Source organism: Ruegeria sp. BB6, assembly GCF_056539385.1.
Genome location: NZ_JBQFUW010000004.1, coordinates 345,103 through 401,914, shown reverse-complemented (window position 1 = coordinate 401,914; position 56,812 = coordinate 345,103). Strand labels below are relative to the sequence as shown.

General features: G+C 56.8%; 53 protein-coding genes and 1 tRNA gene (2 of these 54 running past the window's edge). 26 read left to right on the top strand and 28 right to left on the bottom strand.

The features are described from left to right. A protein-coding gene (locus ACR0B7_RS12570) for an altronate dehydratase family protein (protein WP_170576998.1) crosses the window boundary here: on the bottom strand, positions 1-854 show its 5' portion. The gene continues 700 nt to the left of window position 1, outside the view; 854 of the gene's 1,554 nt are visible here — the first part of the coding sequence; it begins with the start codon at positions 852-854; the stop codon falls past the left edge of the window. Between the two features lie 83 nt (positions 855-937). Between ACR0B7_RS12570 and ACR0B7_RS12565 the strand changes: the two genes are divergently transcribed. From ACR0B7_RS12565 to ACR0B7_RS12530, 8 genes are read left to right on the top strand one after another with little or no spacing between them, the layout of a single operon-like run. Beyond that, a complete protein-coding gene (locus ACR0B7_RS12565; protein ID WP_480681596.1) occupies positions 938-1,675 on the top strand; it encodes a GntR family transcriptional regulator in 738 nt (245 codons plus the stop codon). Then, the gene (locus ACR0B7_RS12560; RefSeq protein ID WP_170576999.1) at positions 1,672-2,724 is read left to right on the top strand and encodes an aldo/keto reductase; all 1,053 of its coding nucleotides are present in this window, start codon (positions 1,672-1,674) and stop codon (positions 2,722-2,724) included. Before ACR0B7_RS12565 ends, ACR0B7_RS12560 begins: the two co-directional genes overlap by 4 nt. Further along, a complete protein-coding gene (locus tag ACR0B7_RS12555; RefSeq protein WP_170486192.1) occupies positions 2,714-3,142 on the top strand; it encodes an RbsD/FucU domain-containing protein in 429 nt (142 codons plus the stop codon). The genes ACR0B7_RS12560 and ACR0B7_RS12555 overlap by 11 nt, the downstream gene beginning before the upstream one ends. Next, the gene (locus ACR0B7_RS12550; RefSeq protein ID WP_480681593.1) at positions 3,139-3,969 is read left to right on the top strand and encodes an amidohydrolase family protein; all 831 of its coding nucleotides are present in this window, start codon (positions 3,139-3,141) and stop codon (positions 3,967-3,969) included. The genes ACR0B7_RS12555 and ACR0B7_RS12550 overlap by 4 nt, the downstream gene beginning before the upstream one ends. 1 nt (position 3,970) lies before the next feature. Beyond that, positions 3,971-5,083 carry a fumarylacetoacetate hydrolase family protein gene (locus ACR0B7_RS12545; RefSeq protein ID WP_170417066.1) on the top strand — a complete coding sequence of 371 codons (1,113 nt, stop codon included), beginning with the start codon at positions 3,971-3,973 and terminating at the stop codon, positions 5,081-5,083. A 13-nt stretch (positions 5,084-5,096) separates the two neighbouring features. After that, the gene (locus ACR0B7_RS12540; RefSeq protein WP_170417068.1) at positions 5,097-6,599 is read left to right on the top strand and encodes an aldehyde dehydrogenase (NADP(+)); all 1,503 of its coding nucleotides are present in this window, start codon (positions 5,097-5,099) and stop codon (positions 6,597-6,599) included. Positions 6,600-6,607: 8 nt separating this feature from the next. Continuing rightward, on the top strand, positions 6,608-7,363 hold the full coding sequence (locus ACR0B7_RS12535) for an SDR family oxidoreductase (RefSeq protein WP_170417069.1): 756 nt from the start codon (positions 6,608-6,610) through the stop codon (positions 7,361-7,363). Between the two features lie 18 nt (positions 7,364-7,381). Continuing rightward, positions 7,382-8,224: a fumarylacetoacetate hydrolase family protein gene (locus tag ACR0B7_RS12530; RefSeq protein WP_170417071.1), complete on the top strand. Its 843-nt coding sequence runs from the start codon at positions 7,382-7,384 to the stop codon at positions 8,222-8,224. 114 nt (positions 8,225-8,338) lie between these two features. Here ACR0B7_RS12530 and ACR0B7_RS12525 read toward each other — a convergent pair whose 3' ends face one another. Continuing rightward, positions 8,339-9,346, bottom strand: coding sequence for a GlxA family transcriptional regulator (locus ACR0B7_RS12525; protein ID WP_170486195.1), 1,008 nt, complete (start codon positions 9,344-9,346; stop codon positions 8,339-8,341). 151 nt (positions 9,347-9,497) lie between these two features. Between ACR0B7_RS12525 and ACR0B7_RS12520 the strand changes: the two genes are divergently transcribed. Next, positions 9,498-10,175: a GntR family transcriptional regulator gene (locus tag ACR0B7_RS12520; protein ID WP_170417075.1), complete on the top strand. Its 678-nt coding sequence runs from the start codon at positions 9,498-9,500 to the stop codon at positions 10,173-10,175. A gap of 9 nt (positions 10,176-10,184) precedes the next feature. On the opposite strand, the gene ACR0B7_RS12515 is transcribed toward ACR0B7_RS12520, so the two are convergent. The 6 genes from ACR0B7_RS12515 to ACR0B7_RS12490 form a co-directional block, all read right to left on the bottom strand. After that, on the bottom strand, positions 10,185-11,141 hold the full coding sequence (locus ACR0B7_RS12515; protein WP_170486196.1) for a dipeptide ABC transporter ATP-binding protein: 957 nt from the start codon (positions 11,139-11,141) through the stop codon (positions 10,185-10,187). Further along, positions 11,138-12,115: an ABC transporter ATP-binding protein gene (locus ACR0B7_RS12510; RefSeq protein WP_170417079.1), complete on the bottom strand. Its 978-nt coding sequence runs from the start codon at positions 12,113-12,115 to the stop codon at positions 11,138-11,140. The genes ACR0B7_RS12515 and ACR0B7_RS12510 overlap by 4 nt, the downstream gene beginning before the upstream one ends. A 4-nt stretch (positions 12,116-12,119) precedes the next feature. Then, positions 12,120-13,022 carry an ABC transporter permease subunit gene (locus ACR0B7_RS12505; protein ID WP_170417081.1) on the bottom strand — a complete coding sequence of 301 codons (903 nt, stop codon included), beginning with the start codon at positions 13,020-13,022 and terminating at the stop codon, positions 12,120-12,122. Beyond that, positions 13,022-14,029: an ABC transporter permease subunit gene (locus tag ACR0B7_RS12500; protein ID WP_170389381.1), complete on the bottom strand. Its 1,008-nt coding sequence runs from the start codon at positions 14,027-14,029 to the stop codon at positions 13,022-13,024. Before ACR0B7_RS12500 ends, ACR0B7_RS12505 begins: the two co-directional genes overlap by 1 nt. Then, positions 14,029-15,123, bottom strand: a complete 1,095-nt coding sequence (locus tag ACR0B7_RS12495) for a M24 family metallopeptidase (RefSeq protein ID WP_170417083.1) — start codon at positions 15,121-15,123, stop codon at positions 14,029-14,031. The genes ACR0B7_RS12500 and ACR0B7_RS12495 overlap by 1 nt, the downstream gene beginning before the upstream one ends. A 69-nt stretch (positions 15,124-15,192) precedes the next feature. Further along, a complete protein-coding gene (locus tag ACR0B7_RS12490; protein WP_170417085.1) occupies positions 15,193-16,776 on the bottom strand; it encodes an ABC transporter substrate-binding protein in 1,584 nt (527 codons plus the stop codon). A 490-nt stretch (positions 16,777-17,266) separates the two neighbouring features. Between ACR0B7_RS12490 and ACR0B7_RS12485 the strand changes: the two genes are divergently transcribed. After that, on the top strand, positions 17,267-18,028 hold the full coding sequence (locus ACR0B7_RS12485; RefSeq protein WP_170417087.1) for an HAD-IIB family hydrolase: 762 nt from the start codon (positions 17,267-17,269) through the stop codon (positions 18,026-18,028). A gap of 18 nt (positions 18,029-18,046) precedes the next feature. Beyond that, positions 18,047-19,276: a glycosyltransferase family protein gene (locus tag ACR0B7_RS12480; protein ID WP_170417089.1), complete on the top strand. Its 1,230-nt coding sequence runs from the start codon at positions 18,047-18,049 to the stop codon at positions 19,274-19,276. Here ACR0B7_RS12480 and ACR0B7_RS12475 read toward each other — a convergent pair. Together ACR0B7_RS12475 and ACR0B7_RS12470 are read right to left on the bottom strand one after the other, a co-directional pair. Beyond that, positions 19,260-21,005 (bottom strand): sugar phosphorylase, encoded by a 1,746-nt coding sequence (locus tag ACR0B7_RS12475; RefSeq protein WP_170417091.1) that lies wholly within the window; start codon positions 21,003-21,005, stop codon positions 19,260-19,262. The two genes, ACR0B7_RS12480 and ACR0B7_RS12475, sit on opposite strands and share 17 nt — an antisense overlap. A 132-nt stretch (positions 21,006-21,137) precedes the next feature. Then, positions 21,138-21,755, bottom strand: coding sequence for a TetR/AcrR family transcriptional regulator (locus tag ACR0B7_RS12470; protein WP_170417093.1), 618 nt, complete (start codon positions 21,753-21,755; stop codon positions 21,138-21,140). A gap of 201 nt (positions 21,756-21,956) precedes the next feature. On the opposite strand from ACR0B7_RS12470, the gene ACR0B7_RS12465 reads away from it, so the two are divergent. From ACR0B7_RS12465 to ACR0B7_RS12445, 5 genes are all read left to right on the top strand, one after another. Beyond that, positions 21,957-22,886, top strand: a complete 930-nt coding sequence (locus tag ACR0B7_RS12465) for an AEC family transporter (protein WP_170486198.1) — start codon at positions 21,957-21,959, stop codon at positions 22,884-22,886. A gap of 105 nt (positions 22,887-22,991) precedes the next feature. Continuing rightward, positions 22,992-23,825: an S-formylglutathione hydrolase gene (fghA, locus tag ACR0B7_RS12460; RefSeq protein WP_170486199.1), complete on the top strand. Its 834-nt coding sequence runs from the start codon at positions 22,992-22,994 to the stop codon at positions 23,823-23,825. A gap of 3 nt (positions 23,826-23,828) precedes the next feature. Then, on the top strand, positions 23,829-25,277 hold the full coding sequence (sthA, locus tag ACR0B7_RS12455) for a Si-specific NAD(P)(+) transhydrogenase (RefSeq protein WP_170417099.1): 1,449 nt from the start codon (positions 23,829-23,831) through the stop codon (positions 25,275-25,277). Further along, the gene (locus ACR0B7_RS12450; RefSeq protein ID WP_170417101.1) at positions 25,274-25,729 is read left to right on the top strand and encodes a YaiI/YqxD family protein; all 456 of its coding nucleotides are present in this window, start codon (positions 25,274-25,276) and stop codon (positions 25,727-25,729) included. Before sthA ends, ACR0B7_RS12450 begins: the two co-directional genes overlap by 4 nt. Before the next feature lie 142 nt (positions 25,730-25,871). After that, the gene (locus tag ACR0B7_RS12445) at positions 25,872-26,492 is read left to right on the top strand and encodes an HAD family hydrolase (RefSeq protein WP_170417103.1); all 621 of its coding nucleotides are present in this window, start codon (positions 25,872-25,874) and stop codon (positions 26,490-26,492) included. Between the two features lies 1 nt (position 26,493). Here ACR0B7_RS12445 and ACR0B7_RS12440 read toward each other — a convergent pair whose 3' ends face one another. Continuing rightward, positions 26,494-27,729 (bottom strand): MFS transporter, encoded by a 1,236-nt coding sequence (locus ACR0B7_RS12440; protein WP_170417105.1) that lies wholly within the window; start codon positions 27,727-27,729, stop codon positions 26,494-26,496. A gap of 146 nt (positions 27,730-27,875) precedes the next feature. On the opposite strand from ACR0B7_RS12440, the gene zapE reads away from it, so the two are divergent. After that, a complete protein-coding gene (zapE, locus tag ACR0B7_RS12435; protein WP_170417107.1) occupies positions 27,876-28,934 on the top strand; it encodes a cell division protein ZapE in 1,059 nt (352 codons plus the stop codon). Positions 28,935-28,997: 63 nt separating this feature from the next. On the opposite strand, the gene ACR0B7_RS12430 is transcribed toward zapE, so the two are convergent. The 4 genes from ACR0B7_RS12430 to ACR0B7_RS12415 are packed head-to-tail and all read right to left on the bottom strand — an operon-like array spanning position 28,998 to position 35,248. Next, positions 28,998-30,272 carry a bifunctional folylpolyglutamate synthase/dihydrofolate synthase gene (locus ACR0B7_RS12430; protein WP_480681583.1) on the bottom strand — a complete coding sequence of 425 codons (1,275 nt, stop codon included), beginning with the start codon at positions 30,270-30,272 and terminating at the stop codon, positions 28,998-29,000. Next, positions 30,269-31,201, bottom strand: a complete 933-nt coding sequence (gene accD / locus ACR0B7_RS12425) for an acetyl-CoA carboxylase, carboxyltransferase subunit beta (RefSeq protein WP_170417111.1) — start codon at positions 31,199-31,201, stop codon at positions 30,269-30,271. The genes ACR0B7_RS12430 and accD overlap by 4 nt, the downstream gene beginning before the upstream one ends. Before the next feature lie 59 nt (positions 31,202-31,260). Continuing rightward, positions 31,261-32,169 carry a CPBP family intramembrane glutamic endopeptidase gene (locus tag ACR0B7_RS12420; RefSeq protein ID WP_480681581.1) on the bottom strand — a complete coding sequence of 303 codons (909 nt, stop codon included), beginning with the start codon at positions 32,167-32,169 and terminating at the stop codon, positions 31,261-31,263. Then, positions 32,150-35,248, bottom strand: coding sequence for an ABC transporter transmembrane domain-containing protein (locus tag ACR0B7_RS12415; RefSeq protein ID WP_170417272.1), 3,099 nt, complete (start codon positions 35,246-35,248; stop codon positions 32,150-32,152). The genes ACR0B7_RS12420 and ACR0B7_RS12415 overlap by 20 nt, the downstream gene beginning before the upstream one ends. 246 nt (positions 35,249-35,494) lie before the next feature. Between ACR0B7_RS12415 and ACR0B7_RS12410 the strand changes: the two genes are divergently transcribed. The 3 genes from ACR0B7_RS12410 (at position 35,495) to ACR0B7_RS12400 (ending at position 38,242) form a co-directional block, all read left to right on the top strand. Beyond that, on the top strand, positions 35,495-36,256 hold the full coding sequence (locus ACR0B7_RS12410) for a DUF6478 family protein (protein WP_170577001.1): 762 nt from the start codon (positions 35,495-35,497) through the stop codon (positions 36,254-36,256). Positions 36,257-36,267: 11 nt separating this feature from the next. After that, positions 36,268-36,627, top strand: a complete 360-nt coding sequence (locus ACR0B7_RS12405; protein WP_170417115.1) for a hypothetical protein — start codon at positions 36,268-36,270, stop codon at positions 36,625-36,627. An 88-nt stretch (positions 36,628-36,715) separates the two neighbouring features. Then, positions 36,716-38,242, top strand: coding sequence for an MFS transporter (locus tag ACR0B7_RS12400; protein ID WP_170417116.1), 1,527 nt, complete (start codon positions 36,716-36,718; stop codon positions 38,240-38,242). A 38-nt stretch (positions 38,243-38,280) separates the two neighbouring features. Here ACR0B7_RS12400 and ACR0B7_RS12395 read toward each other — a convergent pair whose 3' ends face one another. From ACR0B7_RS12395 to ACR0B7_RS12365, 7 genes are all read right to left on the bottom strand, one after another. After that, positions 38,281-39,621 carry a S41 family peptidase gene (locus tag ACR0B7_RS12395; protein WP_170417118.1) on the bottom strand — a complete coding sequence of 447 codons (1,341 nt, stop codon included), beginning with the start codon at positions 39,619-39,621 and terminating at the stop codon, positions 38,281-38,283. 6 nt (positions 39,622-39,627) lie between these two features. Next, entirely contained in the window at positions 39,628-40,758 is a 1,131-nt protein-coding gene (locus tag ACR0B7_RS12390; protein ID WP_170417120.1) for a peptidoglycan DD-metalloendopeptidase family protein, read from the bottom strand. After that, positions 40,755-42,272, bottom strand: a complete 1,518-nt coding sequence (gene gpmI, locus ACR0B7_RS12385; RefSeq protein ID WP_170417122.1) for a 2,3-bisphosphoglycerate-independent phosphoglycerate mutase — start codon at positions 42,270-42,272, stop codon at positions 40,755-40,757. The genes ACR0B7_RS12390 and gpmI overlap by 4 nt, the downstream gene beginning before the upstream one ends. A 102-nt stretch (positions 42,273-42,374) precedes the next feature. After that, the gene (locus ACR0B7_RS12380; RefSeq protein WP_170417124.1) at positions 42,375-44,048 is read right to left on the bottom strand and encodes a sulfatase-like hydrolase/transferase; all 1,674 of its coding nucleotides are present in this window, start codon (positions 44,046-44,048) and stop codon (positions 42,375-42,377) included. 65 nt (positions 44,049-44,113) lie between these two features. Next, complete coding sequence (nqrM, locus tag ACR0B7_RS12375) at positions 44,114-44,356, bottom strand: (Na+)-NQR maturation NqrM (protein ID WP_170486203.1); 243 nt, start codon at positions 44,354-44,356, stop codon at positions 44,114-44,116. A 15-nt stretch (positions 44,357-44,371) separates the two neighbouring features. Further along, positions 44,372-45,397: an FAD:protein FMN transferase gene (locus ACR0B7_RS12370; protein ID WP_170417126.1), complete on the bottom strand. Its 1,026-nt coding sequence runs from the start codon at positions 45,395-45,397 to the stop codon at positions 44,372-44,374. 67 nt (positions 45,398-45,464) lie between these two features. Further along, on the bottom strand, positions 45,465-45,650 hold the full coding sequence (locus tag ACR0B7_RS12365; RefSeq protein ID WP_170389425.1) for a hypothetical protein: 186 nt from the start codon (positions 45,648-45,650) through the stop codon (positions 45,465-45,467). A 110-nt stretch (positions 45,651-45,760) separates the two neighbouring features. Here ACR0B7_RS12365 and ACR0B7_RS12360 point away from each other — a divergent pair, with 110 nt between their 5' ends. The 3 genes from ACR0B7_RS12360 to tviB all read left to right on the top strand — a co-directional run bounded on the left by ACR0B7_RS12360 (position 45,761) and on the right by tviB (position 48,659). After that, entirely contained in the window at positions 45,761-46,285 is a 525-nt protein-coding gene (locus ACR0B7_RS12360; protein WP_170417127.1) for a CBS domain-containing protein, read from the top strand. A gap of 71 nt (positions 46,286-46,356) precedes the next feature. Continuing rightward, positions 46,357-47,370, top strand: coding sequence for an NAD-dependent epimerase/dehydratase family protein (locus ACR0B7_RS12355; protein WP_170417129.1), 1,014 nt, complete (start codon positions 46,357-46,359; stop codon positions 47,368-47,370). A gap of 5 nt (positions 47,371-47,375) precedes the next feature. After that, a complete protein-coding gene (gene tviB / locus ACR0B7_RS12350; protein WP_170417275.1) occupies positions 47,376-48,659 on the top strand; it encodes a Vi polysaccharide biosynthesis UDP-N-acetylglucosamine C-6 dehydrogenase TviB in 1,284 nt (427 codons plus the stop codon). A gap of 36 nt (positions 48,660-48,695) precedes the next feature. On the opposite strand, the gene nqrF is transcribed toward tviB, so the two are convergent. The 6 genes from nqrF to ACR0B7_RS12320 are packed head-to-tail and all read right to left on the bottom strand — an operon-like array spanning position 48,696 to position 54,556. Further along, positions 48,696-49,919: an NADH:ubiquinone reductase (Na(+)-transporting) subunit F gene (gene nqrF / locus ACR0B7_RS12345; protein WP_170417131.1), complete on the bottom strand. Its 1,224-nt coding sequence runs from the start codon at positions 49,917-49,919 to the stop codon at positions 48,696-48,698. A 10-nt stretch (positions 49,920-49,929) separates the two neighbouring features. Further along, a complete protein-coding gene (gene nqrE / locus ACR0B7_RS12340) occupies positions 49,930-50,538 on the bottom strand; it encodes an NADH:ubiquinone reductase (Na(+)-transporting) subunit E (RefSeq protein WP_170389343.1) in 609 nt (202 codons plus the stop codon). Continuing rightward, on the bottom strand, positions 50,538-51,191 hold the full coding sequence (locus tag ACR0B7_RS12335) for an NADH:ubiquinone reductase (Na(+)-transporting) subunit D (RefSeq protein ID WP_170486207.1): 654 nt from the start codon (positions 51,189-51,191) through the stop codon (positions 50,538-50,540). Before ACR0B7_RS12335 ends, nqrE begins: the two co-directional genes overlap by 1 nt. Continuing rightward, complete coding sequence (locus tag ACR0B7_RS12330) at positions 51,191-52,006, bottom strand: Na(+)-translocating NADH-quinone reductase subunit C (RefSeq protein ID WP_170417135.1); 816 nt, start codon at positions 52,004-52,006, stop codon at positions 51,191-51,193. The genes ACR0B7_RS12335 and ACR0B7_RS12330 overlap by 1 nt, the downstream gene beginning before the upstream one ends. Beyond that, positions 51,999-53,207: an NADH:ubiquinone reductase (Na(+)-transporting) subunit B gene (locus ACR0B7_RS12325; RefSeq protein WP_170389340.1), complete on the bottom strand. Its 1,209-nt coding sequence runs from the start codon at positions 53,205-53,207 to the stop codon at positions 51,999-52,001. Before ACR0B7_RS12325 ends, ACR0B7_RS12330 begins: the two co-directional genes overlap by 8 nt. Positions 53,208-53,212: 5 nt before the next feature. Next, positions 53,213-54,556, bottom strand: coding sequence for a Na(+)-translocating NADH-quinone reductase subunit A (locus tag ACR0B7_RS12320; RefSeq protein ID WP_170577008.1), 1,344 nt, complete (start codon positions 54,554-54,556; stop codon positions 53,213-53,215). Positions 54,557-54,846: 290 nt separating this feature from the next. Here ACR0B7_RS12320 and ACR0B7_RS12315 point away from each other — a divergent pair, with 290 nt between their 5' ends. The 3 genes from ACR0B7_RS12315 to ACR0B7_RS12305 form a co-directional block, all read left to right on the top strand. Further along, positions 54,847-55,962: a THUMP domain-containing class I SAM-dependent RNA methyltransferase gene (locus tag ACR0B7_RS12315; RefSeq protein ID WP_480681574.1), complete on the top strand. Its 1,116-nt coding sequence runs from the start codon at positions 54,847-54,849 to the stop codon at positions 55,960-55,962. A 112-nt stretch (positions 55,963-56,074) separates the two neighbouring features. Beyond that, positions 56,075-56,151, top strand: a tRNA-Pro gene (locus tag ACR0B7_RS12310). Positions 56,152-56,355: 204 nt separating this feature from the next. After that, positions 56,356-56,812: the 5' portion of a hypothetical protein gene (locus ACR0B7_RS12305; protein ID WP_170577003.1), read on the top strand. Its footprint extends 221 nt past the window's final position; the window shows 457 of its 678 coding nt (coding positions 1-457); the start codon lies at positions 56,356-56,358; its stop codon lies off the right edge, out of view.

Sequence of the window (56,812 nt, the reverse complement as noted above, 5' to 3'; positions counted from 1 at the left end):
GACCCGCCGCACTGCATCCCGACGGTGATTTCACTGATCGGAGCAGGCTTGCGCGTCACCTGATTGGCCAAGGCCGCGATGCCCCGCAACTCTTCAAGTCCGCGTTCGATCGTGCGACGCGTGCCGCCTTCATTCTGGATCGTCATATATCGCAGCGCACCATCCTTGCGGATCGGGCGTCCGCCGACCAAATCGGCAACCTGCATGACCTCGCAGCCAAGCCCGATCAGCAGGATGCCCGCAAAATTAGGATGCTGCGCGTATCCGGCCAATGTGCGGAACAAGGTTGCGTAACCGTCATCCTTGCCGGACATGCCGCATCCTGTTCCGTGCACGATCGGCACGATTCCGTCCACATTCGGATAATCCCTGAGCAATTCTGACTGGGCGGCGGCCTCTGCAATAAACCGCGCCACGGATCCCGAGCAGTTTACCGTTGTCAGGATGCCGATATAGTTCCGTGTCCCAACTTTGCCGTCGGCTCGGTGAAATCCCTGAAAGGTTCGGCTTTCGGCGATTGCTGGCAATGGGGCATTTGCGCTTGCGTAAGCATAGTCCTGTTGATGTGCCCCCATGCCCAGATTGTGAACGTGCACATGCTCGCCCGGAGATATGTTCGACTTGGCCTGACCAATGATCTGCCCATAGCGAATAACATTGTCGCCCACCTTTATCGGCTCAACCGCGATTTTGTGTCCGCGCTGAACCTGGTTCGCCAACGGCGCTGACAGGCCGGATGGGTGCTCGCCGGCCTGCAATTTCCGCAACGCAATGACGACATTATCATCGGGATTTAACCTCACCGTGTCGCGAGTCGTGGCCTGAGGAGCCTTTATTTCATGGTCTATTTGCATCGTTTTCCCGTTTGCCTGAATCGAGTGCTAAACGTGAATCCAGTACTTGTCAACTAACATGTTAGTATGCTAGATGATTGAATATGAGTAGACCGCAAGACATAGACGCGCAGCTTCTGCGCGAGATTTCTTCGGCCGAAGGCTCGCTTGCGCAGCGGGTCTATGCGGCCATCAAGCAGGCAATTCTGTCTCTGGATTTTCCGCCCGGGGCCAACTTGCGAAAGGCACCCATATGCGAGCGTCTTGGGGTTTCGCGCGCCCCCGTTACCGAGGCAATCGCCCGGCTCGCTTCAGAGGGTCTGGTCGACGTGGTTCCGCAATCCGGCACGCGCGTGTCGTATTTTTCGATGTCTGAAATCCGCGAGGGAATGTTCCTCCGCGAGGCGCTTGAATTGGCAACGGTCGCCAAGGTCGCGCGCGATCTGACGGAAGAACAGCGCAAGAAGCTGAGCCGCAACATGCGCCTACAAGAGCTGTTGATCGAAGACGAGGACATCCCCGGTTTCTATCAGGCGGATGAAGAGTTCCACGCTTTGCTAATGGAATTTACGGGCTTCAACCGGCTGGCCGATGTTGCTCAGACCGTGTCGCTGCAGGTCAGCCGTGCGCGGATGCTGCTATTGCCGACGCCGGGGCGGATCGCAGAGACGCTGGAAGAACATCGCGCGATCTATACCGCTATTAAAAATCGGGATGAAGCCGCTGCACAGAACGCAATGCGTGGCCATCTTGGGCAGCTTATGCCTCGGATCGAAGTATTGCTGCAGGAACAGCCCGGTCTTTTCAACCTCACTCCCCAACCCGCACGAGAGGCAGGATGACAGCTTCAGGCACTGAACTTCTAAACAGCCGCACGGCGCGGCCCGTACCCTTGACCCGCATGGGTTTCGGCGGTGCGCCATTGGGCAACCTATACCGCAAGGTGTCGGACGAAGATGCGCAAGCCGCTCTGCAGGCAGCGTATGACGCGGGCATACGGTTCTTTGATACCGCGCCGCAATACGGTCTGGGCCGGTCCGAGCTTCGTTTTGGCGAGGCTATCGCTCGGTTCGGGCGTGAGAACATTCAGTTGTCGACCAAGATCGGACGACTTTTGCTGGACTGTGAGCCGCACGAAGTCACGCCCGAAGCCTTTGTAGACGTTCCGCAAAAGCGCATTGTGTTTGATTACACCTATGACGGCGTGATGCGGTCCTACGAGGCCAGCCAAGAACGCCTTGGTGTAGCCAACGCCGACATTCTACTGGTTCATGACGTGTGTGTCTTTAGCCAGGGAAGCCAGGAAATGTCGGACGCGAAGGTCCGTGAATTGTTCGATGGCGGAGGCTACAAGGCGTTGGTCGAATTGCGCGACGCCGGTGAAATAGCGGCGATTGGGGCTGGGGTGAATGAATGGCAGGTTTGCGAAAGACTTCTCGGGCTCGGCGATTTTGACGGTTTCCTTCTTGCGGGTCGCTACACGCTTCTTGAACAAGAGGCTTTGGACAGTTTTCTGCCATTGTGCGAAAAGCGCGATGTCGGGATCATACTGGGCGGACCGTATAACTCGGGGATTCTCGCGACCGGGTCCGTGCCTGGCGCCAAGTATAACTATGCTGATGCCCCTGACGAAATTCTGGATCATGTGCGCAAGATAGAAGCGGTTTGTGCGGCGCATGACACTCCGCTGATAGCAGCCGCCTTGCAATTTGTCCTTGGGCATCCATGTGTCAAAACGGTTGTTCCCGGTGCCGTCAACGCGGCGGAGGTTCAAGCAAATGTCGCATTGCTCGACCGGGAAATTCCTGCGGGTCTATGGTCGGACCTGCGCAGCGAAGGTCTGATCCGGCCTGATGCCCCACTGCCCGTGGAGGCCGCCGATGCTGCGTAACATCGACCCGGTTTTGTCACCCGAATTGCTGTATGCCCTGCGTGCGATGGGTCACGGAGATGAGATCGTGATCGCAGACGCCAATTTTCCGGGTTCCAGTTCTGGGCCACAGTGCATTCGGGCTGACGGTTCCAGTGCGAGCGAAATCCTGCGGGCTGTTTTGTCCGTAATGCCCTTGGACAGCTTCGTCCCCGACCCCGCACTGATCATGCAGGTTGTAGGCGACCCAGATGCCATCCCCGAGGCCGTTGCAGACTTTCAGCAGATTATCTTGGATACCGCAGACCATCCGGTTCAGGTTCAAGGGCTGGAAAGGTTTGCGTTCTACGACCGCGCCTCGACAGCCTTCGCGATGGTCCAGACCGGCGAGCGTCGGCTTTATGGCAACATCATCCTCAAGAAAGGTGTGATTGGATGAGGATCGACGCGCACCAGCACTTCTGGGCGTTGAGCCGGGGGGATTATGGCTGGCTCACACCTGATCTGGCGACGATTTACAGGGATTTCGGGCCAACCGATCTGGCCCCGCTGCTGGATGCGGCCGGGATCGAGGGCACGGTTTTGGTCCAGGCCGCTCCGACACTGGCGGAAACCGAATACATGCTGTCACTTGCTGATCGGACGCCGTTTATCAAGGGCGTCGTCGGGTGGGTCGACTTTGAGGCCGACGATGCGCCTTGGCGAATGGGGGCACTGGCCGCAAACCCTGTTCTGGTTGGGCTACGGCCGATGATTCAGGATATTGCCGACCCCGAGTGGATGATCAAAGACAGCCTGACACCGGCGTTTGAAGCGCTGCAACAGAATGATCTGACTTTCGATGCGCTGACCCTGCCCCAGCATCTTGCACCCCTGAGCCAGCTATTGGATCGCCACCCAGATTTGCGCACGGTCATCGACCACGGCTCTAAACCCTTGATACGGGACGGCGTTATCGACGGATGGGCTCAAGATATGAGCGCGCTCGCCAGAAACACCAAGGCCTATTGCAAACTGTCCGGCCTGGTCACCGAAGCGGCTGAGAGCTGGAGCATCGAAGACCTGCGCCCCTATGTGCAGCTTTTGCTGGACACGTTCGGTCCATCGCGGCTGATTTGGGGCAGCGATTGGCCGGTCTGCACGTTGGCCAGCAGTTATGAGCGCTGGCTGGAAACAACGGATGCTCTGCTAGGCGCATTGAGTGAAACCGAACGCAATGCGGTTCTGGGGGACAACGCCGCCCGAGCCTATAAACTCAGGGACTGAAATGATTTTTCCTAATTTGGACAGTGAAGGTCTATGGCTGGGGCGTGTGGAACGCCCGGGGATTGGTCCGGCTGTGGTGACAATTCGAGACGGTCAAGTATTTGACATTACGTCGAAAACCGCGCCGACCGTAAGGGACGTTCTGGAGCGGGGCGATGCGGCGAACTATGTCCGCTCGGTGCCCGGCGTTGCAATCGGAACTTTGGACTCAGGGCATCAATGGTTGGCGCCTTGCGATTTGCAAGCGGTCAAAGCCTGCGGAGTCACGTTCGCAGGTTCCATGGTCGAGCGTGTAATCGAAGAGCAAGCCGCAGGTGACCCCGCCAAGGCCGATGCCATTCGTGATCGCATAGGCACTCGCATCGGAGAAAGCCTGTCCTGTATCGTGCCGGGTTCCGAAGATGCCGCGAAGGTCAAAGAGGCGCTGATCGCGGAAGGGCTGTGGAGTCAGTACCTTGAAGTCGGCATCGGCCCCGACGCCGAGGTGTTTTCAAAAGCACAGGTGTTGTCGTCCGTGGGCCATGGTGCGGATGTCGGCCTGCATCCGATTTCGACGTGGAACAACCCCGAACCCGAGGTCGTTCTGGCCGTGACTTCGCAGGGCGAGATCAAGGGTGCGACGCTAGGCAACGACGTCAATTTGCGCGATGTCGAGGGACGGTCGGCGCTCCTTCTCAGCAAGGCCAAGGACAACAATGCGTCATGCGCGATCGGCCCGATGATCCGGCTGTTCGACGACCGGTTCTCGCTGGACGATGTCCGGGACACAGATTTGACCCTGACCGTGACCGGCGAGGACGGGTTTGTGCTGAACGGCCAATCTTCGATGTCGCAGATCAGCCGTGACCCTGCTGATCTGGTTCGCCAGACTATTGGGCGTCATCACCAGTATCCTGACGGGCTTATGCTGTTTCTCGGAACGCTTTTTGCCCCCACACAGGATCGCGATACACCCGGCGGAGGCTTTACTCACAAGCTGGGCGATATCGTCACAATTTCAAACGACAAACTCGGCGCGTTGACCAACACGGTTCGCCTGTCGACAGAATGTCCTGAATGGCGTTTCGGGGCATCTCATCTGATGCGAAATCTGGCCGAACGTGGCCTGCTGTAGGAAAGACCGATAAATGCTGAGTGGAAAACACTTGATTGCCGGGGAATGGACCGGCGGGGGCAAGACGTTTCAATCAACCCCGGCGCACGGACCGGGTCACAGTTTTGCCAGCGGAACCCCCGCGGATGTGGATGCCGCAGTGAAGGCCGCCGAAGATGCCTTTGTGACTTACGGATGGTCCACACGGACTGAACGCGCGGCGTTTTTGCGCCAAATTGCCGATGAGATCGATCTGCGCGGTGATGCCATAACCGCGATCGGCTGCCGGGAAACCGGCCTGCCCGAGGCGCGTTTGCAGGGCGAGCGCGGTCGAACTGTCGGCCAGCTAAGGCTGTTTGCCGACCACATTGAGCAGGGCGAATATCTCGACCAGCGCCATGATCCCGCTTTGCCGGATCGCGCGCCCTTACCTCGGCCGGACCTCCGCATGATCCAACGACCGCTCGGCCCGGTTGCCGTGTTCGGTGCGTCCAACTTCCCGCTCGCCTTTTCGGTGGCCGGTGGTGATACGGCTTCGGCTTTGGCCGCAGGCTGCCCTGTGGTCGTTAAGGGCCATCCGGCGCATCCCGGCACCGGGGAAATCGTTGCGCAAGCCATTGATGCCGCGATCCGCGCAACGGGGGTTCCGGCGGGCACATTCTCGTTGATTCAAAGCGACGGTATCGAAGTCGGTTCTGCACTTGCTCAACACCCCTTGATCCGAGCGGTCGGCTTCACCGGGTCGCTGCAAGCAGGCCGCGCCTTGTTTGACCTTTGCGCCGCGCGCCCCGAGCCCATTCCCTTTTTCGGAGAGCTTGGATCTGTCAATCCGATGTTCCTGCTTCCGCAAGCAATGGCGGCAAGGGGTGCGGACGTTGGTACAGGGTGGGCTGGCTCGTTGACAATGGGCGCGGGGCAATTCTGCACCAATCCCGGTATTGCCGTTGTCATCGACGGACCAGATGCGGATGCGTTTCAGACGGCAGCGCAGGACGCGCTGAACCAAATCTCCGGGCAGGTGATGCTGACAGAGGGCATCTCGCAGGCGTATCGCGCCGGTGTCTCGCAAATTGCGGATCAGGCGGGTGTTACGCAGGTCGTGACCAACGACAGCGAACCACGCAGTGCCGCGCCAAACCTTTTTGTGGTTTCGGGTGACGACTGGATGGACAACCCGGTCCTTCACCAAGAGGTTTTTGGGCCAATGGGGATTGTCCTGCGAGTCCGTGACGATGATCAAATGCTTCAGATCGCCAACGCGGTCGAAGGGCAGTTGACCTGCACCCTGCATATGGACGATGGCGATAAAACTCTGGCCCGTAAACTTGTTGCAGTGCTCGAGCGAAAGGCAGGGCGGCTGCTTGCCAACGGCTTCCCGACCGGCGTCGAAGTCTGTGACAGTATGGTGCATGGCGGCCCCTACCCTGCATCAACCAATTTCGGCGCAACCTCGGTCGGCACATTGTCGATCCGGCGCTTCCTGCGTCCGGTTTGCTATCAGGACATCCCGGCAGAACTTCTGACCGAGCAAGCGTGAGGTACGTCATGACAGATTCACATTCCAACGGTCGCCTTGCCGGAAAAACGGCTCTTATTACCGCTGCGGGTCAGGGTATAGGTCGTGCCACGGCCGAGCTGTTTGCGGCAGAAGGCGCCAACGTTATCGCCAGTGACATCAATGACACCGCTCTGGCCGAACTGAATGATCTGAAAGGTGTGACTGCGTTGAAGCTGGACGTAACGGATGCAAACGCCGTTCAATCAGTAGCGGCGGGCCTGCCGTCTCTGGATATTCTGTTTAACTGTGCCGGATTTGTGGCCAGCGGTTCGATCCTTGAATGTGAAGAAAAGGACTGGGATTTCAGCTTTGATCTGAACGTCAAAGCCATGTACCGGCTGATCCGTCTGGTCCTGCCGGGTATGCTGCAAAACGGTGGCGGATCGATCATCAACATGTCTTCGGTCGCGTCGTCCATAAAGGGTGTTCCGAACCGGTTCGCCTATTGCGCGTCCAAGGCTGCCGTGATCGGCCTGACAAAATCTGTTGCCGCCGATTTTGTGACACAAGGAATTCGCTGCAACGCTATCTGCCCGGGAACGGTCGACAGCCCCAGCCTGCATGACCGCCTGAGGGCGACCGGCGACTATGAAAAGGCAATGACCGACTTCATCGCGCGTCAACCCATGGGGCGCATTGGAACGGCGGACGAAATTGCGGAACTTGCGCTGTATTTGGCCAGTGACGCCAGCAAATACACCTCGGGACAACCGTTTTCCATTGATGGCGGTTGGACCATCTGAACCGAAAAGGAACTAGAAATGAAGCTGCTAAGGCATGGTCCCGCAGGCGCGGAGAAACCCGGAATTCTCGACGATGATGGAACGATCCGTGATCTGTCGGGCGTTGTTGATGATATCTCGGGCGCGGTCCTGAGCGACGAGGGTCTTTCCTCACTGCGCGCATTGGACTTGGCGACGTTACCGGCCGTTGGTGCGGATACCCGTATCGGCGCCTGTGTGGGTCAGGTCGGCAAGTTCATTTGCATCGGTCTGAACTACGCTGACCACGCTGCTGAAAGTGGAATGGAATTGCCGGCCGAACCGGTGATCTTTTTCAAGGCAACCTCAGCGATCATCGGCCCGAATGACACCGTGGAAATTCCGCGAGGTTCGCGCAAGACCGATTGGGAAGTTGAGCTGGGTGTCGTCATCGGGACAGAGGCGAAATACGTGTCCGAGGCCGAAGCAATGAACCACGTGGCGGGCTATTGTGTGGTCAACGACCTGTCCGAGAGGGACTTTCAGCTCCATCGCTCGGGGCAATGGGTCAAAGGCAAGTCGGCAGACACGTTTGGGCCGATCGGTCCCTGGCTGGTGACGCGGGACGAAGTGAGTGATCCGCAAAAACTGCCAATGTATCTTGAGGTTAACGGCCACCGGTATCAGGACGGCTCGACCGAAACGATGCATTTCGGCGTCGCTACAGTCGTGTCACACCTGTCGCAGTTCATGTCGTTGCAGCCGGGGGATGTTATCTCGACAGGGACACCTCCGGGTGTTGGTATGGGGCAAACACCGCAAACCTATCTTAAACCCGGTGATACGATGGAACTTGGGATCGAAGGATTGGGCGTACAGCGACAGGCTGTCATTCAAGGATAGGCCCGCCCCTGCCCTATAGCCGTTGCATGGTCCCGGTTCAAAAGGCGCTCCGGGACCATGTTTTTCACCTACCGCGGCCTTGATCGCTCGCACAGAGGTCGCCGTCTTTGAGAGCTAGTGAGACCACGACCGCCGAAAATTATGCGGAGAAATTTTGTAGCGCGCTCGGAAATGGACCGAAAGCCTGTCAGCGCTGGTGAACCCGGACGCAAAGGCTATTTCCGCGACGCTGAGATCGGTTTCATTCAAAAGCGCGAAAGCGCGATCCAGTCTTAAATCGTTGTAAAACCGACCCGGCGACATATTGGCATGCTGCCTGAAAAGGCGTTCCATATGTCGGCGCGACAGTGATGCTTGGTCGGCAACCGCCTCAAGGCTGAGCGGAGTTTCAATGTTGTCGCGCATGATCTGAACGGCTTCGATCAGTTTCGCGTTCCGGGTGCCAAGCAATGGCGAGACAGGCGAAACCTGCTTGCTGCCGCTTTCACCTACACGACGGTGCAGACACATCTCGGACACACTTACCGCCAGAGCGTTTCCGAACAGTTCCTCGATGACTTCCAACATCATGTCCGTACTGGCATGTCCTCCGCCGCAGGTGCGTAATTTGCCATCAATCTCGTACAGGTTTTGCGTTGGTTCCATTGACGCAAAGTTCTCGCAGAACCCGGGTCGATTTTCCCAATGGACGGTAAACCGTTTGTCTCCGATCAAGCCAGCCTTGGCCAATGCAAAAGCGCCAGTGCAGATGCCGCCGAAATCACAGCCATGCGCCTTTTGCTTGCGTATCCAGTTCAGGACCGAGGTTTCAAACGATGACATCGGCTCAGTTCCGGAACATACGAATGTATAGGCGCCTTGTTCCAGATCGCGCATCGGCTGATCCGCTTGAATACGTATCCCGTTTGAACAGGTTACTGGTGCCCCGGTGGGTGTCAGAACATACCATTCAAACAACTGCTTTCTTGCCAATTGGTTTGAAATACGCAGCGGTTCGATTGCTGCGCTGAAAGCCAGCATTGTGGTATTGGGTAGCAGTAAAAAGTAGAACCTTTTTGGCGGCCCGTCATAGGGCACGTCTACAGAAATCGCTCCTCTGGGTAAGAAACGCTGACTGTCCATTGCCTCCTCCGTTCGTCGGGTCAAAAAGCGGTTCAATCGCCAACGCTGCGTCTTGAATACAGACTATTCTAGACAGCATATTCAAGACCCTTGGAAATAGTCACTTCATTTTGTATTTTGGATACAAATCTGTAATTCCTGAGACTGTCAAATGCCCAGAACGCGCGCGATCCCACGTCAAAGCCTGCCCGAAGTCATAACAAACGATCTGCGAGAGCGAATACTGAGCGGTGAGATGATCGAAGGGGAAACCATCCGCCAAGAGGCATTGGCCGAAGATTATGATGTATCGCGCATGCCGATCCGCGAAGCGTTGAAACGGCTTGATGCCGAAGGACTTGTCCAGTTGACCAACAATCGCGGTGCGTCCGTGACGACTCATTCCCTGTCAGAAATCGGAGAGATATTTGATCTGCGCATCCTGCTAGAGGTGGACCTGTTCAGACGATCCATTCCGCAAATGACAGATTCTGATTTCGCCACTTGTGAACAGTTGTTGGACGATATGGAGAAATCATACGAAGCCTATGACGTCGGCCGGTGGGGTAGTTTGAATTACGAGTATCACAAAGCCCTGTATGCGGCGGCGGATCGCGGGATCACCAACGAGATCCTTCAACGCGTCAACCTACAGTCTGACCGTTACGTTCGGATGCATCTCAGCGTGATGGAGCAACGTGAGCCTGCGAAGAAAGACCATCGCCTACTGCTCTCGTTGGCGCAGAAAGGCCAAGTCGATGCCGCTTGCGAATTGCTGACCAATCACATTCAGCGAACGAAGGAGCAGTTGCTGGCAATGGTTGTCGCAACCCGCCAAACCGAGGACTAGCCAGTACCATCAATCCAGTGGATGCAGACAGGCCACCTGATGCTCTTGTCCGCTCAGTTCCGGCGGAGTCGCTCGGCACGCGTCCGTCGCCAGCCAACATCTTTGTGCAAAAGCACATCCTTGCGGGATATTCATCGGTGAAGGCAACTCGCCTTCCAGCTTGATACGCTCTTTGCGGGCCTCTGGGTCCGCGCGCGGCGTTGTCGACAACAGTGCTTTTGAATACGGATGCCGGGGTGCTGCAAAAAGTTGCTCTTTCGGAGCTTTCTCAACCGCTCGACCCAAATACATGACGATCACATCGTCGGCAAAATGCTTCACCACGGACAGATCATGCGAAATGAACAGATAGGCGAGGTTCAGGCGTTCTTGCAGTTCAACCAGAAGGTTCAGGATTTGTGACTGTATTGAGACGTCCAAGGCCGAGACAGGTTCGTCCAGCACCAACACCTTAGGGTTCAGCATCAGCGCCCGCGCGATAGCGATCCGCTGCCGTTGCCCACCCGAGAACATATGCGGATAGCGGTCGTAATGCTCAGGGCGCAGGCCGACAAGCTCAATCATCTCGCGTGCGCGCGCCTCACGGTCGGCGGCGGACATATCTGGGCGGTTGATAATCAGCGGCTCTTGCAGGATCTGCCCGATGCGCTGGCGCGGATTGAGCGAGCCGTACGGATCCTGAAACACGATCTGCACAGTCTCGCGCATTTGCGCCCATTGAGACGGAGTGATTTCGACACCTTCGATGGACAGGACGCCTGCAGTGGGTTCCTCGATCATCGTGACCACCCGCGCCAGCGTGGACTTGCCGCAACCGGACTCGCCAACAATGGCAAGGGTCTTGCCTGGTTCAAGTTCAAAATCCACACCGGACAGAGCCTTGACCGTGACGGGCTTTGAAAACAGCCCGCCCTTTACTTCATAATGCCGAGCCAGCGCGCGCGCCTCTACGATGGGTGAAGTCATACCAGCTCTCCGGCGGCGATCTTTTCTACATGGTGACAGCGCGCTTTGCCAAACTCTGCGCTATGCGGCAAAGGTGGCGAGTTGCGGCAGACATCATCCGCAAATTGACAGCGCGGGCTGAACAGGCATCCCTTGGGCCGGTCGAACTGCCCCGGCACCACACCGGGAATAGTCGGCAGCATTTTTGATGTCGCCCGTTCGGGCAACGCACTCAGCAGCGCCGAGGTGTAGGGATGACGCGGAGTGCGGAACAGATCACGCACAGGCTGTTCCTCGACCTTTTGGCCCGCATATTGCACCTGAACACTTTCAGCGGTTTCGGCAACAACGCCCATATCATGGGTGATCAGGACCAGACCCATCCCCTGTTCGTCCCGCAGCCGCACCAGCAAGTCCAGAATCTGCGCCTGAATGGTTACGTCCAGCGCTGTTGTCGGTTCATCCGCGATCAACAGCTTTGGGTTGCAGGCAATAGCCATCGCTATCATCACACGCTGGTTCATCCCGCCCGACATCTGGTGCGGGAAAGTGTTCAGGCGGCTTTCGGGTGCTGGGATGCCAACCAGATCGAACAACTCAATCGCACGCTGATGGCGATCCTTGCGGTTTAGTCCCAGATGGATACGCAACGCTTCCTTGATCTGGAACCCAACGGTGAAACAGGGGTTCAGCGAGGACATCGGCTCCTGAAAGATCATGGCGATGTCCTTGCCGATGATCTTGCGGCGGTCACGGGCCGAAATTGTTGTCAGGTCGATGCCCTCAAAACTTAACTGATCGGCTGTGATCGTCGCTGTCCAAGGCAGCAGTCCCATCAAAGCCAGCATCGACACCGACTTGCCCGAGCCGCTTTCGCCGACGATCGCCATCAGCTCGCCCTTGTCGACGGATAGGTCCACCCCGTCCACGGCGCGGAACTTGCCCGAGGCGGTGGCGAATTCGACGGTGAGGTTTCGGATATCCAACAGGCTCATGTCGTCAACTCCGCTTCAGTTTCGGGTCCAGCGCGTCGCGCAGACCGTCGCCCATCAGGTTAATGGCAAGCACCGTGACAAGAATGGCAAGACCGGGGAAGGTGACCACCCACCAGGCGCGCAGAATGAACTCGCGCGCTTCGGCCAGCATGGTGCCCCATTCCGGAGTGGGCGGCTGCGCGCCCATGCCCAGAAAGCCAAGCGCAGCGGCGTCCAGAATAGCGGTTGAAAACGACAGCGCCGCCTGCACGATGATCGGAGCCAGACAGTTGGGCAGCACGGTTTTGAACATCAGCCGCGCCTTGCCTGCGCCCGCCACACGGGCCGATGTGACATAGTCCTTTTGCCGTTCGGCCAGAACCGAGGCGCGGGTCAGGCGCACGTAATGCGGCTGGAACACAATGGCGATGGCGATCATCGCGTTGGTCAGTGACGGCCCAAGTATCGCCACCAGAACCAGCGCCAGCAGCAGAGACGGAAAGGACAGGATGATATCCATCACCCGCATGATCAGCGTATCCACCCATTTCGGCGCAAAACCAGACAACAGCCCGATGATCACGCCACCCGTCACGGCCACACAGACCACGACGATGCCGACAAAGAAGGAATAGCGAGAGCCCATGATCAGCCGCGACAGCATATCCCGGCCCAGAGGGTCGGTACCCAGCGGAAAGGCCCAGCTTCCGCCCTCCTGCCAAGAGGGAGGTTGCAGAATGTGGTCGCGGAACTGCTCGGTCGGGTCATAGGGCGCCAGCAACGGTGCAAAAGCCGCGCAGAGGACGAAGGCCGCGAACACATAGAGACCGATGACAGCCCCCCGGTTTTCGCTGAAATAGAACCAGAACTCGCGCAGGGCGCTGGGGCGGTTCTCGGTTCTGGGTGCGTTTGCAGACACTTCAGTCATCACCGCCTCCGGATTTTGGGGTTGATGATGCCGTAAAGAACATCGACCAGCAGGTTTACCAGCATGACGATCACGGCGATCATGAGCAGCCCGCCCTGCACCACGGGGTAGTCGCGGCGAAAGATGCTGTCGACCATCCATTTGCCAATGCCCGGCCAGCTAAAGATCGTCTCGGTCAGGATCGCGCCTGCCAACAGAGTGCCCACAGAAAGCCCGATCACCGTGATCACCGGGATCAGAGCGTTGCGCAGCGCGTGCAGCCCGTTGATCCGTGTGGGCGAGAGTCCCTTGGCGCGGGCGGTACGAATGTAATCCTCGCCCAGCACCTCTAGCATGGCTGACCGAGTCTGACGTGCGATGACGGCAAGCGGGATAGTGCCCAAAACAATTGTCGGTAGGATCAGGTGGCGGACGGCAGAGCCAAACGCGCCTTCCTGCCCGGACAACAGGCTGTCGATCAGCATGAATCCGGTCACGCTTGGAAAGTAATACAGCAGGTCAATCCGCCCCGAGACCGGCGTCCAGCCCAGATTGCCCGAAAACACGATGATCAGCAGCAGCGCCCACCAGAAAATCGGCATCGAATAGCCAACCAATGCCGAAGACATCAGTGCCCGATCGAAAAACTTGCCTCGGTTCACCGCCGCGATCACACCTGCGGGCAGGCCCAAAGCCACCGCAAAGATCATCGCGCAGATCGACAGTTCCAGCGTGGCGGGGAACAGGGCGAAGAACTCATCCCAAACCGGTTTCTTGGTGACAAAGCTTTCGCCCAGATCACCATGCATCACGCCGACAAGGTAGTCCCAGTATTGCTGCAGAACTGGTTTATCGAAGCCCAACTTGACCACCATCTCCTGATAGCGTTCCTCGGTCATGCCGCGTTCACCAGCCATGACGATGATGGGGTCGCCCGGCAGCACCCGGATGAACATGAAGGAAATCAGTGTCACGCCCAGAAATGTCGGAACGAACATGCCAAGGCGTGTAAGTACGTAGCCAAACATCAGCGACCTATAATTGTGAGATCTTTGGGAAAACTGGTCAAAGACCGACAGCCATCCTCGGTAACAAGTACATCATCTTCGATACGAACACCAAAATTGCCCAGATCGTACAGGCCGGGCTCGTTGGTCCAGACCATGCCCGGCAAGATTTTCTGGTCGTTGCCGCGCATGATATATGGCGCTTCGTGCACGTCGCGGCCCAGACCGTGGCCGGTCTTGGTGCGTATCCGATCGGCATAGGGCGAAGCCTCTAGCACGCTGATCACCGCGTCGTCGATGTCATGGGCCGTCACGCCGGGACGGCAGGCTTTGAACCCTTCGAGATTGGCGCGCAGAACGGTATCATAGACTTCCCTTCCCTCGTCCGAGACCTCACCTACGAAGAAAGTGCGCGTGATGTCTGCGGCAAAGCCATGCTTGCGCGCTCCGAAATCAAACAGCAACGCGTCGCCGGGTTTGATTTGATAGTCCGCGCGTGCTTTGCCATGCGGTTGCGCCGAGTTATCCCCGGCGGCGACTATCGGCGCAAAAGCCAGCGAAGCTGCGCCTTCGGCAAACAGCGCCTGGACTAGCGCCTGTTCAATCTGTTTTTCGGTTTGACCGATACGGACCTCGGAAATCACCCGTTCAAGGGCGCGTTCCGAGATATTGATGGCGGCCTGCAAAGCGGCAATATCATCGTCAGTCTTGATGACCCGCAAGCCTGAAATCTCGCGTTCGGCGTCCACGATCTGCAAGTTGGGCATCGCATTGGTCAGGGCTTTGGACACAAAAACCCGCATCACTTGCCCTTCAACGGCGACCGAACTCAAAGGCATATGCTCTGCCAATGCAGCAAAGGCATTGTCATATCCCGTTTGATCCATCCAGTCGAAAACAGCTCCGTCAAAACCAACTAAGCCCCATGTTCCAAGTTCCAGATTGGGAACAATCGCGGCCGGCGTTCCTTTGGCCGGGATCACGACCACGAACGGCCGTTCGTGGCTCATGAACGGTTTTCCCAATGCGCGGGTAAAATTCGGGCCCGGCACGAGTGCAACGGCATCTACTGACATGTCCTTTGCCAGTTGACGGTATTCGGACAAATCCGGCATGAGCGCCGACCTCCCAAAATAGTAGACCAGAGCCACCGCATCGGGCAGCTCCGGCCTGTGAGTGGTGTTTTATTCGACGCTTACGCCATAGAAGATGTGACCGCCCAGCGGATGCACCTTGTAGCCTTGCACCTCATTCCGCATCGGCATGTAAACGACCGAATGCGCGATGGTGGCCCAGGGTGCCTGATCCTTGAAGATGACCTGCGCATCTTCGTACAGCTTTGTGCGCTCGGCCTGATCGGTGGTTTGCTTGGCCTGCAGGATCAGGTCTTCAAACGGCTGGTGGCACCATTGTGCGCGGTTCGAGGCTTCGCGGCCGTCGCAACCCAGCAGAACAGCGAGGAAGTTGTCCGGGTCACCATTGTCACCCGTCCAGCCCAGCAGAACGGCTCCGTCGCGGTTCAACTCTTTCGAGCGCGACAGGTATTCGCCCCATTCATATGACACGATCTCGACATCCACGCCGATCTTGGCGAAATCCGCCTGGATCAATTCGGCCATACGGCGGGCGTTCGGGTTATACGGACGCTGCACAGGCATTGCCCAGACCTTCATGGACAGGCCCGAAACACCCTCGGCCTCCAGCATCGCCTTGGCCGCTTCGGGATCATATGGATCGTCGGTGATCGCGTCGTTGTACCCCCACATGGTCGGCGGGATCGGGTTCTTGGCCGCCTGGCCCGAACCTTGGAACACGACGTCGATGATCGCTTGCTTGTCGATCGCCATGTTCAGCGCCTTGCGCACCTTTGGGTTGTCAAACGGCGCGACGGTGGTGTTGTAGGCCAGATACCCGACGTTCAGACCCTCTTGCTCCATCATGTTGATGTCGGCGTCATCCTTCATCGCCTGAATGTCGGCGGGGTTTGGATAAGGCATCACGTGGCATTCGCCCGCCTTCAGTTTTTGATAGCGAACTGATGCATCCGGTGTGATCGCAAAAATCAGGTTTTCCACATCTGCCGGTGCCTTCCAGTAGTCGGCGTTCTGGGCATAGCGGATCACAGCGTCTTTTTGATACGCCACGAATGAGAACGGACCAGTGCCAATCGGTGCTGTGTTCAACTTTTCCGGTGTCCCGGCCTCCATCATCGCATCCGCATATTCGGCAGACAGGATCGAAGCGAAATCCATCGCCATGTTTGCGACGAAAGGTGCTTCGGGCTTGGAAAGGGTGAATTTCACGGTGTAGTCATCAATTTTTTCGATCGACTCTACGAGGTCAGGCATACCCATGCCTTGGAAATATTCCCAGGTTCCGCCCGAAACCTGATTGTAGGGATGGCCCTCGTCCTTTTGGCGCATGAACGAGAAAATCACGTCATCGGCATTGAAATCGCGCGTCGGGGTGAATTCGTCGTTCGAGTGGAACTTTACGCCCTCACGCAGTTTGAATGTGTATTCCAGACCGTCATCGCTGGCCTCAACGCTTTCCGCCAACCCGGGGATGACATTGGTTGTGCCGGTCTCAAATTCCAGCAGTCTGTTGTAGATCGGATGCGAGGAGGCATCAAAAGTGGTGCCAGCCGTAAAAAGTGCGGGGTCAAAACCTTCGGGCGACCCTTCCGAGCAATACACCAATGTGTTTGCCTGAGCCGCAGCACTGGACAACGCAATCGCTGCGGTCGCTGCCAATAATCTAAGTTTCATGAGTTCCTCCCAGAAAAATTTTTTGTCGGATTTTCGCATTGCTCTCTTTGGTCAGAACATTCTTTGGCGACTCTCATCGCTGCGAAATCTGCGCCCAATGTATCCAAAATACAAAATCCATTGTCAACTCAGATCAAGACTTCAATACCGGCGGCAGCTTTCAGACAGGGCGGTCGAAATAGGGCAGGCTTTTCCTGATCTTAGTTGAAGGTTGAGACTACGGACCGCGCCTTGATGCGGCTTACGCACAAAAAATTTTGTTGTAAGACCAAGAATGCAAATCTCGAAACTGCGCCAGACATCGCTGAGTCTTTGCGTCGTCCCGTTTTAGTGCGAACTAAACTGAACGACCTTTGCTAGCACAAAGTTGCGCTTAAAAATTAGGCATACGCTTAGTATCTGACCGGAGTTTCACCACTGCGGATTTACATCCGGCCCGCCCAGACCTTTACTTTGGACCAATGAACGAACGAATTGACTACCCACTCTCATGACCACTGCCTGTCCACTGCTCGTATTCTCCGATTTGGACGGCACTTTGCTGGATCATCATGACTATAGCTGGACAGCGGCAAAACCGGGGCTGATGCGCTTGTCCGAGATCGGCGCAGGGCTTGTTCTGGCCAGCAGCAAGACAGCCGCTGAAATCACTCCTCTGCAGGACGAGCTCGGCTATGCCCATGTGCCCGCAATCATCGAAAACGGCGCGGGTGTCCTGTGGCCTGATGCGCCCGATATCGAGAGTGAGAGTTATCGTGACCTTCGCACTGCGCTTGAGCGATTGCCGGCGGGGTTTGTGGGGTTTGGTGACATGTCAGACCAGGACGTGGCAGACATAACTGGTCTTGACCTCACGCAGGCGGCCCGTGCGCGCATGCGAAAATTCAGCGAACCTGGGCTGTGGGCAACGAGCAGTGCCGAACTGGACCACTTCAAGGCAGAAGCTCTGAAGTTGGGTGTCCACGCCCGCCAGGGCGGGCGATTTCTGACGCTGTCATTCGGCAAGACCAAAGCCGACGCATTGCGCGACGTCGTTCGCAAGTTGAAACCTGCGCGCTCTATCGCGTTGGGTGACGCGCCAAATGACACAGAAATGCTGAAGGCGGCAGATCAAGGTGTTGTGGTGGCAAATCCGGACGGTCCGGGCATTCCACCTTTCCCGCCACAGATCGAAACGCGCATACTGAGAACAGAACACAGTGGTCCCCGCGGCTGGTCGGATGCAATCCTGACACTGACCGCGGACCTCTGAGAAAACGAGGCTATAGACATGGCAGACTTCCACCAGAACGGAAACATCACGACCCTGCACAATTTGCGCAGCAGGCCCACCGGTCATCTGTCGCACGAGATTTCTGTCTTTGCGGAGACCCGAAAAATCACTCTGATCCTGCCATGCCTGTATTCCGAACTGGAAGGACCCGCGCTTGCCGGAATCCTGAAGGAACTGTCGCAGGTTTCTTATCTTCATCGTGTCATTATCGGGTTGGATCAAGCGGATGAAGAACAATACCGCAAAGCGCGTGAGTTCTTTTCTGACCTACCGCAGAACCACGCCGTTATCTGGAACGACAGCCCCCGACTGACGCATCTGCAAACACATCTTAGCGAATTGGGGCTGGCACCGCAGGAACCCGGCAAGGGCAAGAATGTCTGGTCTTGCATCGGCTACCTTCTGGCCTGCGCCGACAGCTCCGTTATGGCGATCCACGACTGTGATATCGTGACCTACAACCGAGAAATGCTGGACCGGTTGGTATATCCGGTGGTGAACCCGACCTTTCCTTTCCAGATGGCAAAAGGGTTCTACCCCCGTATTGGGGATGGCAAGCTGAACGGTCGTGTGACGCGCTTGCTGGTGAGCCCCCTGCTGATTGCTTTGAAAAAGGTGATTGGCGACCGAGATTACCTAGATTACTTGCGCAGCTTCCGTTACCCACTGTCCGGTGAGTTTGCGATCCGCACTCCCACCTTGCCTGATTTGCGTATCCCTTCGGACTGGGGGCTTGAGATAGGCGTTCTGTCTGAGGCGTGGCGCAACCTTGCGCCCAAATCGGTCTGCCAAGTCGAGATTGCCGACAATTACGACCACAAACATCAGGACCTTTCGCCCGAGGACGCCAATCGCGGCCTTAGCCGTATGTCCACCGATATCTGCAAGGCGATTTTCAGAAAGCTGGCCGCCGATGGCACGGTGTTTACGCCGAACACTTTCCGCACACTCAAGGCGACGTATTACCGATCCGCGCTGGACCTGCTCGAGGGTTACTACACCGATGCCAAAATGAACGGGCTTGAGCTGGACCGCCACAAAGAAGAAAAGTCCATCGAGCTGTTCGCCGAAAACATCATCCGCGCCGGACAGGTATTCCTGGACAACCCGCACGAGACTCCGTTCATTCCAACATGGAACCGCGTTCATTCAGCCGACCCAGAGTTTCTTTTGCGGTTGAAGGCTGCCGTATCCAGCGATCTCGACGAGTTTACTCCGCGTTCGTGATCCAGCGGCACTGATAAGGGGCCAGAACGATATCTGGCCCATTTGTGGGCAGGATCTCTCCGGTTAGGGCATCGGTCCATACTTCTTCGGCAATCATGTTGATCTCGGCAGGACTGACGTGGACCTGTTCGGCCGAGACGTTGTGCAGCGCAAAGATTGACTGGCTGCGGTCCAGGCTTTGTCTCCATATGCCAAACACGCGTTCATCCAGCCGCAGGGTGAACTGCGTGGCATTCGGGTGGAACGCAGGCTGTTGAGCGCGCAAACGTAAACGACGGGACAATTCCGAAAGCACAAGCGCCTGATTAGAGCCTGGATCTGCAAGCCGCGCCAAAAGGTCAGGATAGTGCCAGCGGTGACGGTTGATCGCCCTGTTCATACCGCGACGTTCCACGGCCGCGTGATCGTTCGGAGTCGCCAGAAGCGAATGAATGTAAAATGCCGGAATACCCTCAAGTGACATCACGATGGTTTGTGAGCATATGAACCGCGCCAGATGATAGCGATCTTCGCCATGGAACGTCTCGCGCATGGCTTCAAAATAGCCGCAGTTCAACTCGTAGGGTTCCTCGCGCCCATCCGGAAGGGTACGCATCGAAACCAGACCACCAATCCGGCGCACCGTGTCGATCATGCGCTCTTTCTCGTCGGGCGGCAGCAATCCTTCTGCCGGGCGCATTCCTATTCCGTCGTGACTGGCGGTGAAATTCAAATACGCGCACCCCAACTGGGCCGGTGGCATCGCAGCCTGCCATTCACACAAATATTGCGCCGTGCCCGACTGCATTGCGTGCAGGATCAAGGGGGGGAGTGGGAAATTATAGACGGCATGCGCCTCGTTCCGGTTGCCGAAGTAACTCAGGTTCTCGGTGCGCGGGACGTTTGTTTCGGTCAGCAGTACAAGTGTTTCAGTGGCGTAGTCGCACAGCAGTCTAAGTAATTGGACGATCGCGTGGGTTTGCGGCAAATGAATGCAGTTGGTGCCGATTTCCTTCCAGATAAAGGCCACAGCATCCAGTCGTAATATCCGAACACCCTTGTCGATATGCAGGCGGATGATCCGTAGCATTTCAACCAGAACCTCTGGGTTCGAGAAATCCAGATCAACCTGATCGTGGCTGAAGGTGCACCATACGTACTTCTCACCATCACTTGTTTCGACCTGTCGCAGCAAAGGCGTGGTACGAGGCCGCACAACTTCGGAAAGATCGTCCTCGGGTGATGCTTCAAAGAAAAACCGGTCGTGTGGTGACTTGCCCTGAAGGTAGTTGGTGAACCACGCGCCCTGACTTGAGACGTGATTTAACACAAGATCGGACATCAGATGAAAATCATCCGCGATACGGGTGATGTCTGGCCAGTCACCCAGCTGAGCACTGACGCTGTAGTAGTCGGAAACCGCGAATCCGTCGTCAGATGTAAACGGGAAAAATGGCAGGATGTGAACGCCGTTTACCACCCCGCTCAAGTGTCGCACGAGGAAATCGTGCAGCAGGTCCAAGGGCTTGTGTGCCTGATCCTCGATCGAATTGCCGTAGGTTATTAGAACGCTGTCCTTTTCCGACCACAGCTTGTTGCCGGGCTTACGCCCCTGCTTGCGCCTGTGAGTTTCAGGAGGCCAGAAGGCTTCAACGATCTGGTGCGCCAACTCTGATTGATCGTGTTCAGGGTATATCTGAACAAGCAAGTCGTTCAGGCGTCGGGAAAAGCTGGAATTCTCGGTCGTCAAAAGTTACATGCCCTTCGCTTCGTCCGCCCGATGTTTTTCCAGAACTGTCAGCCTGTCAAATCGAACAGTCGTTCCAGCGCCACACCCGCAGGTGCATGCACATTTTTTAGACATCGTTTGGGATCACTGGGTTCAAACCGCGTAGCGCGCCATGAACATGTCCACCGCTTGCAACGCGACTTCGTTTATCTCAGCCTGGGAAAAGCTGGTCTGAATACCGAAAGCGGCACGCGACCAAACCCGCACTTTACAAAGCTCGGAGAACTGCTCGGCTGCAATCTGCAGGTCTTCAATCGCCAATTCGCCCTTGTCCACCGCCTTTTGCAGATATTCCACCAAGTGACGCGCGCCGTTCTTGGGACCCGCTTCGTAAAACGCCTGTCCCAGTTCAGGAAACCTGTCACGCTCGGCTACGCAAATGCGGAATACTTGCTGCGCGAATTCGGAAACAAGGAAAGTGGTCAACTGGGTTGCTGCAAGGGTCAGAACCTCGCGCACAGGCTTGGAATCGTCGACCATCGACACGACGTTTTCCGCCATTCGACTGCATTCTGTCTGGGCGACTTCCATGAACAACAGGCGTTTGTCGGGGAAATAGCTGTAAAGCGTGGCCTTGGAAACTCCGGCCGCGCGCGCGATGTCATCGACGCTTGCCCCTTCAAAGCCATCCGCCATGAACACCTCTCGGGCTCCGCGCACCACTTGATCGAACTTTCGACCTGTACGCAGAATGGCGGCTGTTTCGGACATGATCTCTCCTCGGATGCGGATTTCGAGTTTATAAACCGTTCAGTTCAGATTCAACGATTCGCACAGGCTGCTCCCTTTTGGAACGGTTGAGCACGGCAATTTTACCATGCCGGAGAATGGACTGGCCGTTGGGGGCTGTCAGCCAGATCAACGGGTGCGTCGTGCCTTGTCGCTGAGACAAACCATGCTAACACTCTGGGCATGGTCGATATCTTTCTGCGCACGCTTCCCTTTTTTGCGATCATCGGCCTGGGATTCTGGGCTGGGCGCAGCCGGTTCTTTTCAGAAGAAGCAACGGCATACCTGACCAAGTTCGTTTTCTTCTTTGCGTTATCGGCGATGCTGTTTCGATTCGCGGCCACACTTCCCTTCGCGGAAATTTTCAACGCGCGGCTGGTGATTGGCTATCTTGTTGGCACAGCGGCGGTTTACGCTCTGGCTTCGTGCGTTGCATGGATCAGGGGGCTGGATATCCCCACCGCTGCGGTCGAAGCGCAATGCGCGGCAATCGGCAATGTCGGCTTTTTGGGCCTGCCGATGTTGGCCCTCCTGTTCACCGAAGCCGCTATTGGACCGGTCATGCTGGTTCTTACCGTTGATCTGGTGGTGTTTTCCTCGCTGATTGTGATCCTGATCAATGGCGGACGTGACGGGCGTTTGACACCTTCCACTTTCCGGTTGATTGGTCTGGGGCTGCTCAAGAATCCCATGATCGTTTCGATTTCGGCAGGGCTGCTTTGGTCTGCCTTTCAAGTTCCGGTACCCGCGCCCTTGAACGATTTTCTGACCATTCTCGGCGGAGCGGCGACACCCGGAGCCCTGTTTGCTATCGGGGCATCATTGGCCAGCAAATCCGCCGAGCGTGTGCAGATCGCAGGCTGGCTGAGCTTTTGCAAGCTGGTGATCCACCCCGCTTGCGTCGCCGTCGTTCTGATCTGGATAATTCCTGTCGCCACTTTCCCGGCATCCATTGCCATCGCCGCAGCCGCCCTGCCGGTGGCTGGCAATGTCTATATGCTGGCCGCACATTATGGCGTGGCCCCTCATAGGGCATCGGCAGCAATTCTGTTGTCCACGGTCGCAAGTATCCTGACCGTACCTGCGGTCATAGCCTGGGTCGGAGCGCCTTAGTCTTGTTATTCGCCAAGAATTCTTGCCCTCGGCCACGCTCGGGCTTTACGCAAGAGCTTGGTAAGGATAGCCATGCCGCGAACCTAACGTAAGGACACAAGCCAGATGGAAACCCTTTCGGAAAACGCCTGCTTCGGAGGCGTTCAAGGCGTCTACCGCCATGCCTCTAACGCCTGCCAGTGCGATATGACATTTGGCCTGTTTCTGCCTGCCGAGGCCAAGGACGGCCCCGTCCCGGTTTTGTGGTACCTGTCCGGCCTGACCTGCACCCACGAAAATGCGATGACCAAGGCAGGTGCACAGGCGTGGGCCGCAGAACAGGGTATCGCTGTGGTGTTCCCCGACACTTCTCCGCGCGGCGAAGGCATCGCCGACCATGACGACTATGATTTGGGGCAAGGGGCCGGGTTCTACGTGAACGCAACACAGGAACCTTGGGCACCGCATTTCAACATGTGGGACTACGTGGCCGAGGAATTGCCGGCATTGCTGATCAATCGTTTCGCCATTGACGGCGACCGACAAGCAATCACGGGCCATTCAATGGGGGGTCACGGCGCGCTGACCCTCGCGATGAACCTGCCCGGAAGATACCGGTCAGTTTCCGCCTTTGCACCAATTTCCAACCCAACCGGAGCAGATTGGGGCCGCAAGCAATTGAGCGCCTATTTGGGCGAGGACGAGGCGAAGTGGGTCAAACATGATGCAGCGCTATTGATGAAAGAAAAGGGCTTTGACGGCCCCATTCTGATCGATACGGGGGCCAACGATCAGTTTATCGACCTGCTGCGACCGGAAAAACTGGCGCAGGCCATTGCAGAGCGTCGCCAACAGGCAACCTTTCGACTACAGCCCGGCTATGACCACTCGTATTTCTTTGTGTCGACCTTCATGGAAGACCACATCTCATTCCACGCCGAGGCGCTATACGGAGACTGAGGCATGAGCGAATATGATTTTGACCTGATCATCATCGGATCAGGCCCGTCAGGACGTGCGGCTGCGATTCAGGCAGGCAAGCTGAAACGGCGTGTATTGGTTGTCGACCGAAAGGACCGCTTCGGAGGCGTCTCGGTTCATACCGGCACGATTCCGTCGAAAACCCTGCGCGAGACAGTGCTGAACCTCTCGGGCTGGCGCGAACGCAGCTTTTATGGCCGGTCCTACAGGGTAAAAGATCAAATCCGCGCCGAAGACCTGAAGGCCCGGTTGCACATGACGTTGGACCATGAGGTTGATGTGCTAGAGCATCAGTTCAACCGAAACCATGTTGAAACCCTGAATGGTCTGGCAAGGTTTGTAGGGCCGCATGAGGTCGAGGTAGCCACGGATGCAGGCGAAACCACGCGTCTGACGGCCTCGAAATTCCTGATTGCCACAGGCACAAAAACGTACCGCCCCGACTATGTGCCATTTAACGGCAAGACCGTCGTTGACGGCGACGACTTTCTGGAAATGGCCGAGATTCCGCGTTCTCTGGTCGTGATCGGGGCCGGAGTGATTGGTGTCGAATACGCAACCATGTTCTCGGCGCTGGACGTGCGGGTGACATTGATCGAACCGCGCGATACCTTCCTGGATTTCATCGACAGCCGATTAATCCACGACTTTACCCACCAGATTCGCGAAAACGGTGTCGACCTGCGGCTGGGTTCGGCGGTTGAGAAAATCGAAGATGCCGGGGGGCATGTTGAAGTGACGATGGCAAACGGGCGTCATGTTCGCGCCGAGATGCTGTTGTTCGCTGCCGGTAGAATGGGCGCAACATCCGCCCTGAACCTAAAGGCCGTTGGATTGGAGACGGACCACCGCAACCGAATCACAGTGGACCGCAAAACCTATCAGACCGCCGTGCCCCATATCTACGCAACCGGTGACGTGATCGGACACCCTTCGCTGGCCTCTACCTCGTTGCAGCAAGGGCGCGTCGCAGCGTGCCATGCGCTTGAAACCCCTACCCTGCCGGAAAGCCCCTGGTACCCCTATGGCATCTACTCGGTGCCCGAAATTTCCACCTGCGGCATGTCCGAGGAAGAGTTGCAGGAACGCGGAATCCCCTATGAGGTCGGTGTCGCGCGGTTCCGCGAGACCTCGCGCGGGCACATAATGGGGTTAGAGCACGGAATGTTGAAGATGCTGTTTTCATTGAAAACACGTCGGGTTCTGGGCGTGCAGATCGTGGGTGAAGGTGCCACAGAACTGATCCATATCGCCCAGGCTGTATTGAACCTGAAAGGCACGGTGGATTATTTCGTGCAGAACACTTTCAACTATCCCACGCTGGCCGAAGCCTACAAGATCGCGGGGCTGGATGCCTTCAACCGCATGCCAATTCCCGAGGAGTTCAAGGTGCGCAAAAAGCCGGTCCAGACACAGGCGAAAAAAGCGTGACGACTCTCTACATCGATGCAGACGCCTGCCCGGTGAAGGCCGAAGCCGAACGTGTGGCCACCCGGCACAAAGTGCCCCTGAAGCTGGTGTCGAACGGAGGGCTGCGCCCGTCCTCGAACCCTCTGGTGCAGACTGTGATCGTGCCGGAGGGCGCGGATGTGGCTGACAAATGGATTGCCGAGCGTTGTGGGCCACGCGACGTTGTCGTCACATCCGACATCCCGCTTGCCGCAAAATGTGTGGAGGCTGGCGCGCGGGTCCTGCGACCCAACGGCGAAACCTTCACTGCGGCAAATATCGGGCAGCAACTGGCGATGCGCGACCTGATGGCCGACCTGCGCGCGGCCAATCCGTTGGGTACGGGCGGCGGTGGTAAGCCGTTCGGCAAGGCGGACCGGTCTCGGTTTCTGGATGCTTTGGAACGAGAACTCAGGAGCGCGTTGAGGGGTTAGCACTCCCGCCCGTCAGACGCACATCAAAGATGCGCTCGTCCGGTTGGGCCGTGCAGCGCTGCGCGCTGCGGTTGGGCCTTGTAAATCCTTGTTTATATTGGTTCAGTCGGTGGCGATAGAATTTCGCAGTACAGGTGCGCTCATGCCGGTTGAAGCCGTAATTTTCGACATTGGAAATGTTCTAATCGAGTGGCAGCCCGAGCGTTACTACGACAAGGTGATCGGAGAAGATCGTCGCCGGGCAATGTTTGCCGAAGTGGATTTGCACGGAATGAATGACCTTGTTGATCAGGGCCATCACTTTACCGAAACGATTTATGACTGGGCTGAGAATTACCCCGACTGGCGCGAAGAAATCCGAATGTGGCATGACAAGTGGATCGAGCTTGCCGCACCTGAAATCCCTCATTCTGTTCGCCTCCAGCGCGCGCTGCGTGCAAACGGTATCCCGGTTTATGCTCTTACAAATTTCGGGGTCCAGAATTTTGACTTTGCTACAACTGTTTACCCGTTCTTAAACGAATTCGACCGGCACTATGTCTCGGGAAGGATGCGGGCCGTGAAACCGCATATCCCAATTTACCAGATGGTCGAGGAAGATTGTGGGCTGCCACCTGAGACGTTGCTGTTCACCGACGATCGGATGGAAAATATCGAAACGGCACAATCACGGGGCTGGCAGACACACCATTTCGACGGACCGCAGGGTTGGGCAAAGCGACTGGTAGCCGAAGGATTATTGAAGCCGAGCGAAGCCGTTTAGATCAGGCAGCGACTGCAACTCTGTTTTCGCGTATTGGCAAGTGGACGATTGCACTGAACGCGCCAATGGCGACTCCGATCCACCAGACAAAGGTGTAGTCTCCGTATTGGTCATATAAACGGCCACCCAGCCAAACACCCAGGAAGCTGCCAAGCTGATGGCTGAAAAAGATGATCCCGTAGAGAGTGCCCATGTAGCGCAGGCCGTAGAGGTGTGCGACCAGCCCTGATGTAAGCGGTATCGTCGCCAGCCAGAGAGACCCCATTACCAGCGAAAAGACCACAACGGAAACCGGCGTAATCGGAAAGATTATGAAGGCCGCCGCCGCCAGCGTACGAGCTGTATAGATCCCGGCCAGGAGGTACTTTTTAGGGAAATGATTTCCAGCCCAGCCTGCCAAAAGTGTGCCGGCTATATTTGCCATTCCTATCAGAGAAATTGATACGGCCCCCAAAGCCGAAGTGGACGTAATGCCGATTGAATGAAGAACACCTCCCGGTTGGATCGGGCCACACATTTCGGTCACGAAAGCAGGAAAGTGGGCGGTTATGAAGCCAAGCTGATAGCCGCAACTAAAAAAGCCCAAAAAGATCAGCGTATAGGATGGGTCCCTGAAGGCTTTGGTCAAAATCCGGCCCATGCTTTCTTTCAGCTCGTCCCTGCTGATGGCTTGCGGTGCGCGCATGAAAGGCAAGGTCACCACCAAAGCCAGAATAACGACGGCGAATACGATGAAGACTTGCTGCCAGGGCAGGAACGTCAACATCCACTCTGCCGCCGGAGCGCCTAAAACCTGCCCGAAGCTGCCCGCGGCCGTCACGATCGCAAGCGACATCGACCGGTTTTCATCCGAGGAGGCGCGGCCAACCACAGCCAGAATGACGCCGAAACCAGTACCAGCAATGCCAAAGCCCACCAGCCATGCATACATCTGGTGCTCAAAGGGGGTAACGGACCAGGCCGACAGCACCATACCCGCCGCATAGGTCAACGCGCCCAAGAAGATTGCACGCCTGTCTCCTACCTTTTCGGCAATGGCTCCAAAAATCGGCTGACCTATCCCCCATGCAAGGTTCTGGATCGCGATCGCCATCGAAAAGTCCGTGCGCAGCCAACCGAACTCGTCAGCGATTGGAATCTGAAAAACACCAAAAGACGCACGAACGGCGAAACTGACCGTGACTATGATACATCCCACGACCAGGATTGGATTTATCAGGCGGGCAGATTGCGGCATTGGATCCTCGAACTCTGGAAAGCGGGACGGTAGCCGAAATCATCCGCGGGTCAATTCAGGAGTTTTGAGACATCAGATAAGCAAATTTGATATGACGTTCAAATGGCTGCTTTTCAACGGACAGAGCGGAGGGTATGCCTCGGGATATGACGGATTTGATTAGGCTTTACGAGGCGCGCGTCGCTGACGGCTCGTTGACACGGGATGACGCACAAGAAGCAGTTCTTCCCCAATTTGAACGAATCCGATCAGCGCTGTCCACACCGGTCAAACGAGGCTTCTTCCGCAAGGCTCCTCCGCCGCCCAAAGGGTTATACCTGTGGGGTGGTGTTGGGCGCGGCAAATCGATGTTGATGGATATGTTTGTCGAGGCGCTTGAAAACATCCCAGCGCGGCGGGTGCACTTTCACGCATTCATGCAGGAAATCCACGCAGGGATGCACAAAGCCCGCAATGAAGGTGTAGAGGATGCCTTGGCCCCTGTCGCTGACGCCGTGGTCAAATCCGTTAGACTGCTGGCGTTTGACGAAATGCAGATTACTGACATCACGGACGCGATGATAGTCGGTCGCCTGTTCGATCTGTTACACGCAGGTGGCGTCGTGGTTATTACAACCTCAAACCGCCATCCGGATGACTTGTACAAGGATGGTCTGAACCGGCAGCTTTTCTTGCCATTCATTGCGCATATCAAAGAACAGTTGCAGGTGTGGGAATTGGTCTCGCCGACTGACTACCGCCAAAACCGTCTGGAAGGTGCTCCGGTCTATTTCACTCCGATTGGACCGGAAGCGCGGCAGAGCATCAAGTCTGTCTGGAACGATCTGTCCGGAGGAGCCGCCGAGCCGTTGATTTTGCAGGTCAATGGACGATCCGTTGAGTTGCCTGCCTTTCGGAACGGCGTCGCGCGGGCCAGCTTTTATGATCTTTGCGGACGAATGCTGGGGCCGGCGGACTATCTTGCCATCGCTGAAGTCGTAAAGGTTCTGGTACTCGAAGATGTTCCGCGCCTGTCGCGCAACAACTTCAATGAAGCCAAGCGCTTTGTGACATTGATCGACGCGTTATACGAGGCCCGGGTGCGACTGATTTGTTCGGCAGCGGCCGAGCCTGAGATGCTGTATGTCGAGGGAGAGGGAACCTTTGAGTTTGAGCGTACCGCGTCGCGCCTGCGAGAGATGCAGGATCAGGATTGGGGGAAATAGGGGGCTCTGCCCCCGCCGCGCTTTGCGCGCCTCCCCCGGGATATTTTTAGGCCAGGTGAAGTGCTAGGCGTTTTCGCGGAGAATGTTCCCGGCCAGATAAAGGGAGCCGCAGATCAGGACGCGGGCCTGTGGATCACTATCGACAATGGACTTGAGAGCCTCTGTGACGCTGCCTGCCGTGGTTGATGTCAATCCCACTTGTGAGGCTGCGGCTGCTGTCTCATCCGCGCTTAGGGTTGCTGCCTCGCCGGGAATTGATACCGCGGTCAGGCTTTGACATTGATCAGCCAACGGCCTCAGGTACCCGGTCACATCCTTTGTGTTCAGCATACCGCAGATCATATGCGTCGGACGCGATGGCAGTTTCGCAAGCACATCCGCGAGCGCGGCACCTGCGGCGGCATTGTGGCCTCCGTCCAGCCATAGTTCAGCATCTTGGGCTTGCTCGACCAAAGGGCCGGATTTCAAGCGTTGCATCCGGGCGGGCCACTCGGCCTTTGTGACCGCAGCTTCGTACGCGTCGTCGCCCAGTTCCAGATGCCGCAGAACGGCAAGGGCAGCGCCTGCGTTCTGAATCTGGTGTGCGCCCAGAAGATTCGGCAGCGGCAGGTCACGCAGGCCTGTTTCGTCCTGATACACCAGACGCCCGTTTTCTTCGACGACATGCCAGTGTTGGCCGTGAACCAACAGGGGCGCGCCAAAGCGTGCGGCGGTGTATTCAATCACCTCCAGCGCTTCATCCTGTTGCGGCCCAACGATACACGGGACTCCGGGTTTGATGATGCCCGCTTTCTCGGCCGCGATCTTTCCAAGGGTATTCCCCAGAAATTGTTCATGGTCGATGGATATTGGCGTGATCACTGTCACCGCGGGTTCGTGCACAACATTTGTCGCATCCAGACGTCCGCCCAGCCCGACTTCGAGCAGGGTGTAGTCCGCAGCCGAGCGCGAAAAGGCCAGAAGCGCGGCACATGTTGTGATCTCAAAATACGTGATGTTTTCACCGTTATTCGCGGCGTAACACTCGTCCAGCAGTTCGGTCAGTGCGGGTTCGGAAATCAGCTCTCCGGCGAGACGAATCCGTTCGTGAAACCGCGCCAAGTGGGGTGAAGTATAGGCATGAGCCTTCAGCCCGGCCCCTTCCAACCCGGCTCGGATCATGGCTTGCGTCGACCCTTTGCCGTTTGTTCCAGCAATATGGATGACGGGCGGCAGTTTTTCCTGCGGATTGTCCAAAGCACCAAGCAAACGCCAGACGCGATCCAAGGTCAGGTCAATGATCTTGGGATGAAGCGCCATCATCCGTTCGAGGATGAGGTCCGAGGACTGAGGAGTCATTTATCTTCCGCAGTGTCAGCCGAATTATCAGGCTGGGCTTCTTCAGGTTTGGGAGCTGGAAGATCACCTTTGACAGCAGGAGGCTGGTTCATCAACATCCGCGTGATGGTGATCAGTTCCTCACGCATTTCTGTACGCTTGGTCACCCGATCCAACATCCCGTGATCCAACAGGTATTCCGCGCGTTGGAACCCTTCGGGCAGTTTCTCGCGGATGGTTTGTTCAATCACGCGCGGCCCGGCAAAGCAGATCAGAGCGTTGGGTTCCGAGATATGCACGTCGCCAAGCATCGCGTATGACGCCGTGACCCCGCCTGTGGTCGGGTGGGTCAGGACGACGATGTAAGGCAGGTTGGCTTCCTTTAGCATTTCAACCGCCACCGTGGTACGCGGCATTTGCATCAGGCTTAGAATACCTTCCTGCATCCGTGCGCCACCTGCAGCCGAGAACAGGATCAACGGCCGCTTGAGCTTTACCGCTTCTTGAGCGGCGGCAATGATGGCGTTGCCGACATACATGCCCATCGACCCGCCCATGAAAGAAAAGTCCTGTGCCGCAGCAACGATCGGCGTGCGCCCGATTTCACCCTTGGCGACAAGCATCGCTTCTTTTTCGCCGGTCTTTTTCTGAGCCGCCTTCATGCGGTCCGGGTATTTTTTCTGATCCCGGAATTGCAGCGGGTCGTCCTTTGGGGCGGGAACGTCTACTTCGGTGAAGATTCCGCCATCAAACAAATGCTGGAATCGGTCCCGCGGTGTGATGGCCATGTGATGGTCACACTGGGTACAGACATTCTGGTTCTCCGCCAGCTCGCGGTGAAACAGCATCGTCCCGCACTCATTGCATTTGTGCCAAAGGTTTTCGGGCACTTCCCGACGCGAGAAGATCGAGTTGATCCGGGGGCGGACGTAATTTGTGATCCAGTTCATATCGGAACCTTGCTAGTGCGGCTTGGAGGTCAAATAAGACGCTACGGAAAGAAATGCAATCAGCGCCTGAGCGCAAGGCGCGCAGTCAGCCAGCTAACAAGCATAACCGCGAAGTCCACATACAACCACGCCCGCAGCGCACTGGTATTCGACATATCATAGGGCAAAATAAACAGTGCCAAACCGCTTAGGTTGTCTGGCAGGGAAATAATCAGCAAAGCCACCATATTATTGAAGAAATGCATGGCGATAGCCGGACCCAACGTGCCGGACCGAGCTGTCAGGTCAGCCGCAAAAAGCCCGAACACACAGGACCAAAGCGCGATTAAACCTGCGTTTTCACCGGCTGCGGCGGGCGCGTAGTGACCAAGAGCAAACAAAAGCGACGGAAGGCCCATCCAAATGATCGGAGATCGGAAACGTGCGGCGAGGCTTTGCTGTATATAGCCCCGAAACAGCACTTCTTCGGCACTGGTCTGAATCAGCACGGCGATCAGCGATAGAGGAAGAAGAAGGATCCAAGTCGTTAATTCCACGTTTGGTGTCAGCGCCGCGCCCATGTCATAGGGCGGCAAAACAACAACCGCGACGCCAAGAATCAAAAGTGCCCTGAAAACGAGCCAGAACTGCGCAACAGTTTCGCGAAATGGTCCCAGAACCGAACTCAGGGTTCTTCGCTGAAGTCGTCGGACCGCCAGCCAGACACCCAAGGTAACAAAACAAAAGCTGGATAGTAGAATCAGCATCGCGAAGGGTGAAGAACCCGTTAGAAACGCTTCGGTCCACTCATGGGACGCAAAACCGACCACAACGCTGAAAAGAACAAGGTTCAGGACAGTCACGACTGCCGCGACAATACCGAGACCAACAAGCAGCCGCCAAAGCTCGGGCCTTGCCCGGACGCCAGAGACAAGACCTTCGTGAGCAGCGTATGAGGCGGGGCGGGATTCAGGCACGTTCGCTTTCACTTTCTGTCTGCTCCGACTCGTCGAAGAATACGGTCGAATCTTTGGATGCGTTTATTCGATCCGCAAGCGTAGTCAGATAACCTGCAACCGTTTCCAGCAGTTGAACCGCGACACTCGCATCGCTTTCCACCACCGCGCGCAATTCCTCAGCGCCGATCCGAAGGAACGAACAATCGCTGATCGCAACCAGGTTCAACTGTCTTGGATCACCTGTGATGATCGACAAGTCCCCGATCAGGCGACCGGGCTCGACCGTCGAGATCGATCTGGAACCTCCGCCGTCCTCGGGCCATTCCAGACTGGCTTCACCCGAGATGCAAAGATAGGCGGCATCCGGTGCCTGACCCCGCGAGAAAATCACCTGACCCGCAGCGACTTCGTACCACTGCGCCGAAAACGCCAGAAGACGTTGGTTTTTACCATCAATACCCGAGAACAATTCGGTCGAAGATATGATCTTCAGCTTGCGGCTCAGATCGGCGATCGCGCCCGCTTCGTCCTCGATGAGCGTTTTCGAGACACCGTCGATGCGCCCATCCTTGATTTCGACAAACAGGTCATATGCCTCTGGATGCGCGAAGTGATCCTCCATGAAAATCATAATGGAGTCTGGTAGCAATTCGCGCAGTTTCAGCCGGGTGCGCAGGCGGCTTTCCGAATCGTGGCTGGCCAGCGCCTTGTCGAGGATCAGCACATCAGGCCGCTTGATACCCGCGCGCGAGAACGCAGCCCTTTCCTGGAAAACCGTCGGCAGGTTGTTTCCACCCAGCCCCGAGGGGAGGTCATAGATTATGGCAGCCGCGCGACGGCGCAGTCCCGCCTCATTCATTGCCTCGGCGACAACATCCTCAATTTCGTCCGCATGCGCACCGGCCGTCAGCGAGATACGCCCGAACAACGCGTTTTCCATTGCCGTCATCCGCTCGATATAGGCGTCGGGATCAACCGGGATAAACATTCCGTTCATCGAGGCACGCAGCCTTTCCGCCTGACCGCTTCGGATCGAGAGGATTTTATCCTTGTATTCATCAGGGAAATCCGGGCCGATCTGTTCGGCCGTCAATAGGAAGGGGACAGTCAAAAGCAGAGCCCGTTCGCGTTCGCTGATCGCGTCGTCACCCTTGGCCGTGCGTCGTTCCTCGATGTCCAGCAGCCGGTAATACATGTCCTTGGTCATACCCAGCCGCAGGAACAGCGGGTGGTCCGTGCCATCACGCCCAAACGTCTGGTTCAGGGTTTTCAATACAGCGCTTGAAATGCCCATCGCGTCATCATCCAGATCATGGGCGCGCAACATCGACATGAACCGCCCGTCACCGGCCAGAATATCCGGCGAAATATCCCGCGACGGCGCGGCGTAAAGCAAGTTCCCGCCTAGCGGAACAGTCGGATTGAACAGTTCCGGATCAAAACGGTAGACATAACGGTCTAGCCCCTTTTCCCTGAGCCGCTCGGCAATCAGTCCACGAAGCCCCACAATGTCCCGCGCCAGCGCGGGGTGTTGTACTGGGTCGAACTGACTTCGCAACGTGCGGCGGAACATGAACTCGTCAATGCCCATCGCCTCGACCAGTTGGAACCACCAGTCACGGATGTCGTCGATGTCCTCCAAACCGGCCAAGCCCGGGTCTATCCATTCCTCAGACAGTGAATCCACGGGGTTTCCGGCACGCTCGGCCTCAATCTGCCAGCGGGTGGGTGCCTGTTGCGTTTCCTCCTGGCTTTGCGGATGTGTCCGAAGCGGCATCAACAGGTTGTCGCCCAGTGTCCCATCAAACAGGTAAGGACGAGAATAGGCGTACCCGATCCGGGCCGCGATGACGGCCTGATGCAATTCCTGCAGATCGTGCCCAGCAACGATGACCTCTCCTTGCACAGGTAAAATCTCTCGCGTCAGCAACTGCGCCAGGGCGCTGCGTTCGGCAGCGTTTGACGATTGAATCGCCACGCGCGCGCCTTTTGGAATAGTCAGGTCGATATCCTCAAGTATCGTTTTGCCGTCATCGTCACGAACCGTGATGTTGTGCAACTGGATATCACCGGTCAGGTGCGGGATTGTTTCGGGTTCACCCACGAACAGGTCTTCTGGGATCATGTTGTCTGGGGCGAACCGCTCGGTCACGATTTCCCACCTCAGGGACATGTCCTGAACCTGATTGTAGTAGGTCAGCAAATCCTTCCACGGGCCGCTTAGGTCCTTGTAGGCACCAAGCGCAGCGACAAGCGCCCCAACCGTGACCTCACCCTTGATCGCAAGATAGCCGCCGACCGAATAGAACAGGAACGGCGTGATCTGTGTGATCAGGTTATTGAGGAACTTCATGAAGAACTTCTTGTTGTAGATCTTGAAGCGGATCTCGAACAAGGTTCCCAAACGGTGGCTGAACTGCGCCAGACGATATCGCCAGCCGCCATTTGCGCGCAGGTCACTGATCCCCGCCGCGCTTTCGCCGATTTCCGAACTGAGACTCCGCACCTCTTGAATGCGATCTTTGTTCAGCAGGTTGATCTGGCGCTGCAGCTTGGGGATCAACCATGCCTGCAGCGGGATCAAGGCGATGCTGGCCAGCCCGAACCAGACGCTTTGCATGAACAGGAAGGTGACGATTGTCATCATCTGACCAAACTGAAACACCGGCTGGGCAATCGCGTCGCCCATCAGCCCGCCCATCGGCTCGGCCTCAGAGGTGATCATGGACACCAACTCACCCTGACTGGTGGTGGCAAAATAAGACTTGGGAAACCGCATGGTACGATGGATCAGCGTAAAGCGCAGGCGGCGCAGCATCCGCTCGGCCAGCACGCCCTTCATCGTGTTGATCCGCATCTTCATCAACCCGCTGGCAATCACGGTTGCCAGAAAAGCAAAACACAGGATCAGCAAATACTGGACCTGGGTAAACGTGATCCCCATCACTGTAACGCTATCACCCGGTGCGCCGATGGCATCGTTGATGATCTGCTTGGGCAATTCGAGCGAGGCGTACAGGAACGGAAATGAAAGAACGGTCAGGACCAGCAGCACAAGCTGTTGTTTCTTTGAATACTTCCAGATGAATGAAAATAGAGTGGGTTCCATGCCCCGGCCTTGTATCGAGAATTTGGGTATGCGGTTTTGCGGATGATCCACAGCAATCAGGTGCCGGACGGTAAGCACAGACTCGGGTGATTGCAAGAACGGCACCTGCCCTACCAGAGCCGGGCAGAGCTGCCCAGCCATAACCGTATCCTTGAAGACGGAAAATTAATCCCGCAAGACGCGAATTCCGCTTTATCCCGATCACCGTATTTGACTAAAGAAGGACAGAGTTCAGACGATAGGATCATGGGCAGACTTCTGGATCGCTATATTCACCGCAAGGTCATTGCGCGATGGCGTAAGGCAGCGCAGGACGCGCCGGATGCGACTCCGTCGAATTTGCGCAAGCAACGCGACGAAGCGCGCAGACTGCGCGCCCATCTGGACAAGTTGATACATGAAGCCGATGGCCGCTTGATGCGGCCGTTGATCGGATCAACCCAATTTCCCAAGCCACTCGGCACAGATTGGTGCTGGCGGCCCGACCTCTGGCGCACCCCCCTGCCAAGGTCAGGTGTTGCGTCGGCGCCTCGCAAGGCCGTCATGGATTCGCATGTGACCTTGTTCCATGACTGTACCCTGTCCGAAATCGGCTTGCGTCAAACGCGAAACGCCCGTGACAAAGACTTGGCGGCGTTCGGGCTGGGGATCGAAGTGTTCGGGTTCAATGGATCTTTCCTGTCCCTGACCGTCGATCTGCCGGTCGAGGTTACGCAAGGGTTGACCAAGCAGCACCTGATCCGAACAGATATTCATACCGAAACTGAGCGTCCGCTGAACATATTGGCGCGACTGAACATCCAGCACGGCCCCAACACCGATCAGGTTCTGCGGGCGCTTGATCCGACCAATACCACTAACGTGGTCGATTTCGACCTGGCGCATTTGCCACTGAACGAACGGCGCATCGATAAGGTCTGGATGGACCTGATCCTGGAAAGCCCAAGGATGAACCGCGTCACGCTGCGCGACCTGACCTTTTGCCGCCACTACCGCGCTGATTTGTGAGCTTTGAAAACATGACGCACCCGACTCTGACACCTCTTCGTTTGGAAAACGGCATCTGGCACGGGCATCTGTCAGCACAGAACGAGCCCCGGATCGAGGTGCGTTATCTGGATCAGACATTGGATGGTGTAGTCCTCTCGCCAAGTAATGGCGGGTGGGATCTGAGCGTTCCCGTCCCCGTCGCGGCTTTGTCGGACGGGGTTCACAGCTTCTTGATTGTGGATGCGGAAACGTCCCGAAAACTCGCCGACTTCACGGTTATAGCCGGTGTCCCAGCCGCGGATGACCTGCGGGCAGAAGTCGACCTGCTGCGTGCCGAACTGGATATGTTGAAGCAAGCCTTTCGGCGCGCGCAGGTAGCTGACGAGTAACCAGCCCAAGTCAAAGCCCCACGCGCCCCTATCTTTCGATTGAAATCCATGCATCATTGTTGCCGTTCCAGGCAATCAGGATGAGCGTATGGATCGCGCCAGCATAATCAAGGTCATCGCGTTGATGGTGACTGGTTTTGGTATCGGCATCGACTTTACCGGTGCTCTGATATTGGTGCCGGCCATCGAGAACAGTTTTGACGCCGACATTACCAGCACGCAATGGGTGCTGAATATCTATGCCCTGTTTTTTGCCATGACCATGGTCGCGGGCGGTCGCATGGGCGACATGTTTGGCCATCGCAAGATGATGCTGATCGGCCTTTCGATTTTCCTGTTTTCCTCGGTGATGTGTTTCGTTTCCCCCAGCCTGGACTTCCTGATCGCAGCGCGCGCCTTGCAAGGGGTTGGCGCTGGATGTGTGTGGCCCTGCACCCTGGCCTTCGGTGCCACGAAGGTTTCAAAACCGGAACATAGGGCCATGATCATGGGGCTGATCCTTGCCGGAGTCACCAGCGGCAATGTTTTTGGCCCTCTTATCAGCGGGTGGGCCGTAAGCTCTGGGGATTGGAGACTGTTCTTTCTGGCAAATGTTGTATTTTCAACGATTTCTATGCTGACCGCGCTCATCCTGATGGAGCGCGAAACCCAACACAAAAAGGGCGAGCACCTGGACTTTGCAGGCATGGGCATCCTGTCCTTTGCGGTCTTGCTGCTGCTTTACGGGTTGGACGTTGGAGCAGATTGGGGCTGGGGCTCGGCCCCCTTGCTGATGCTGTTCTTCGTCAGCGCGGTCCTGTTCTTCGCATTTCCCAAAGTCGAAAAGCGCGTGAAGGAACCCTTGCTGCTGCCCCAGATGATGCAGAACCGGGAATTTCGGATCACGCTGGGGCTGAACATGTTCAATGTGTCGGCGGCCTTTGTAGGATTGCTGTATTTCCCTCAGTACATGCAAAAAGTTCTGGGATGGTCGGTCTTCCACTCGGCGCTTGGCCTTGCCCCGCTGACGGTTCTTTTGGCCGTCGGGTCAATAGTGTCTGGCACGCTGTACAATGACTTCGGTCCGAAACGTCTGCTGTTCTGGGGCTACCTGATCGCCACGATCGGCGCGATCAGCATTGTCGTGATGCCGAGTGGCTTTGGATATTTTCAGATCCTACCCGGCATGGCCATGATCGGGCTCGGCGCTACACTGACGGTTGGACCGTCAGGAACAGCTGCCGTCTGTGCCGTAAAACCCGAACGCGCGGGACTGGTCGGAGGGCTAAGTTTCATGACCCACTTGGTCTATGGTGCAATCTCGGTCGCCTGCGCAACCGCTCTTATGTATGTCACCAGCCTGTCCAGCCTTGGCAAGCAACTTGCGGCTGAAGGAATTACCATGTCCGAGGCCGATCAGAGAACAATCAATGGCGGGACCCTCACGACAGAGTCCGCGAAATCAGTTATGGCAAAGCTCAACTCGGGCGAAACGGAAAAGGTAAAGGCCGCCATCGCCACCGCCTTTGACGCAGGTATGAATACCGCATTTGTTTTTGCGGCTATATCCGTATCAGTGGGCGTCGTTCTGGCGTTGCTTCTGGACGAAGAAAAGCTGCGCAAAGTCGAAAGCTGAACCAAAGAAAAAGGGCCGCCTCTGGCGACCCTCATCCGTTACTGGGATGGACCGTTCGGATTGAACGCGGACAGCCCCTTGAGGATGTCGATGGCGTAAGCCAACTGATAATCCTCTTCCCGCAATTCAGCCGTTGCTTCGGCCTTGGCGCGGTCCTCCTCGATCTGGCGAACTTCATCCTCGCTCAGACTGTCGTTGTTGAGGCTGCCGCGCAGATCAGCTTCGGACCGTGTGCGCGCATCGTCTTCCTCCTCGTCTGTCGGAGGTGTCGAGCGCGGCTGCTCTACGATAATGTCAGGGCTAACCCCAAGTGACTGAATCGAGCGGCCCGACGGTGTGTAATAGCGCGATGTGGTCAACCGCATGGCACCATCGCCCCGCAAAGGCATGACGGTCTGAACCGACCCTTTACCAAAGCTCTTTGTCCCCACGACAATCGCACGGCGGTGATCCTGAAGGGCACCTGCCACAATCTCGGACGCCGACGCCGATCCACCATTGATCAGCACGACGATGGGTTTTCCTTCGGCAAGGTCGCCGGGTGTGGCATTGAACCGCTCACCATCGCTGGGATCGCGGCCGCGGGTCGAAACAATCTCGCCCTCATTCAGGAAGGCATCGGACACTTTGATCGCCTGAGTCAGCAATCCGCCGGGGTTGTTTCTGAGATCCAGAACAACTCCGTTCACCTTGTCCAATCCACCAATTTCTTCGATCTGTTCATTCAGACCTTCCTCAAGGTTGGGGAATGTCTGGTCGTTGAACGTGGTCACGCGCAATACAACGCTTGTGCCTTCCGTCCGGGCACGGACGGCCGTCAGCTTGATGGTGTCGCGGATGATTGTGACATCAAACGGATCAGATTCGCCTTCGCGCACGACGGTAATGATAATCTCGGATCCAACCGGCCCGCGCATCAAGTCAACCGCCTTGTCCAGCGTCAGTCCAAGAATGCTTTCGCCGTCAACATGGGTGATGAAATCCCCAGCCTCGATCCCCGCCTCATCCGCCGGAGTGCCGTCGATCGGTGACACAACTTTGACAAAGCCTTCCTCTTGCGTGACTTCGATGCCCAAGCCGCCAAATTCACCGCGGGTCTGTACCCGCATCTGCTCGGCATCGTCCGGCGACAGATAGCTTGAGTGCGGGTCCAGAGAGGTCAGCATGCCATCAATAGCGGCCTCGATCAGATCCTCGGGCTCGACTTCCTCTACGTATTGCGCGCGAATGCGTTCAAAAATATCCCCGAACAGGTCAAGCTGCTCGTAAACGCTGGCCTTGCGGTCAGCCTCTTGCGCCAGCAAGGGGCCGGCGACCTGAGTGGTTGCGATTATACCTGCCAAAGTTCCGGCAAGACCGGCCATCACAAATTTCTTCATACTCGTTTATCCATCCTTGTCGGTCCGAAACCACGATTCCGGGTCCACGGGGCTGTTATCCTGTCTTACCTCTATATAGAGCGTTTCTGACCGGTCAGTTCCAGTGCCATCACCGCTTGTTGACAAAATAGCGCCTATTTCCGGCGTTTCACCGGGCATCAAACCGATCGGAGACCCTTCGGGGATCACCTGACCCGTTTCGCCATAGACCTCTTGCAAGCCAGCAAAAACGAACAATAGCCCCGGCTGAGGTTCCAAAATCACCAGATTCCCAAGTTCCAGCAGCGGCCCTCGGTAGCGAATAGTGGCCGCCGTGGGTGATGTAACGATCGCACGTGGTCGGGTGGCGACCACTATGCCCGGTCGGGTAACTCCGGCCGCATCCGTCTCACCGGCGCGATGCAGTATGACTCCCCAGGTCGGCAACGCAATCTGACCTTTACGGGCCGATACATCCGCGTCGGTTTCCGCGATCTCTCCTTCTGAAATCTCTGACAATCCGCTGGCGAACCCTTCCAGAGTCTCGGTTGACGAGATCAGGATGGCCGTGCGTATCGGATCTTCGTCAAAGCGGCGGGGCAAGTCTGTGCGGTCAGCAATCGCTTCGCTCAGCTTGGTGCGCGCAGTCTGCACACCCATTAATCCTTCTGTCAGGGTTTCCGAGGCGTTCTGCTGTAGTTGGCGCAGCGTCCGAACCTCTTGCAGGTTCTCGGCCAGCGCCTGCGCGCGTGCATTGAGGCCCGGGGTGACCTCCGACAGCATCATCCCCGCACGCGCGGACCCAAGCGGGCCTGACGGATGCAACATAAGAACCGGTGGCGTAGTTGTTTCTATCGTCTGCAACACGCCAAGCAACTGCCCGACATCCTTTTCCCGCGCGCGCAACTCCGCTGTTAGCTGTGCTTCTCGCGTGGCGGCTTTGCGCAAGCCATCCCGCATTGCCGCAAGCCCTTCCTCATAAGCCTGTATTGTCACGGTCAAAGCGCGCACTCGGTCACGTGCGCTGTCGGCCTCGCTTAAAGCAATCGAGGCTTGTTCCAGCTTGCGCGCCGCATTCAGGGCCGCTGTAGACGGGCTGGTTTGTGCGCTGGAAGGCGATGCAAAAAACATCGCCAAAATGAGCGCGCGTAGTATCATGACAAAAGGCTCTGGCCGGTCATTTCCTCGGGCTGATCAAGGCCCATCAAATCCAGCAAAGTAGGCGCTAGATCAGATAGGCGGCCATCGCGCAACGATGCATTTTCAGGACCACCAACCAAAGCGACCGGGACCGGGTTCAGCGTGTGTGCTGTGTGCGGGCCACCGGTTTCGGGGTCGACCATCACCTCGCAATTTCCGTGATCAGCCGTCACGATCATCGCCCCGCCTGCCTTTTCAAGTGCGGCAACAACCTTTGCCAGCCCCTGATCCACCGCCTCACACGCCTTGATCGCGGCCTGCAGATCGCCTGTGTGCCCGACCATATCCGGGTTGGCATAGTTGGTTACGATCAGGTCATAACCTTCTTCAATCGCGTCGACGAACTTGGCGGTGACATCGGCCGACGACATTTCGGGCTGCAAATCATAAGTCGCAACTTTGGGAGATTTCGGCATGAAGCGATCCTCGCCTTCCTCCGGGACTTCCTTGCCGCCGTTCAGGAAAAACGTAACGTGCGGGTATTTCTCGGTCTCGGCCAGACGGAACTGGCGTAAGCCTTGTTTTGCGACCCACTCGCCCAACGTGTTCACGATATCCCGTTTCGGAAATACCGTTGTCATGTATGCGTTGTGGCCGTCGGAATATTCGACCATGCCCAAAAGCGCAGATAGCTGCGGGCGCGGAACCGTATCAAAGTCACTGAAGCCGGGTTCTCCGATCGCGCGCAATATCTCGCGCGCGCGGTCGGCGCGGAAATTCAGACAAAAAAACCCGTCGCCATCCTTGATGCCGTCAAAGCCAGCCAACACCGTCGGCACAATGAATTCGTCGGTTTCCGACTGGTTGTATGCATGGTCAATTGCACCGTGGGCCGTAGCTGCCGTGCGCCCCTGCCCTTTGATCATCGCGTTATAGGCTTCGCTGACGCGCTCCCAACGGTTATCCCGGTCCATGGCGAAGTAACGACCGCTGACAGTCACAACCCGCGCACCTTCCGGCAAACGGTCTTCCAGTTCGGCAACGTAAGTAAACGCGGATTTTGGGGCAACATCTCGGCCGTCGGTCACAGCGTGCAGAGCCACCGGAACACCGGCATCCGTGATTGCCTTGGCTGCCGCAACGATATGGTTCAAGTGCCCATGGACACCGCCATCTGACACAAGACCCATCAGATGCGCCGTGCCGCCTGACGCTTTCACCTTGGCAATGAATGCTTGCAGCTCCTCGTTTTCAAAGAATGAGCCATCTTCAATCGCCAGATCAATTTGCCCCAAATCCATCGCCACAACGCGCCCGGCGCCGATATTCGTGTGCCCGACCTCAGAGTTACCCATCTGACCGCTGGGCAGCCCGACATCCGGGCCGTGCGTGATCAGGGTCGCATGCGGCCCGTTGGCCATGATCGCGTCAAAGGTTGGCGTGTTTGCCAGCAAGGGAGCATTGGCGGTCGTGTCCTCTGACAGTCCCCAACCATCAAGAATACAAAGGACAACTGGTTTGGGGGCGGTCATTTCGGCTCTCCGGATTATCTGCTCTTGCGTGGTCTTGTATCGTCTGGCCAGCGGCGGGTGAACCGCCTTTATTCCGCCAAACCCAAGAATTCATCCGGCACGCTAGTCTTTGCCGGTGAAATCGCTGTAGGGCCGCGTTGTCCGACCCCGGTATTTCACAGTCAGCTCCAGCGGAGCGTCGTTTTCATCGTAAACCCCAACCACGACTCCGCGCCCACGGCTCTTGGTGCGCATTTCAATCAACTGCTGCTCGGACCGGGTGGTGCGCTGCGATTGACGACGCGTCCATTTGAAAAGATGAGAATACATGACCGCGATCACGTCTTCATGCGCGGCAGAGTCGCCCAGATCGTTCAGCTCATTCGGGTCATTCTCCAGATCGAACAACAATGGGCGATGCCCGCCTTCACAGTGGATCAGCTTCCACTTTTTGTCGGCGACCATGAACATCACGGCATCCCGCACCGACGCATTCAGCTTTTCCGCAATCGGAGAGGCAGAATAGTCGTATTCGCAGATCACCACATCCCGCGGCGTGTCGGTGCGCAGGCTATGTAGTATGGGCAGCAGTGAATGACCTTCCAGAATGTGATCCGAAACCTTATGGCCCGTTGCGTCAACGAAAGTTGGGGCAAGGTCGATGGACTCGACCAGAGCATCGCAAACAGTCCCGCGCGTGCTGTCAGCTTCGGGTGAAGGGTCGTAAATGATCAGCGGAACCTTGGTCGAGGCGTCGTGGAAGAATGTCTTTTCACCCATCCAGTGGTCGCCCAGAAAATCCCCGTGGTCCGAGGTCAGCACGATCATGGTATCGTCCATCCGGCCGGTTTTTTCCATCCACTCAAACAAACGGCCCATCTGATCGTCTGCCTGTTTGATCAACCCCATATAGGCCGGGATCACCGCGTCCCGCACGTCCTCACGTGAAAAGGCTTGCCCAACCTTGGTGCCCATGAATGCCCTGAGGACCGGATGGGCATTTTGCCGCTCGGCTTCAGAGCGAACAACGGGAAGCACATGTTCAGGCCCGTACATCGAGGCGTAAGGTTCCGGCACAATGTAAGGCCAGTGGGGTTTAATGAAACTCAGATGGCAGCACCAAGGACCGTCATGAGAGTCCATGAACGCGATCCCCCGCCCGGTCAGGTACGGCGTTTCGCTGTCCTCCTCGGCGATGTTGGCAGGCGCGGCCGCGTTTTTCAGGAACCAACCCGACAGGACATTGCCGTCCGCATCCAAACCGGAATTGGCGAAGTCATGCCAAGGATTGTCACTCTCATAACCCTTAGCGGTCAGAAACTTGTTGTATTCCTTCGCTCCGTGAGGGTCGTAATAACCATCCGGTCCCTCTGGAAGCATCCCGTCGTCGCGTTCAAACACGTCGAAACCGCATTCTGCGACACGCGCGCCGATCAGACTGTCGGGCTCCAAACCCAACCGTGCCATACCCTCGGCATCTGCCCGCATATGGGTCTTTCCGACTAGCCAGCACTCCATCCCGGCTTTGCGCAGATGATCCCCCATTGTCATTTCACCCACCTTGAGCGGAATGCCGTTCCATGACGCGCCGTGCGAATGCACATAGCGCCCGGTATAGGTGGACATGCGCGACGACCCGCAGATCGGCGACTGGATATAAGCACGATCAAACCGCACCCCACGGGCCGCCAATCGGTCAATATTTGGGGTGTGCAGGTGTGGGTGGCCGTAGCAACTCAGGTAATCCCAGCGGAGCTGGTCAAACATGATGAACAGAATGTTTTTGGCTTTGCCCAACCCGATGCCTCCCCGATCGTCAGGGTCGCAGACTAGCCAACCCCTGCCGCCCGGTTAAGCGGAAATTACGCCTGCGCTTCGCGTTCCATCTGTTCCAGCATTTTCTTGGCGCGTTTGCACTGCAACTGATCGTGCAGAGGGCTGTTCGGATCGACGTCTTTTTTGCAAACCACGCATTTATCCGCGCCCGAGATTGCATTCAGACCACCGCAGCTGCCCTTGATGGTCTTTCCCATCAGCATGACGCCCAGCGACATGCCCACCATCACAAGGGCCAACAGGATAAATGCCAGAATAAAGGTACTCATATCAGTCCCTGCTTGTCAGTTGGTGCCCAAGGCGTCTTTGAACGCGGTGCTGTGTACCGTGATATAGGCATCTTCGCCGCCTGTCACATCCCGCGAGATGAAATACACGGCAAGTTTATGCTTCTCGGCCAGTTCCAGACCTTTTTCCTGACCCAATGCCAGCATCGCAGTCGCCCACGCGTCTGCCATCATTGCATTTTCGGCCAGAACGGTCACCGATGTGGTCCGGTGCGTGATTGGCCGCCCGGTGATCGGATCGATGATATGCGAATAGCGCACACCGTCCTGTTCAAAGAAATTCTTGTAGTCGCCGGACGTTGCCATGCCCAAATCGTCGAGTTGCACGATCAGCTGCAAGTTCTGCGACCCTGCTTCGGGCTTCTCGATCCCGATCCGCCAAGCCTCACCCTTGTCGTTTTCACCCATCGTGACCAGATCGCCGCCGATCTCGACCATGTAATCTTCGATCCCTGCATCCCGCAGGGTGTCTGCGACGGCATCAATTCCATAGCCCTTTGCGATGGCCGACAAGTTGATCCCGACACCGGCATCCGACTTGGCCAAAGTTCCAGCCTCGCGATCCAGTGTCAGCAGACGCGCCTGCCCGACACTGTTCAATGCCGCCTGAATGTCCTCATCCGATGGCACCGGGTCTTCGGGTTTGCGCGGTCCGAATCCCCAGAGTTCAATCAGCGGCCCAAGCGTTACATCGAACGTGCCGCCAGATTTTTCATGGACGTCATTGGCTGCCGCGATGACCAGGGCAAATTCCTCTGAAACCTGCGTCGGCTCGGTGCTCTGCGACTTGGAGAACTGGGAAACCTCTGAATTCTTGTCCCAATTGGACATCTTGGCGTTTACGTCTGCCAAGGTTTCCTCAACCGCAACGGCCAGGGCTTCTTCGTCGACATCCACACCAATCGCCGTGATGTTGAAGGTCGTTCCCATCGTCTCACCAGACAAACGCACGACTTCCGGCTCTTTGTCGAACAAACAAGCAGAAAGAAGTGTCGCAACAGCCAGAACAGGCAAAAGACGCATGCGGGAATCTCCTGTGGAAAAGCGTGATCGGCGTATGCCAGTGGCCTTTGCCAGAGTCAAACCAGCCTTACAGCTTCAAAGGCATAAACCCCAGCACAAGCAGGCCAATTCCTGCCGGAACGCCGAACAGCCAAGCCTTCTTTCGCCAGCCCGGTGCCTGTTGTTTCCACGCCATACGGAAATTATGGCCACACACGACCACAACGAAGAAGATCAACACAGCAACAGGAGGTGTCAGGTAAAGGTCAGACAAAAGATAGAATATCCCGTGTGTTAGGCGGTTTTTCACGCTTGACGCAATTGAACCCTATACAGGTCGCAAAGCTGCGGTAAGGTAAACTACAAAGGAAGAGGAGATTTCCCATGGCACCAAGCTCTTATCAGCCCCCAACGCGCGGCGACAAGGCCGAAACCGCAACGCGCAGCCAGTCCGTGGAATCCAACCTGTCCCATTCCCAGACGACTGTTGCGAAGTTGATGGAGGGCAAAGGCGACGCCGTTTTCGCAGTGCGCCCGAATGATACGATCCACTCGGTTGTAAACATCCTCAAGGAAAAGCGGATCGGGGCTGTCGTCGTGACCGATCAGAACGGGAAACTGCACGGCATTCTGTCCGAGCGCGACATCGTGCGCCGGATGGCAGATACCCCCGGTCAAACACTCCCGCAATCCGTCGAAGACCTGATGACCCGCGAGGTCAAAACCTGCGCCCCGGATGACATGTTGAACGACGTATTGAAAACCATGACCGAAGGCCGATTCCGCCACATGCCAGTTCTGAGCGATGGGAATTTGCGCGGTGTCATTACCATCGGTGACGTCGTCCACTTTCGCTTGAAAGAGCTGGAATACGAAGCATTACGCATGAAGCAAATGATTGTGGGCTGAGAAACCCCTTGACCTCGGACCAGCGACAGTATCCCTGATGCGACAAAGTTTGCGATAGGTTCGAGGGTTGCATGAAACGGGTTCTGGTCACCGGCACGGCGGGATTCATCGGGTTTCATCTGGCAAAGCTGCTGTTATCCGAAGGGTTTCGGGTACACGGCTATGACGGGATGACCGATTACTACGACGTGACTCTCAAGCAGCGCCGCCATCAGATGCTGCTGCAAACGCCAGGTTTCTCGACCACCGAAGACCTGCTGGAAAACCACGACCGTCTTGTGCAGATCGCGGACGAGTTTCAGCCTGAAGTCATCGTGCACCTCGCCGCGCAAGCCGGGGTGCGCTACAGCCTCGAGGACCCGCGAAGCTATATCAACTCGAATGTGGTGGGCACGTTCAACGTCATGGAGGTGGCGCGCCAGCACAAGGTCGAACACCTGCTGATGGCGTCGACGTCGTCTGTCTATGGTGCGAACGAAGAGATGCCATTTAGCGAGGTTGAAAAGGCCGATACCCCCTTGACCATCTATGCCGCCACCAAAAAGGCGAACGAGGCGATGGGTCATTCCTACGCCCACCTATGGAACCTGCCGACGACGATGTTCCGGTTTTTCACCGTCTACGGCAGTTGGGGGCGGCCCGATTTGGCGCTGTACAAATTCGTGGACGCGATTTTGGATGACCGCCCGATCGACATCTACAACCACGGCGACATGTATCGCGACTTCACCTATGTGGACGATCTGGTACGCGGTATTCGGCTGCTGATCGACGTGCCCCCCGTGCGTCCGGACAGCGCCGAAGATATTGCCGAGGGCGACAGCCTGTCCCCCGCCGCGCCGTGGCGCGTGGTCAATATCGGGAATGGCGACAAGGTGCGGCTGATGGATTTTATCGAAGCCATCGAGGAAGCCGTCGGCAAGAAGGCCATTCGCAACTACATGCCGATGCAGATGGGGGATGTCCCGGCAACCTGGGCGAACAACGATCTGTTGCAGGAGTTGACGGGTTATCGGCCGCAAACAGATTTCAAAGACGGGATTGCGCGCTTTGTCGAGTGGTTCCGGGATTATCATGGAAAATGACGCATATGCTTGAAACCGACCCAAACTCGCGCAGAATTGCCGTGATCGGACTGGGCTATGTTGGCCTGCCGCTGGCCGTGGCGTTCGGGAAGCTGGCTTCGGTGGTTGGGTTTGATATTAACCCCGACCGGATTGGCGCATTGCGTGCCGGGCATGATTCCACGCAAGAGGTCGAACCCGATGACCTAAAAGCCGCAACTGGCCTGACTTTTACCTCTGATCCGTCAGAGATTGCGGCGTGCGACACCTATATCGTTACCGTTCCCACGCCGATCACCGCAGGCAAGCAGCCTGATCTGACTCCACTGCTGCGCGCGTCGGAAACCGTAGGCCATGTGCTGAAACCCGGCGATCTGGTGATCTATGAATCCACGGTCTACCCCGGCGCGACCGAGGAAGACTGCGTACCGGTTCTTGAGCGTATCTCAGGTCTGACCTTCAACCGCGATTTCTTTGCAGGCTACAGCCCCGAGCGGATCAATCCCGGTGACAAGACCCATCGGATCGCGGACATCTGCAAAGTTACATCCGGCTCGACCCCCGAAGTGGCCGATCTGGTCGATGCGCTTTACGCCCGGATCATCACGGCAGGCACCCACAAGGCCGAGAGCATCCGCGTGGCCGAGGCTGCAAAGGTGATCGAAAACACGCAGCGCGATCTGAACATTGCCTTGGTAAATGAACTGGCGATGATCTTTGGTCGGATGGAGATCGACACCGATGCGGTTCTGCGCGCGGCAGGGACTAAGTGGAACTTCCTGCCCTTCCGCCCCGGTCTGGTGGGCGGGCATTGCATCGGTGTGGACCCCTATTACCTGACCCACAAGGCCGAGGCCGTCGGCCATCACCCGCAAATCATTCTGGCCGGACGGCGGTTGAATGACAGCATGGGCGGCTATGTGGTCTCGCAACTGGTCAAGCGGATGATGCGCGACGGGATCAATGTTGCCGCCGCCCGCGTGCTGGTAATGGGGCTGACCTTCAAGGAAAACTGCCCCGATCTGCGCAATACCCGCGTGGTCGATATTATCAGCGAGTTGCAGGATTATGGTGTTACGGTTGACGTCTATGATCCTCATGCCAATGCCGCCGCCGCACAACAGGAATACGGAATTTCATTGATAGAACAGCCGGAAACCGGTGCGTATGACGGCGTCGTTCTGGCGGTTGCACATCGAGAGTTTCTGGCGCTCGACCCGGCGCAGGTGCGCGGCTTTGGCAAGGATCAAAGCGTGCTGTTCGACGTCAAATCCTGCCTGCCGCCCGAGGCCAGCGACCTGCGGCTGTAAAAAAAACCGGCGCTCGCTGCGCCGGTTTTTCAATTCTTATCCGCCGAAATCGTCCAGCATGATGTCTTCGCGGTCCACGCCCAGATCCAGCAGCATGTTGATGACCGACTGGTTCATGATTGGCGGGCCACACATGTAGAACTCACAGTCCTCGGGGGCTGGGTGGTTCTTGAGGTATTCCTCGAACAGCACATTGTGGATGAAGCCGGTATAGCCTTTCCAGTCATCCTCGGGTTGGGCGTCCGACAGGGCGACATGCCATTCAAAATTGTCGAATTCTTCGGCCAGCTGATCGAAATCTTCAACAAAGAACATCTCTTTCTTGGACCGTGCGCCATACCAGAAGCTGATCTTGCGGTCGCGGTTCTCCAGTCGCTTGAGCTGGTCGAAGATGTGGCTGCGCATTGGCGCCATGCCTGCACCACCACCGATAAAGACCATCTCTTTCTGCGTGTCGCGGGCGAAGAACTCGCCAAACGGACCCGAGATTGTGACCTTGTCGCCCGGCTTGAGGTTAAAGATGTAAGACGACATCTGGCCCGGCGGAATACCTTCGGCACCCGGAGGCGGCGAGGCCACGCGGACGTTCAGCATGATCATGCCTTTCTCGTCCGGGTAGTTTGCCATCGAATAGGCGCGCTCGATCGGTTCGGCCACAACGGATTCATACTGCCACAGATTGAATTTATCCCAATCCTCGCGGTATTCCTCTTCCACGTCGAAATCGGTGTATTTCAACGCATGCGCAGGGGCTTCGATCTGAATGTATCCACCAGCGCGGAAATTCACATCTTCGCCTTCCGGCAGGTCCAGCGTCAGAGCCTTGATGAAGGTCGCCACGTTCTCGTTCGACCGAACGGTACATTCCCATTTCTTGACGCCAAAGACTTCTTCCGGAACCTCGATATCCATGTCCTGCTTTACAGCCACCTGACAGGACAGGCGGTCGCCACAGGCGGCCTCGCGCTTGGTGATATGGCTTTCTTCGGTCGGCAAGATCGACCCGCCCCCCGAATGCACCCTCACCCGGCACTGCGCACAGGTTCCGCCGCCGCCACAGGCAGAAGGGACGAACAGTTTTTCTGCCGCCAGCGTTTGCAGCAGCTTGCCACCGGCGGGGACCGAGATGGTTTTCTCACCGTTGATGGTGATGTTCACGTCCCCGGTCGACACCAGTTTCGAGCGCGCCGCCAGAATGACCGTCACCAGCGCGACAACGATCAGGGTGAAAAGAATGACGCCTAAGGTAAAAGTTTCCATTGCGCCCTCCTTACAGTTTCACGCCCGAGAAGGACATGAAGGCCATCGCCATCAGTCCCGCGGTGATGAAGGTGATCCCCAGACCTTGCAGGCCGTCGGGAATATCCGAGTATTTCAGCTTTTCCCGAACACCTGCCATCGCGGTGATTGCCAGCGCCCAGCCAAAGCCGGAAGACAGACCATAGGTCGCTGCCTCGGCAAAGTTGTAGTCGCGCTCAACCATGAACAGCGAGCCACCAAGAATGGCGCAGTTCACCGTAATCAGCGGCAGGAAGATCCCAAGCGCGTTGTAAAGCGGTGGGAAGTACTTATCGAGGATCATTTCCAGAATCTGAACCATCGCCGCGATGACGCCGATATACGAGATCAGACCAAGGAAGGTCAGGTCCACATCCGGGAACCCGGCCCAGGACAGCGCGCCCGGCTTTAGCAGATAGTTCAACAGCAGGTTGTTGGTGGGCACGGTGATCGCTTGCACGACCATGACCGAAATCCCCAGACCCAGCGCGGTCGAAATCTTCTTGGAGACGGCGATGAAGGTACACATCCCCAGAAAGAAGCTAAGCGCAAGGTTTTCGACAAAAATGGCCTTTACAGCCAGTGAAATAAGACCTTCCATCAGTGGGCCTCTACCTGCTGAATTTTGTATTCACGTTCTTCCACCTGGTTCGGCTTCCACGTGCGGAAGGCCCAGATGATCAGACCGATGATGAAGAACGCCGAGGGCGGCAGCAGCAGCATGCCGTTGGGCACGTACCAGCCACCATTGTTGACGGTCTGCAGAATGGTGACGCTGAACAGCGATCCCGCGCCGAACAACTCGCGGATGAAGCCAACCAGCAGCAGGATCAGGCCATAGCCCATTCCGTTGCCCATGCCGTCGATGAACGACGCAACCGGAGGGTTCTTCATCGCAAACGCCTCGGCGCGGCCCATCACGATACAGTTGGTGATGATCAGGCCGACGAAGACGGACAGGGTTTTCGATATCTCGAAAGCGTAGGCTTTCAGTATCTGGTCCACCAGGATCACCAGTGAGGCGATAATCACCATCTGCACAATGATCCGGATCGAGCCGGGGATCTGGTTGCGCAGGCATGAGATGAAAAAGGACGAAAACGACGTCACGAAGATCACCGCCATCGCCATCACGATCGACACCTGCAGCGACGAGGTCACCGCCAGCGCCGAACAGATGCCCAGCACCTGAAGTGTGATCGGGTTGTTGTCGACAAGCGGGTCGACCAGCATCTCTTTCTTGGTCTGGGACATCAGAGCTCTCCTGCTTGCAGTTTGGCCAGGAACGGAGCGTAGCCCGCGTCGCCCATCCAGAATTTCACAAGGTTATCGACACCGACCGATGTCAGCGTGGCACCGGCCAGCGCATCGACATAAAAGTCAGGTCCCGCCGCAGGTTGCGATTTTGCGACGGTGATCTGAAGATCACCCGCGTCGTCGCGCAGTTTCTTACCATTCCATAGGGCTTTCCAGCGCGGATTGTCGACCTCGGCCCCAAGACCCGGCGTCTCACCATGCTGATAGAATTGCAGGCCGTAGATATCGTTGCCGTTATTCTCCAGCGCGATAAAGCCATAGAGCGTGGACCACAGACCATAGCCATGCAGCGGCAGGATCACCTTGTCGAGATCGCCCGCATCATCGCGCAGCAGGTAAATCACCCGGTACTTGGACTTGCGCCCAATACCCGCTGGGTCATCATCCAAAGCAACGCTCAGCTCGGGATCACTGGCCGCGGCGATATCGTCAAACGTCGCCGCGTCGAACTGATCATCGACGAACTCGCCGGTCGACAGCTCCAGCACGTGCGGTTCAAACGCCGCGAATGCTTCGGTCACGTCGATACCGGGCTCATAGACGCCCGCAACCTGCAGAACGTTGACCTGCTTGTCTTTCAGGCGGTTGCTTTCCTGCACCGGGCGCAGGCTGACAGCGGCGGCGGACACGACCATTGACGCCACCAGACACACGGCAACCGCGACAAAGATCGTTTTACCGACTGTATCAGGCGAGGCCGCAAGGAACTTGGCAATCGCGCCTTTCGGCTCTGGGGATTGCGTATCAGACATGGCGACGCGCCCTCCGTTTGATGTTTGCCTGAACGACGAAATAGTCGATCAGAGGTGCAAAGACGTTTCCGAACAGGATGGCCAGCATCATACCCTCGGGGAAAGCCGGGTTGATCACGCGGATCATCACAACCATGACGCCGATCAGCGCGCCATAGATATAGCGGCCCATATTGGTGTGGCTGGCGGAAACGGGTTCCGTGACCATGAAAGCCAGGCCGAATGCGTATCCACCCAGCACCAAATGCCAGTACCAGGGCATTGCAAACATCGGATTGGTGTCCGACCCGATCAGGTTCAGCAGCAGGGTAAAGCCGATCGTACCCGCCAGACAGCCCACGATCAGGCGATAGTTGGCAATCTTCGTTGTCAGAAGGAAGGCCAGACCGATCATACAGGCCAGGGTCGATGTCTCGCCAAAGCTGCCCTGAATGGTGCCGAAGAACGCGTTGGCCCAAGTGATCCCGTCAGCGGCCAGCGCCTGAACGCCTTCGGCTGCGGTGATACCCAGCGCGGTTGCCCCGGAAAACCCGTCTACCGGCGTCCAAACCGAATCCCCTGACATCTGCGCAGGGTAAGCGAAGTACAAAAACGCCCGCCCCACCAATGCAGGGTTGAGGAAGTTCTTACCGGTGCCGCCAAACACCTCTTTGCCGATAACGACGCCGAAGATGATCCCCAAAGCCACCTGCCACAGCGGTGTGGTTGCGGGCAGGATCAGCGTGTACAGCATCGAGGTGACAAGAAAGCCTTCGTTCACCTCGTGGCCGCGCACGGTGGCGAAGATGACCTCGAAAATACCGCCCGCGACAAGTGTCGTGATGTAGATCGGCAGGAAATAAAGCAACCCGTGCAATACATTGGCAAAGATGCTGGAGGGATCCAGCGAGATGCCGAACATCTGCAGCAGGGCAATCCGCCATCCAGTCGCGGCGTCCGGGCCAAGCGTGGCAATTGCCGAATTCGCCTGATAGCCCGTGTTCCACATCCCCCAAAGAATACAGGGGATGGTCGCGATCACGACATATGTCATGATCCGTTTCATATCCACGTAAGACCGCGCGTGTGGTGCGGCGGTGGTTACGGTTTTCGGAGTGTAGATGAAGCTTTCGACCATCTCATAGATGGGGAAATACTTCTCGTACTTGCCGCCTTTGGTAAAGTTCGGCTCAATCCGATCAAAGAAGCTGCGCAAACCCATTCGGCTCAGCCCTCCTTTTCAATCTTGGTCAGGCAGTCGCGCAGCGCCAGCCCATATTCATATTTCGCTGGGCAGGCAAAACCGACCAGGCCCAGATCTTCTTCGTCAAGCTCCAGCGCCCCAAGCGCCTGTGCCGTGTCCGTGTCCATCACCAGCAGCGCTCGCAGCAACTGTGTCGGCAGGTAATCCTGCGGCATCAGTTCTTCAAACGTCCCCGTTGGCACCATCGCACGACGGCCGCCATTCAGGTTAGAGGTGAAAGCAAACAGTTTCTTGGCAAAGGCCGAACCCAAAACCGGTTGCACCGCATATTTCGATGGCATCGGGCGAATCCAGCCCATGGGAATCTGGTCGGGATCTTCGCGAATGATCGAAACCTGTCGCGCGAACCGACCCAGAAAGGCTGTCGGCCCATCGGCGAGCTTACCGGACAGGATGGAACCCGAGATTATCCGTGCGGTTCCCTCAATATTGACTTCATCGCTGGTCAGATCATCTGTCGACGCCCCCATGACCGTGCGGATCAGACGGGGCTGACGTGCGCCGGGACCGGACAGGGCAACTACGACGTTGGGATCCAGATGCCCTGTTTGAATCAGGCGACCAATCGCAATGATATCCTGATACCCGATGGTCCAGACCAGCTTTTCGCCAGCCAAAGGCTCTAGGAAGTGAATGTGCGTCCCGGCCAGACCGGCCGGATGTGGCCCGGAAAACGCCGCCGGTTCAACACCCGCAACATCGGCGCCTGGCAATGTATCGCCGTCCCTCTGGCACAGATAGGTCTTGCCATCGGTCAGCTTGGCGACAGCCTTCAAACCCTCTGCAAACGCCTCGCCTGCGTCCTTGATGATCACAGCGGCATCACCTGCCAGCGGCTCACTGTCCATCGCCGTCACGAAAATCGCAGACGGCTTGGTTCCCGGCTGGGGCATTTTTGAATACGGACGCGTGCGGAACGCGGTCCACAGGCCCGAGGCGCACAGCTTGGCGGTTATGCCCTCGGCACTTTCCGCATCGCCTGTGGCCGAGAAATCAACACCGGTGTCATTGGCGTCCGAAACCTCGATCACGACACTCTGCAACACCCGACGCGCGCCACGGTTGATCGCAACGACCTTGCCGGTCAGCGGCGCAACCATCATCGCGTCAGGTACGTCCTTGTGGCAAAAGAGCGGCGTCCCCCGCTGAACCTCGTCACCTTCCTGAACCAGCATCCGCGGCTTCAGGCCAAGGTAGTCACTGCCCAAAACCCCCACAGTCGAGAATTCAGGACCTGGTTGAATAGTCTGATCCGGCGCACCTTGCACCGGCAGCTCCAACCCCTTTTTCAGTTTGAAAGTTTGCATGTCGCTACGGTCTTCCAAGCCTCTTTCCTGCACCACATCGTGTCAGCACCCGTATAGTGGCACAAAACGTTGTGAACGTGTGAGCCTTCGAGCAAGAAAAAGCGCGCAGCACCTGATCCTGATCTATGGCTTTCTTTCAATCACGGACCCTTTACGCGGGGACGCTGACAAACGCAAACCCGTTACGGCCGAAATCGACCTCGGAATGTCACTTTCCGACGAACTGCCCCATTTTAGGCTGTCTGAATTTGCATGTCGCGCCCGGGGTGCTTCCGGTGTAAGCACCCTGAATGGAACAGACAGACGATCTAGAGATATTTTTGGTGGCGACGCCGGGCCTCGAGGCACCACTTCACGCCGAGGCAGTCGAAAAGGGATTCGCCAAGGCCACGATCGTGCCCGGCGGTGTAAACTGCCGCGGCAACTGGTCTGAAGTCTGGCGTGCCAACTTGTGCCTTCGGGGGGCCAACAAGGTTTTGGTGCGGCTCGGAAGTTTTCCGGCTGTGCACCTCGCGCAACTGGATAAACGAGCGCGCAAGTTCCCGTGGGCGACTTTCCTGTGCCCGGATGTGCCGATCAAGGTTGAGGCCACCAACCGGAAGTCCCGAATCTACCACGCAGGAGCAGCCCGCCAGCGCATCGAGCGCGCAATCTCCGAAACTCTGGGCGCACCTATATCCTCCGAGGCAGACCTGCGCGTCATGCTTCGCATTGAAAAAGACATGTGCACATTGTCGATCGATTCCTCTGGTGAACCGCTGCACAAGCGCGGCCACAAACCCGCCGTCGCCAAGGCACCAATGCGGGAAACGATGGCATCCATGTTCCTTCGCGAATGCGGATTCAGCGGAACGGAACCCGTGCTGGACCCAATGTGCGGATCAGGAACCTTCGTGATTGAGGCAGCAGAAATTGCGCTTGGGCTTAATCCCGGCCGTGATCGAGCCTTCGCTTTCGAACATCTCAAGTCCTTTGATCCCGGCACTTGGGCCGAAATGCGATCGCAAGCTACGCCGTCGGAAACTGTGGATACGTTTTATGGTTCGGACCGAAACGCAGGAGCCGTCGAAGCCTCAACCGCGAATGCGCAGAGTGCAGGGGTAGACAGCGTTACCAGATTTCAAACCCGCTCTGTCAGCGACATCAAGCCTCCATCAGATCGTGCCGGGCTTGTCATCGTCAATCCCCCCTATGGAGCAAGAATAGGAGACGAAAAGCGTCTGCGTTCTGTCTACGGAACGCTAGGGAAAGTACTGGCCTCAAGGTTCACTGGCTGGCGGGTTGGAATGATCACAAGCAACGCATCCCTTGCCCGCTCTTCACGTCTACCTTTTTTGCCAGCGGGACCGGTCGTGGATCACGGCGGCACAAAAATCCGGCTGTACCGGACTGACCCATTGCCATAGCAACGCATCGTCTGCGGCGGACGCGACCAAACACGCGTCGGGCCTTTCACGAGATACGCAAAGAATCCCCCTTGCGCATCCAAATCCTCGGGTATAGATCACCCGCCACGGTCGGAGTGTAGCTCAGCCTGGTAGAGCACTGTCTTCGGGAGGCAGGGGTCGGAGGTTCGAATCCTCTCACTCCGACCAATATGATCTTCTCACTAAAATTAAATTTGATTGACGCAAAAATCACAGCGATTCCGGGTCATTTCTCCCATTGAATTGGCGTATTTTGCCGTGCCGGAAAGAGGACAGGCTGGCGGCATTCACGCTCGAACGCTTCTGGAAATGGGCCGCAAAAGGGTTTAAGTGACCCGAACTGGAACCCATAGACAGAGATCAAAACTAAGTATGCGCACCTTTGACGCCCAGAAGCCTCTAATCTTCATTCACGTTCCGAAGACGGCGGGCATGGCTGTTCGTAAAATTGTGCAGGGATGGTTTCCAAGAAGGTTCTACCTCCACTACCACAATGAAGCCAAAGGGAAGATGCCGGATTTGTTGCCTCTGGCGTCCCGAAAATTTACTAGAAAACCACCAGCCATTTATGGGCATTTCAATAAGAACCGCGGCTTCGGAATCGAAGATTACTATCCTGAAGTCACGCAATTTGTGACGATCATTCGCGATCCTTTCGAGTTGGCCATTTCCAATTATTTTTATGTCCGAAAGGTATCAGGCGACTGGAAAGATCAATCCAGAGTGCCGACCGAAAGTCTTGAGGACTATATCAAATCGACTGACCTCAACATGCTGAACCATTTCCCGCGCGAGATGAATCTTGAAAATTTCAAAGACATTCTTGAGG

Bases quoted from the DNA above. Each gene is read 5' to 3' on its own strand.
- ACR0B7_RS12565 (WP_480681596.1), top strand. From the start codon at position 938: ATGAGTAGACCGCAAGACATAGACGCGCAGCTTCTGCGCGAGATTTCT.
- ACR0B7_RS12485 (WP_170417087.1), top strand. From the start codon at position 17,267: ATGACCACTGCCTGTCCACTGCTCGTATTCTCCGATTTGGACGGCACT.
- ACR0B7_RS12325 (WP_170389340.1), bottom strand. From the start codon at position 53,207: ATGGGTTTGCGCAGCTTCTTTGATCGGATTGAGCCGAACTTTACCAAA.
- ACR0B7_RS12430 (WP_480681583.1), bottom strand. From the start codon at position 30,272: ATGACTCCTCAGTCCTCGGACCTCATCCTCGAACGGATGATGGCGCTT.
- ACR0B7_RS12315 (WP_480681574.1), top strand. From the start codon at position 54,847: ATGGAACAGACAGACGATCTAGAGATATTTTTGGTGGCGACGCCGGGC.
- ACR0B7_RS12530 (WP_170417071.1), top strand. From the start codon at position 7,382: ATGAAGCTGCTAAGGCATGGTCCCGCAGGCGCGGAGAAACCCGGAATT.
- ACR0B7_RS12470 (WP_170417093.1), bottom strand. From the start codon at position 21,755: ATGTCCGAAACAGCCGCCATTCTGCGTACAGGTCGAAAGTTCGATCAA.
- ACR0B7_RS12335 (WP_170486207.1), bottom strand. From the start codon at position 51,191: ATGTCCCAGACCAAGAAAGAGATGCTGGTCGACCCGCTTGTCGACAAC.
- accD (WP_170417111.1), bottom strand. From the start codon at position 31,201: ATGAACTGGATCACAAATTACGTCCGCCCCCGGATCAACTCGATCTTC.
- ACR0B7_RS12480 (WP_170417089.1), top strand. From the start codon at position 18,047: ATGGCAGACTTCCACCAGAACGGAAACATCACGACCCTGCACAATTTG.
- ACR0B7_RS12560 (WP_170576999.1), top strand. From the start codon at position 1,672: ATGACAGCTTCAGGCACTGAACTTCTAAACAGCCGCACGGCGCGGCCC.
- ACR0B7_RS12550 (WP_480681593.1), top strand. From the start codon at position 3,139: ATGAGGATCGACGCGCACCAGCACTTCTGGGCGTTGAGCCGGGGGGAT.
- ACR0B7_RS12405 (WP_170417115.1), top strand. From the start codon at position 36,268: ATGACGCACCCGACTCTGACACCTCTTCGTTTGGAAAACGGCATCTGG.
- ACR0B7_RS12500 (WP_170389381.1), bottom strand. From the start codon at position 14,029: ATGTTTGGCTACGTACTTACACGCCTTGGCATGTTCGTTCCGACATTT.
- ACR0B7_RS12515 (WP_170486196.1), bottom strand. From the start codon at position 11,141: ATGACTTCACCCATCGTAGAGGCGCGCGCGCTGGCTCGGCATTATGAA.
- ACR0B7_RS12545 (WP_170417066.1), top strand. From the start codon at position 3,971: ATGATTTTTCCTAATTTGGACAGTGAAGGTCTATGGCTGGGGCGTGTG.
- ACR0B7_RS12410 (WP_170577001.1), top strand. From the start codon at position 35,495: ATGGGCAGACTTCTGGATCGCTATATTCACCGCAAGGTCATTGCGCGA.
- ACR0B7_RS12355 (WP_170417129.1), top strand. From the start codon at position 46,357: ATGAAACGGGTTCTGGTCACCGGCACGGCGGGATTCATCGGGTTTCAT.
- ACR0B7_RS12370 (WP_170417126.1), bottom strand. From the start codon at position 45,397: ATGCGTCTTTTGCCTGTTCTGGCTGTTGCGACACTTCTTTCTGCTTGT.
- tviB (WP_170417275.1), top strand. From the start codon at position 47,376: ATGCTTGAAACCGACCCAAACTCGCGCAGAATTGCCGTGATCGGACTG.
- ACR0B7_RS12330 (WP_170417135.1), bottom strand. From the start codon at position 52,006: ATGTCTGATACGCAATCCCCAGAGCCGAAAGGCGCGATTGCCAAGTTC.
- ACR0B7_RS12555 (WP_170486192.1), top strand. From the start codon at position 2,714: ATGCTGCGTAACATCGACCCGGTTTTGTCACCCGAATTGCTGTATGCC.
- zapE (WP_170417107.1), top strand. From the start codon at position 27,876: ATGACGGATTTGATTAGGCTTTACGAGGCGCGCGTCGCTGACGGCTCG.
- ACR0B7_RS12505 (WP_170417081.1), bottom strand. From the start codon at position 13,022: ATGACTGAAGTGTCTGCAAACGCACCCAGAACCGAGAACCGCCCCAGC.
- ACR0B7_RS12540 (WP_170417068.1), top strand. From the start codon at position 5,097: ATGCTGAGTGGAAAACACTTGATTGCCGGGGAATGGACCGGCGGGGGC.
- ACR0B7_RS12510 (WP_170417079.1), bottom strand. From the start codon at position 12,115: ATGAGCCTGTTGGATATCCGAAACCTCACCGTCGAATTCGCCACCGCC.
- ACR0B7_RS12490 (WP_170417085.1), bottom strand. From the start codon at position 16,776: ATGAAACTTAGATTATTGGCAGCGACCGCAGCGATTGCGTTGTCCAGT.
- ACR0B7_RS12445 (WP_170417103.1), top strand. From the start codon at position 25,872: ATGCCGGTTGAAGCCGTAATTTTCGACATTGGAAATGTTCTAATCGAG.
- nqrF (WP_170417131.1), bottom strand. From the start codon at position 49,919: ATGGAAACTTTTACCTTAGGCGTCATTCTTTTCACCCTGATCGTTGTC.
- ACR0B7_RS12360 (WP_170417127.1), top strand. From the start codon at position 45,761: ATGGCACCAAGCTCTTATCAGCCCCCAACGCGCGGCGACAAGGCCGAA.
- nqrM (WP_170486203.1), bottom strand. From the start codon at position 44,356: ATGAGTACCTTTATTCTGGCATTTATCCTGTTGGCCCTTGTGATGGTG.
- ACR0B7_RS12520 (WP_170417075.1), top strand. From the start codon at position 9,498: ATGCCCAGAACGCGCGCGATCCCACGTCAAAGCCTGCCCGAAGTCATA.
- gpmI (WP_170417122.1), bottom strand. From the start codon at position 42,272: ATGACCGCCCCCAAACCAGTTGTCCTTTGTATTCTTGATGGTTGGGGA.
- sthA (WP_170417099.1), top strand. From the start codon at position 23,829: ATGAGCGAATATGATTTTGACCTGATCATCATCGGATCAGGCCCGTCA.
- ACR0B7_RS12400 (WP_170417116.1), top strand. From the start codon at position 36,716: ATGGATCGCGCCAGCATAATCAAGGTCATCGCGTTGATGGTGACTGGT.
- ACR0B7_RS12395 (WP_170417118.1), bottom strand. From the start codon at position 39,621: ATGAAGAAATTTGTGATGGCCGGTCTTGCCGGAACTTTGGCAGGTATA.
- nqrE (WP_170389343.1), bottom strand. From the start codon at position 50,538: ATGGAAGGTCTTATTTCACTGGCTGTAAAGGCCATTTTTGTCGAAAAC.
- ACR0B7_RS12440 (WP_170417105.1), bottom strand. From the start codon at position 27,729: ATGCCGCAATCTGCCCGCCTGATAAATCCAATCCTGGTCGTGGGATGT.
- ACR0B7_RS12390 (WP_170417120.1), bottom strand. From the start codon at position 40,758: ATGATACTACGCGCGCTCATTTTGGCGATGTTTTTTGCATCGCCTTCC.
- ACR0B7_RS12495 (WP_170417083.1), bottom strand. From the start codon at position 15,123: ATGCCGGATTTGTCCGAATACCGTCAACTGGCAAAGGACATGTCAGTA.
- ACR0B7_RS12320 (WP_170577008.1), bottom strand. From the start codon at position 54,556: ATGCAAACTTTCAAACTGAAAAAGGGGTTGGAGCTGCCGGTGCAAGGT.
- ACR0B7_RS12465 (WP_170486198.1), top strand. From the start codon at position 21,957: ATGGTCGATATCTTTCTGCGCACGCTTCCCTTTTTTGCGATCATCGGC.
- fghA (WP_170486199.1), top strand. From the start codon at position 22,992: ATGGAAACCCTTTCGGAAAACGCCTGCTTCGGAGGCGTTCAAGGCGTC.
- ACR0B7_RS12415 (WP_170417272.1), bottom strand. From the start codon at position 35,248: ATGGAACCCACTCTATTTTCATTCATCTGGAAGTATTCAAAGAAACAA.
- ACR0B7_RS12525 (WP_170486195.1), bottom strand. From the start codon at position 9,346: ATGGACAGTCAGCGTTTCTTACCCAGAGGAGCGATTTCTGTAGACGTG.
- ACR0B7_RS12535 (WP_170417069.1), top strand. From the start codon at position 6,608: ATGACAGATTCACATTCCAACGGTCGCCTTGCCGGAAAAACGGCTCTT.